The sequence below is a fragment of the Marinobacter sp. AL4B genome (assembly GCF_019916045.1).
Taxonomy (GTDB): domain Bacteria; phylum Pseudomonadota; class Gammaproteobacteria; order Pseudomonadales; family Oleiphilaceae; genus Marinobacter.
Genome location: NZ_JAILWZ010000009.1, coordinates 173,014 through 230,173, shown reverse-complemented (window position 1 = coordinate 230,173; position 57,160 = coordinate 173,014). Strand labels below are relative to the sequence as shown.

Here is a 57,160-nt window from a genome sequence, read left to right as displayed (position 1 = left end):
TTATGGCCCCGGTAAGGGTGACGGTGTATTTCAAACAAGTATGGGTGGCGTAGGCGCGGCTGTTTGTTGGGAATTGATTCGAAATCAAACTGCCAAGCGTTTGAAGAGCCGGGTTGGCTTGGTCATGAGTGGAACCCACTGGTGGACCCTTCCGTCGAATTGGGGCAGGCTGGTTAACCGAGGGTTGTCGGCGTTAGGGCAGTATAATCGATATCTGTCAGAGCAGGCCCCGAGTGAGCTGGCTAGGCGTATCGGAGCCCCGGTTGTTCAAGCCTCTCATTGCGGGTCGTTTTCGGGTGGATTCATGCTAACTCCTGGTTTTTCGGCGTCGGTGCCTTATGACACACACTATGTTGGGTGTACGCAAATTGTCGATGGGCAGGGCCGGATTCTGGCGCAACGCAGAACCAGCGAGGGGCCGGGCATTGTTGTATCTGAAGTGGATATCGGTTCCGTACCAGAAACAGAGGAAACTACGAATCGATTCTGGCTTCCTGACCATGCTTTGCTAATGAAGGCTTACTGGCACCAGCAGAATCTATGCGGGAAAAGCTACTATCGAAGGCAGGGAAGAGCTGCTGGAGTGCTTGCCGCTCAACGTTATGAGCAGTGCCATAGCCATAAATAGCCGTTGTTCTGCCGCTGCGGTCTAACTATCGAAAATGGAGTTCTGAATGAGAGTTTCTGTTCCTGCTTTGTTGTCATCGGTGTTTTTGCTTTCCGCCTGCTCAAGCTTTCAGCAAGGTGATGCCTTTGCACAGAGTTATGAGTGCGAGAGCGGAGAAGCGGTCCGGGTTAATTATCTGGCTCCCGATGCGGCTAAGGTTCATTACAAGGGTTCTAGCTACGAAATGGAAATCGCCACTTCTGCCAGCGGTGCACGATATATTGGTGGCGGAATCGAGTGGTGGGTGAAGGGCTCAGGGTCAGACTCTGAAGGGCTTTTACTGAAGCATCGGGCAGGTGGCAGTTCCGGCGACATCATTGACAGCTGCACGGCGCTTTAACGCCCCTTAAACAGAGAGCCTAGCAGTCCTCTCAAAAAGCCACGCGTCATTTCACGGCCCATGGTGCGCGCAATGCTTTTCGCCAGAGTTTCGAACACGCTCTGGCGGGATGAGCGCCGGGGGGATGCCGGCTTTTCGCTCGCCTTGGTGGGCGCTTCATATACGCGGTCTTTGTCGACAGCCGCCTGCTCTGCTTCTTTGGCTGCGTCTTCTGCGCGTTTTTGCAGTTTTTCGAAGGCCGATTCCCGGTCAATCACCTCATTGTAGCGAGCTCCAAACTCGCTTGTATCGAGAATGGCTTTTCGTTCTTTTGCTGTGGCAGGCCCTAGACGAGAAGAGGGCGGACGAATCAACGTTCGATCCACCATTGATGGCGTCCCTTTATTATCAAGGGTAGACACGAGCGCTTCGCCGACGCCGAGTTCGGTGATGACTTTCTCGGTATCGAGATCAGGGTTTTGTCGGAAGGTCGACGCAGCGGCTCGAACGGCTTTTTGATCGCGCGTCGTAAAGGCTCTCAGCGCATGCTGTACCCGATTGCCAAGTTGCCCCAATATTTTGTCGGGTATGTCGGTGGGGTTTTGGGAAACAAAATAGACACCAACGCCCTTGGATCGTATTAGGCGCACAACTTGTTCAACTTTTTGTGTCAGTGCTTTGGGCGCGTCGTCAAACAGCAGGTGAGCTTCGTCGAAAAAGAACACCAGTTTGGGTTTGTCGGGATCACCGACTTCGGGCAATTCTTCAAACAGTTCTGCGAGTAGCCAGAGCAGAGTGGTGGCGTACAGTCTTGGCCTTTCAATCAACTGGTTGGCCACCAGCAAATTGACGTGTCCGCGCCCAGAGGGATCGCAGCGCATTAGGTCGGCCAGCTCCAGTGCGGGCTCGCCAAAAAAATGATCGCCGCCTTGTTGTTCAAGTTGCAATAAGCGCCGTTGTATCGCACCGACCGAGGCTTTGCTGACATTGCCATAGAGCGCTGAGAGTTCTTTGGACTGTTCTGCCACAAAGGTCATCAGCGCCCGAAGATCCTTCAGGTCCAGTAAGGCCATGCCGTGATCATCGGCTAACTTGAAGGCAATGTTGATGACGCCTTCCTGAGTGTCGTTAAGTTCAAGCAGGCGTGACAACAACAAGGGGCCCATATCGGAAATCGTGGCCCGCATAGGGTGGCCTTGTATGCCTAAAACATCCCAGAACACGGTGGGAAAACCGTCGAATGCGTAGGGCTTAAGGCCCACCTGCTCAGCGCGTTTGGTCAGAAATGGTTTCGTGGTGCCCGGTTGTGAAATGCCTGAAAGGTCGCCTTTTACATCGGCCATAAACACCGGCACGCCTTGGGCTGAAAAGCCTTCGGCAAGGACCTGTAAGGTGACGGTTTTGCCGGTGCCCGTGGCCCCTGCGATCAGGCCATGGCGGTTGGCGCGGCGCAGCAGTAAACTCTGGGTATGGCTGCCTTTGCCGATGAAAACGGAATCTTCAGACACTGAACACACCTCTGTTTGTTATTAGGGTAGGCTGTGCAGGCACAATACCCTGTCTGCTTAGGCTGATTTTTCAGGTTGTGCGAGACATATTCAGTATGGTCCATTAATTGCCCAAAGCGTAATTGGAATAAATCTCTGGAGATGTATGACTGTTCCTCTCGAAAAAACGCCCGCTTCAGAGGTGTCTTGCTCAAACTGCAAGGCTTGCTGTTGCCGATTGGAAGTCATGATCATCAGCGATACGGGTGTCCCTGAAAGACACATTTCCTACGATGAATGGGGAGGGGAAACCATGAGGCGTTTAGACGACGGCTGGTGCTCCGCTTTGGATCGGGAAACGTTTATGTGCACGATCTACGAGAACCGACCCTGGATCTGTCGAGAGTTCGAAATGGGCTCTTACGAATGCCGGGAAGAGCGGGTTGCTTTGATCGACATAGCTCAAATTGACAGCTAGACCAAAGGCACTAGTTGTAGAGGGTTTTTCCGGTTGCTGTTAGGGTGAGGTATCACGTTGGGCTTACCTTGGCCCGTATACAAAGGAGAGCACCATGAAAACGTTTCGCATACTCGCGGCTGTTGCCGTTATGTTGGTTAGTTCACTGGCTGTTGCGGCAGAGGGGTTAGTCGCATTGAAAAGCCCTTACAGTGCCGAAGAAACGATGGACCGGTTGGAAGCAGAAGTTAAGGCGCGCAGCTTGAATGTCTTTTCGCGAATTGATCACGCTGCCGGAGCCCAAAAAGTTGGCAAGTCGTTGCGTGCTACCGAGGTGCTGGCGTTTGGGAATCCCAAGGGAGGCACACCGTTTATGGCGTGTGCACAGACGGTAGGCATTGATCTCCCGTTGAAGGCGCTGGTCTGGGAGGACGAATCGTCTCAAGTATGGCTTGGTTACAACGATCCCGCTTTTATTGCCGAGCGTCACGGCGCTTCGGATTGTGGAGTAGTCCCTAAATTGCAGAAAGCTTTGTTCGGAATTGCCGAGGCCACGGTCGCCCGTTGAGTTGTTGTTAAGAGCGCTCTCCAGCGCGGATTTAATTAAGAATTATTGTTTACAGATTAAGGGGACAGATGATGAGCGATCCTACCTATACGCCACCAAAAGTGTGGAAGTGGCATCAGGAGGGTGAAAGTAAGTTCTCGAGTATTAATCGCCCGGTTGCAGGCCCTACTCATGACAAAGAGTTGCCCGTGGGTGAGCATCCTTTTCAGCTTTACTCGCTGGCAACCCCGAATGGGGTGAAAGCGACCATTATGTTCGAGGAGTTGCTTGAGCTGGGGATTCAGGAAGCCGAATACGATGCATGGATTGTTAACATCATGGAAGGTGATCAGTTTAGTAGTGGCTTCGTAGGTGTGAATCCCAACTCCAAAATCCCGGCGTTGATGGATCGCAGCGTACAGCCGGCTGTACGAGTGTTTGAGTCTGGCTCAATCCTTCTTTATCTGGCTGAAAAATTCGACCAGTTTTTATCGAAAGATCCCGCCAAACGCACGGAAACTATGAACTGGCTGTTCTGGCAAATGGGCAGTGCGCCTTTCCTGGGAGGCGGTTTCGGGCATTTCTATGCGTATGCGCCAGAAAAGTATGAGTACCCTATCAACCGTTACGCGATGGAAGTAAAGCGACAGCTTGACGTGCTGGATCGTCAGCTGGCGGACAATCGTTATATTGCCGGTGATGAATACAGTATTGCCGACATGGCTATCTGGCCATGGTATGGCGCACTGGTGAAAAACATGGTGTACGAAGCAGCTGAGTTTCTGGAAACGCACACATACACCAATGTGGTGCGTTGGACGGAAGAAGTCGCACAGCGCCCCGCGGTAAGGCGGGGGCGGATGGTTAATAAGGCTTGGGGCGATTTGTCGTCACAGCTGCATGAGCGCCATGACGCAAGCGATTTTGAACTTCGAACCCAGGACAAACTCAAGTCCGGCGAATAACGAAAGCGGCGTGCCGCTTTCGTGCTCGTTTAAAAGCCTTTGGCTGAAGACGTGCTGCGCCTTGCATCGGCACCACCATAGAGCGTGCCGTCTTCACCAACCATAATGCTTTGAATCGCCCCCATAGCGGTGTTGGTGGTCACCGTGTGGCCTTTGGCTTCAAGTAGGCTAATGGTGTCGGGGCTGATGCCTTGCTCGATGCGGATTTCATCCGGGAGCCATTGGTGATGAATGCGTGGTGCGTTCACGGCGGTCTGGATGTTCATCTTGTGGTCGATCACGTTCATCAGCACTTGCAGGGTTGTGGTAATGATGCGGGAGCCACCCGGGCTTCCGGTGACCAGATGGTTTTTGTTGCCTTTGCGGACAATGGTGGGCGACATGGAGCTGAGCATGCGTTTTCCGGGTTCCACCTTATTGGCTTCGCCGCCGATCAGGCCGTAGGCGTTCGGCACGCCGGGCTTGGCGCTGAAGTCGTCCATTTCGTTATTCAGCAGGAACCCTGCGCCTTCCACCGTAATGCCTGAGCCGTAACTGAAGTTGATGGTGTAGGTGTTAGATACCGCGTTGCCCCAGCGATCTACGACCGAGAAGTGAGTGGTTTCCGGACTTTCCCAGCTAGCGGGTTTGCCGTGCTGGATTTCACTGGAAGGTCGGGCTTTGTCTGATGAAATGTTTTTTCTCAACTCAGTCGCGTATTTCTTGCTGGTCAGTCCGCTAAGGGGGACTTTAACAAAGTCTGTGTCGCCAAGGTATTGGGCGCGGTCTGCATAGGCCAGTTTCATGGCTTCGGCCATGTGATGAAGGGTGGCGGCCGAATTGTGGCCCATATCGCCGATTGGGTAATTTTCTAGAATGTTCAGAATCTGCACGATGTGGGTGCCCCCGGAAGAGGGCGGTGACATAGAGAAAATATCGTAGCCGCGGTAAGTGCCATGCACGGGTTGGCGAATGGCCGGCTGGTAATTTTTCAGATCATCCAGAGTGATCAGGCCGTCGTTGCGCTGCATCTCTGCAACGATCAGACGTGCTGTCTCCCCTTCGTAAAACCCTTCAATCCCGTTATCGGCGATGCGCTGAAGTGTGGCCGCCAGTTCGGGTTGCTTGAATAGGTCGCCGGGCTGAGGCGCGGAGCCGTCCTCCTTGTAGAACGTCGCGTTGGTGGCTGGCCAACGTTTTAGCCGGTTGGTGGCTCGCTCCAGTCCGATCGTAAATCGATGCGGGACAATGAATCCGTCTTTCGCCAAGCGGATAGCCGGGGCAAGAGCTTCGGTCAACGAGATTGACCCGTGGCGCTCCAGAGCGAGGGCCAATCCAGCGACTGTGCCCGGAACGCCCGCCGCCAGATGGCTGAACCTGCTGCGTTCCTTCACCACGTTGCCGTCGCTGTCTTGGAACATGGCTTCGGTTGCGGCGGCGGGGGCGGTTTCACGATAATCAATCGCTTCCGGCGCTTTGCCATCACCTGGCGAGTACAGCAGGAAACCGCCACCGCCAATGTTGCCGGATCTCGGTTGGGTGACGGCAAGGGCGAAGCCTGCGGTTACCGCCGCATCCACCGCATTGCCGCCATTCTTCAGTACATCCAGCGCCACATCGGTCGCGAGTGTGTGGCTGGTGGCAACCATGCCTAGGCTGCCTTGAGTAGGATGGAATCGTTCGCCTTCCAGAATGGCTTGGTTGCTGGCAAGCGTAGAAAATGACATCACACTTAGCAGCATTGATGCTGTCAGGCTCCATAGGAGCCTTGAGCGAAGTTTAATGTCGAGGCTTTGGTGGCTGTCGTGCATGGGGAACCCTCATTTTCGGCGGTTACATACGCTATCATAGCTGACCATTTTTATGGGTGCGTGGTGCTAGTTCCTTGTCCCTGCGTCCAACACACAACAATGACCCGCCTATTCACCAATTGCATTATTCGGGTCGAGATCGACAATTATTGATCCTTCAGAATATTTCAGAAATTTTTTCGTTTTCCTGCATCCAGAATGCGTTCTGAATTGTAGTACCGGTTAGCAGTAGGGCATTGACTATTGTGCAAATCGGAACTTATAACCAAATAGGAAAACGACTATGAAAAATCAATATTTTGTAAGAGGTCTGCAAGTGACCGCGGTATCCATGTTGATGGCGGCAACGAGTCAATCGTACGCGGGTGATTTTTCACAAAGCAACCTGCCAACCGAGGTACAGGTTCCAGCGGGCAATATCGTAGCCATGCACACCTCGGCGAAAGGAAACATCACTTGGGAGTGCAAAACTGGCGAGCAGAATATGAAAGAAGCCAGATGGGCCTTCGCAGGTCCACGCGCTATTTTGAGTGATAAAGACGGACTGCATTCTGTGTCTTATTTTGGGCCTCCTGCGACGTGGGAGTCATTAGACGGCTCTTCAGTCACCGGAACACAATTAGCAGTAGCACCTTCTTCAAAAGGCAGCATACCTATGCAGTTGGTGAAAGCTAATGCATCAACCCGGCCTGGAGCTTTAGAAGGTGTAACCTATATTCAGCGTATTAATTTACAAGGTGGTGCGGCCCCGGAAGCAGGCTGTAACGTCGATAAAATTGGCCACAAAGTTGTCGTGAACTATTCTGGCGACTATCTGTTCTGGAAAGCTAAATAACCTCTTTACGCCCAGCCATTACATGAGGCTTTAGCCTTGTGTTCTTAATGACTTGAAAAGCCTGGTCTTGTACGCTGGGCTTTTTCATTAGGAAGAACTGCGTGCCACCATCAACAGCTTTTGATTATGAGCGTGTTCTGAAAAACTGTGCAGAAGGTAACCGGCACGCTTTAATGCAACTCTATGCTCAGGAAGCACCGAGATTGCTCGCAGTTGTGATGCGAATTCTGCAAAACCGCCCTTTGGCGGAAGATGTGGTCCATGATGCCTTCATCAAAATCTGGCAAAGTGCTCATAGTTACAATGCCAGCCTTGGCTCGGCCCGTGGTTGGATTTATACGCTGACTCGAAACCTGGCGCTGAATGCACTGAAATACAGCAAGCGAAAAGTTCTTGCTGAACCCAACTTTTTACTCGACCTCTGCGACAAAAAAGCCATAGAGGCAGAGCACCAGCCTGATCATCTTTTCGAACTCGCTGAAGATCACCTCGGGCAGGCGGCCCTTCATAAATGCTTAGACCGGCTAGAGCCAGAGCGTAAGCTCTGTGTTTTACATGCTTATGTAGATGGTTATACACAAGACGAAATAGCCAGCTTGCTTGATAAACCTCTTGGTACGGTAAAGTCTTGGATTAAGCGCAGCCTGAATGCCTTAAAGGAGTGTTTGCAATGAATAATCATGAAAACAAGACTCCTGAAACGGATAACTCTTTGGCCGGGCAATATGTGCTTGGAACGTTAAGTGCGGATGAGCGTGCTGCTTTTGAAAGCCGATTGGCCGGAAGCATAGAACTACAAAAGCAGGTGAATCAGTGGCAAGAACATTTTTTATCGATTACGGATCAATTAGAACCTGTTCCCGCCCCTCAGCCGCTGTCTGCTCGTATTGAGCGAAGTCTTGACGCAATGGCTCAGAGTCAGAGAGCAAGCGCGGCCCCTAAGACGGAGCGAAGCACTTCATTCTGGAGCAACCTGTCTTTGTGGCGAGGGCTGTCTGCAGCTTGCCTATTACTGGCTGTCGTGCTCGGGCTTCAACTGCGAACCTTGGAACCAGCCACGGGCGGACCAGACTTTATCGCAGTCTTGGTCGCGCCTGAAGACAGAACGCCTAGCTGGGTGATTCAAGCAAGTCATGCCAGCCAGATTCAGCTCGTACCTCTGGCTGCGATAGACATTCCAGACGGCAAAGCGCTTCAGTTCTGGACCAAAGCAGAAGGTTGGGAGGCGCCAGTCTCTTTAGGATTGGTCAGGAAAGGTGAACCGTTAAAAGTTGCTATCGATCAATTGCCTCCGCTCATCGAAGACCAGCTGTTTGAATTTACGGTGGAGCAAGCGTCAGGCTCTCCTACCGGAAAGCCAACCGGGCCGATTCAATCAATCGGGCGCACTGTGATAATGCTATGAATAACTCATTGATGTGTACTGGTACGCGGTTAGGCCCTCAAGAAAACCTCTAAGTTGAACCGGGTGGTGGTTGTGGTGGCTTTGAACACGTTTTCCGTGCTTATCACAAACGCTACCCCGTTCGTGCCTGGCAAACTTAGGAAAGTGACGCCGAGCTTCTTGGCATTGATGCTGTCAGGCTCCACAGGAGCCTTGAGCGAAGTTTAATGTCGAGGCTGTGGTAACTGTCGTGCGTGGGGAATCCTCGTTTCTGGCGGCCATATGCGCTATCATAGCTGGTCATTTTTATAGGTGCGTGTTGATAGTTCCTCGTGTGTCATCGCTGGTGGTTTTCTAACGCATTCGCTTTCCCCGGATTTTAGTTAAGGAATGGCTTAATGGAGCATACCTATCGTCTTGTTATTTCTTGTCCGGACAGGACGGGAATAGTTGCCAAGGTGAGTAATTTTCTGTCCACCTATAACGGCTGGATTACCGAGGCGAGTCACCATTCAGATACCCAGTCTGGTTGGTTCTTTATGCGGCACCAGATCAAAGCTGAATCAATTCCCTTCGGATTGGACCAGTTCCGCGCCGCATTTGAGCCGATTGCTCGTGAGTTTAATATGCGCTGGCATATTGCCGATTCGGCGCGCCCGAAGCGTGTGGTGCTGATGTGCAGCAAGGAATCCCATTGCTTGGCAGATCTCCTTCATCGCTGGCACAGCAAAGAGTTGAATGCCGAAATGGCGGCCGTGATTTCCAATCATGATGATTTACGTCGCATGGTGGAATGGCATGACATTCCGTATCACCACGTTCCAGTGAGCAAGGAAAATAAAGCTGAAGCCTTTGGCCAGATTGAAGAGCTGCTCGATAAGTACGAAGCTGATGTCATTGTTTTGGCTCGCTATATGCAGATACTGCCAGCGGACTTATGTGAGAAGTACGCGGGTAAGGTGATTAACATTCACCACAGTTTCCTGCCCTCGTTCGCCGGAGCTCGGCCATACCACCAGGCATACAGTCGCGGTGTGAAACTGATCGGCGCAACCTGTCATTATGTGACTCAGGATCTGGACGAAGGTCCGATCATTGAGCAGGACGTGATTCGTATCAGTCACCGGGATTCGATTGAGGACATGGTCCGTCTGGGTAAAGACGTCGAAAAGAACGTTTTGGCTCGAGGTCTTCGTTCGCACGTTGAAGATCGCGTGATTACCTACGAAAACAAGACGGTAGTGTTTGATTAACAAGTCGCTACGGCTACCCCGGGTCTGTTGGGACTATGGTATGCTGGGCGGCTTGATGAAGAATAAAGACGAGGCCGGGATACGGCCTCGAGACGACTTCCAGATAACGCAAAGGAACCTTTCTCGATGGGTGAATTAGCCAAAGAGATCCTGCCGGTCAATATTGAAGACGAGTTGAAACAGTCCTACCTCGATTACGCCATGAGCGTAATTGTAGGTCGAGCATTGCCGGATGTAAGGGATGGCCTCAAGCCAGTGCATCGTAGGGTGCTGTTCGCCATGTCCGAGCTGGGCAATGACTGGAACAAGGCGTACAAGAAATCTGCCCGTGTGGTAGGTGATGTTATCGGTAAGTATCACCCTCACGGTGATTCTGCTGTATACGACACCATCGTTCGTATGGCTCAGCCGTTCTCTCTGCGGTACCCGCTGGTTGATGGTCAGGGCAACTTCGGTTCCATCGACGGTGATAACGCGGCGGCTATGCGTTACACCGAAATCCGCATGGAAAAGGTGGCGCATTCGCTACTGGCGGATCTCGAGAAAGAAACGGTTGATTTCGTCGACAACTACGACGGTTCCGAGCGTATCCCGGAAGTGATGCCAACCCGAGTGCCGAACCTGTTGGTGAACGGTTCCTCAGGTATTGCTGTGGGTATGGCAACCAACATTCCACCGCACAACCTGACCGAAGTGGTTAACGGTTGTCTGGCCTTGATTGAGAACCCGGATTTGACCATCGATGAGTTGATGGAGCACATCCCGGGTCCGGATTTCCCGACCCAAGGCATTATCAATGGCCGTGCGGGTATTGTTGAGGCCTACCGCACTGGTCGTGGCCGGATTTACATTCGTGCCCGACACGAGGTCGAGCATGATGCCAAGACCAAGCGCGATGCCATTATCATTACCGAGCTGCCGTATCAGCTGAATAAATCTCGTCTCATCGAGAAGATCGCAGAGCTTGTCAAAGAGAAGCGCCTTGAGGGCATCACCGAATTGCGTGATGAATCCAACAAGGAAGGTATCCGTGTTGTTATCGAACTGCGTCGGGGTGAAAATCCGGAGGTGGTGGTCAACAACCTGTTTGCCCAGACCCAGCTCCAAACCGTGTTCGGTATTAACATGGTTGCGCTGATCAATGGCGAGCCAAAGACACTGAATCTAAAAGAAATGCTGGATGCGTTTGTGCGCCACCGCCGTGAAGTGGTGACCCGCCGGACCATTTTTGAACTGCGTAAAGCTCGTGAACGTGGCCATATTCTGGAAGGTTTGACGGTTGCTCTGGCCAACATCGACGAGATGATCGAGTTGATCAAAGCCTCTCCGACCTCGGTCGAGGCGAAAGAGAAGTTGATGAGCCGCGGCTGGGCTCCTGGTGATGTGCTGGCCATGCTGGAGCGCGCCGGCGAAGACGCTTGCCGCCCGGACGATCTGCCAGAAATCTACGGTCTGCGTGATGGCCTGTATTATATGTCTCCTGAGCAGACTCAGGCGATTCTGGACATGCGACTGCATCGTTTGACCGGACTGGAAACTGAAAAGCTCCAGAATGAGTACAAAGATATTCTGGAAAAGATCGCGGACCTGTTGGACATTCTTGGCGATCCGGATCGTTTGATGTCGGTTATCCGCGAAGAGTTGGAAGCGGTTGTTTCCGAATTTGGTGACGAGCGCCGCACTGAAATTACCAGTTCCCAGCGCGACCTGACCATTGCCGACCTGATTGACGAAGAAGATCTGGTCGTTACCATTTCGCATACCGGTTACGCCAAAACACAGGCGGTTGAAGACTACCAGGCCCAGCGTCGCGGTGGTCGCGGTAAAGCGGCAACGGCGATGAAAGATGAAGACTTTATCGAGAAACTGCTGGTAGCGAACTCTCACGACACTATTTTGTGCTTCTCAGATCGTGGCAAGGTTTACTGGCTGCGCGTCTTTGAAATTCCTCGTGGCAGCCGAGGCTCCCGTGGACGTCCGATGGTCAACATTTTGCCCTTGGATGAAGGTGAACGTATCACTACCTTCCTGCCGGTTCGTGATTACCCGGAAGACCAGTTTGTGCTCATGGCGACTTCCGCCGGTGTCGTTAAGAAGACGCCTCTGCCGAACTTCTCTCGCCCACGCAGCAGCGGTTTGATTGCGTTGAATCTGGACGAAGGTGACACCTTGATTGGCGCCGCTATTACTAATGGTGATGCCGAAGTCATGCTGTTCTCGACAGCAGGTAAGGCCGTTCGTTTCAACGAAGAGCAGGTTCGTCCGATGAGCCGGACTGCCCGTGGTGTTCGCGGTATCAAAATGCCGGAAGGTCATCACGTGGTGTCATTGATTATTCCGCAGGAAGGTGGCGTGCTGTTGACGGCCAGTGAGCACGGTTACGGTAAGCGTACTGCGATTGACGAGTTCCCGGCATACAGCCGTGGCAGTCAGGGCGTTATCGCCATGCAGTGTTCTGAACGGAACGGCAACCTGGTGACAGCGCTTCAGTTGTTCGACGGTGACGAGATGATGCTGATCTCTGACAAGGGCACGCTTGTGCGCACTAAAACCGATGAAGTCTCTGTCCTTAGCCGTAACACCCAAGGCGTGCGCCTGATTCGCTTGGCGCAGGAAGACGAGCGCCTGGTTGGTGTTGAGCGTATCGCGGAATCCGATGATGAGGATGAAGACGGCGCCAGCGTAGAAGGCAATACAGAGTCAGGTGCCGATGACGGTGCCGCAGGCGAGGAAACTGAAGAATGAGTAGGGCGTTTAACTTCTGTGCCGGCCCGGCTACATTGCCGGAAGCTGTGCTGAAGCAGGCAGGCAGTGAACTGTTGGATTGGCGCGGCACAGGTATGTCGGTGATGGAGATGAGTCACCGCAGTGACGAGTTTGTAACCATCGCTGAGACTGCTGAGCAAGATCTGCGGGAACTGGCGGGTATTTCTAATGATTACGCAGTCATGTTCATGCAAGGTGGTGCATCCAGTCAGTTTGCTACCATCCCGCTGAACCTGTTGGGTGAGAATGCCACGGCAGACTACATCAACACCGGTATCTGGTCCAAGAAAGCCATTGCGGAAGCCAAGCGCTTCGGCAATGTGAATGTGGCGGCCAGTTCAGAAGATAGTGGTTTTACCACCATTCCGGACCCCTCCAGCTGGGTAACCAATCCTGATGCGGCCTACTTGCATTACACGCCGAATGAGACCATCGGGGGCTTGGAGTATGACTTCGTGCCGGAGAGTGGAGGGGTTCCTTTGGTGGCGGATATGTCATCGAACATATTGTCTCGTCCGGTCGATGTGTCGAAGTTTGGCCTGATTTACGCCGGGGCTCAGAAGAACATCGGACCATCGGGTCTCGTGGTTGTTATCGTTCGTAAAGATTTGCTGGGCAAAGCCCGAAAAGAGACGCCGACGATGATGAACTATCAGGTCATTGCGGATAACGGCTCTATGTATAACACGCCCGCTACATACTCTTGGTATTTGGCTGGTTTGGTATTCAAGTGGCTGAAAGAGCAGGGTGGTGTAAAGGCAATGGGTGAGATCAATGCCCGTAAAGCCAGCAAACTGTACGGCTTTATTGATGACAGCGACTTTTACGCCAACCCTATTGATCCGCGTTTCCGCTCCTGGATGAACATCCCATTCACCTTGGGCGATGACGCCTTGAATGGTGAGTTCTTGACGGGTGCAAATGCTCGCGGGTTGCTCAATCTGGCTGGTCACCGCTCTGTAGGTGGTATGCGTGCCAGTTTGTACAATGCGATGCCTGAAGCGGGTGTGGACGCTTTGATTGAGTACATGGCGGAATTCGCGAAGGAGCGGGGCTAATCATGACCGACGAGAAGGTCCGCCTGAGCGAACTTCGGGACGAAATCGACAGCCTTGATCAGCAGATCATGAAGCTGGTCAGCGCCAGAGCCGCCTGCGCTCAGGAAGTGGCCCATGTAAAAATGGCTGCGAACCCCGGGCAAGATGTATTTTTCTACCGTCCCGAGCGCGAAGCCCAGGTGCTTCGTCGGATTAAAGAAGCGAATCCGGGGCCTTTGCCAGCGGAAGAAATGGCACGTTTGTTTCGGGAAATCATGTCGGCCTGTTTGGCGCTTGAGAAACCGATGCATATTGCGTTTCTGGGGCCATTGGGCACCTTTACTCAAGCTGCTGCGCTCAAGCATTTTGGCCATTCCGTCATCAGTGTGCCCATGCCGGCGATTGATGAGGTGTTCCGTGAGGTTGAATCTGGCTCTGCTCACTACGGCGTAGTACCGGTCGAGAATTCAACGGAAGGAATGGTTAACCATACCCTCGATATGTTCATGTCGTCACCGTTGAAAATTTGCGGTGAGGTCCAGCTTCGCATTCACCATCATTTGATGGTGTCTCCTCAGTTTAAAGATCAAGAAATCACTCGAATCTACTCTCATCAACAGTCCTTTGCGCAATGCCGGCAGTGGCTGGATTCGCACCGCGCCGGAATCGAGCGGATCACCGTGTCGAGCAACGCAGAGGCGGCCCGCCGTGCTGCTGATGAGCCGGGATCTGCGGCAATAGCCGGAGATATGGCGGCCGAACTTTATGGTTTGGATGTGTTGGCGAGTAGCATTGAAGACCGCCCTGACAATACCACTCGGTTCCTGATTATCGGACGGGAAGAGGTAGAGGCCAGCGGCCTGGATAAATCGTCCATTTTGGTATCTATGCGTAATAAACCGGGTGCGTTGTATCAATTGTTGGAGCCCTTCCATCGTGAAGGTATCAGCTTGACGCGGATTGAAACTCGTCCATCTCCCAGTGGTACCTGGGCCTACGTGTTCTACATCGACTTTGAAGGGCATATGGAAGACGAGCTGGCTCGCAAAGTGTTGACCGAAATCGACGATGAAGCCGTGGAGTTGAAGCGTTTGGGTTCCTACCCGATCGGCGTGCTTTAAGTTCAAATTGAATTGACCCGGAGGAATGTTGAATGTCAGTGGATTATCAGAGTCTTGCGGTGAAAGGTGTTCAGGCTCTGTCTCCGTATCAGCCCGGAAAGCCGATTGAAGAACTGGCGCGAGAGCTTGGGCTGAATCCGGAAGATATTATCAAGCTGGCGAGCAACGAAAACCCTCAGGGTCCGAGTGAGAAAGCCATGGCCGCGGCTCGCAAGGCTCTGGAAGAGTCCTGTTTGTACCCCGATGGTAACGGCTTTGATCTGAAGCAAGCGCTTGCAAACCGGTTGGGCGTGGCCACGAATCAGATTACCTTGGGTAACGGTTCCAACGACGTCTTGGAAGTGATTGCCCGCTGTTTTGCCGGGCCTGATAGTGAAGTTGTGTTTTCGCAATATGCCTTCGCGGTTTATCCCTTGGTGGCCCAAGCGATTGGTGCCCGAGGAGTGTCTGTTCCCGCAAAAGAGTGGGGGCATGACCTCGATGCCATGGCAAAAGCCGTCACTGAACGTACTAGGTTGATCTTTATTGCCAACCCGAACAACCCCACCGGCACAGTCCACACAGCCGACGCTATTGAAGCCTTTCTCCAGCGCATCCCCGAGCACATACTAGTTATCCTGGATGAGGCTTATTGCGAATTCCTGACAGGTGAAGAGTATCCTGACGGTATTCAGTTGCTTCAGCGATTCCCGAACTTGATTGTATGTCGCACGTTCTCCAAAGCTTGGGGGTTGGCTGCGATGCGGGTTGGTTACAGTCTCAGTTCTCCCGCAATTGCTGACGTTCTGAATCGAGTGCGCCAGCCCTTCAATGTGAACTCGATTGCCCTGGCTGCAGCGGCAGCGGTGCTTGAGGACGATGCTTATTTGAATCGCTCGCGAGAGGTCAATGAAGCAGGATTGCGCCAGCTTTCTGAAGGCTTCGAGCGACTCGGATTGCCTTTTATACCCTCCTTTGGCAACTTCATTGCGGTTGATGTGGGTGAGCAGTCGTCCGATGTTTATCAAGCATTGCTCAGCCGCGGCGTCATTGTTCGTCCGGTTGCCGGTTACGGAATGCCTAACCATCTGCGCGTGTCAGTGGGTCTTCCCGAAGAGAATGAACGCTTTCTTGCAGCGCTGTCCGAAGCATTAACGACTGTTCAGGGCGGCCGGTAAAATGGCCGGTAACGCGTCTTCGTTTCAACGGGTTGCGATCATTGGTCTCGGCCTGATCGGAGGTTCGCTCGCCAGTGCCATTCGCAAGCATACGCTGGCGGTCTCTGTTGTGGGCTTTGATCAGCGCGCCGATGAACTCGAATTGGGCGTTGAACTCGGTGTGATTGACCAAGCGGCTCCAAGTCTCAAAGCGGCGGTTGAGGGCAGTGACCTAGTCGTTCTGGCGGTGCCCGTTCGGGCAACCCGTAACGTGCTTGAACAAATCAAGCCTTGGTTGGGTCGTGATGCCGTGCTGACAGATGTGGGTAGCACCAAAACCAGTTTTGCTGCCGATGTCGAGGCCGTATTCGGTGAAATTCCGCCGAACGTGATACCGGGGCACCCGATTGCAGGCTCCGAAAAAAGCGGCATTCGAGCGGCTAATCCCGATCTTTTTGCTCAACACAAAGTGATTCTTACTCCGGCCGATAACGCCGACGGCGCGAGCCTATCTCGCTTAAAATCTTTGTGGGAAGGTACCGGAGCGACCGTACTGACCATGTCGGTTGCGTACCACGATGAAGTGCTTGCCGCGACCAGCCATTTGCCACACCTCATAGCCTTCTCGCTGGTGGATACGTTGGCGGGTGAGGATGAGAATTTGGACATCTTCCGGTACGCTGCCGGAGGTTTCCGGGACTTCACTCGAATTGCAGCCAGCGATCCGGTGATGTGGCATGACATTTTTCTGTCAAACCGCGACGCAGTACTACGCGTGATTGACCATTTTACCCACGATTTGGGCGAACTCCGGGGTGCCATTGCCGAGGGCGATGGAGCGACCATGCTCCGGGTTTTTAGTCGTGCCAAAGCGGCGCGAGAACATTTTACGAAAATGCTTTCAGGGCAGGCGTACGTGACTAACAACAGTGATCAGCAAGTTATCTTTCATATGCAGCCGGGTGGTTCTGTCCGCGGCGATATCCGAGTGCCGGGTGATAAATCCATTTCGCATCGTTCCATCATGCTGGGCGCACTGGCCGAAGGTGTGACAGAGGTGAAGGGCTTCCTCGAGGGTGAAGACAGCCTGGCCACTCTGCAGGCCTTTCGCGATATGGGTGTAACTATCGAAGGTCCAGAAAACGGGTTGGTCCGGATTCACGGTGTGGGACTGCATGGCTTGCAGGCGCCACGTGGCCCGCTGTATTTGGGTAACTCTGGCACGGGCATGCGTTTGTTCTCCGGGTTGCTGGCAGCTCAGCCGTTCGACTCCGAGCTTTCTGGTGACGCCAGTTTGTCAAAGCGCCCAATGGGGCGGGTTGCTGATCCCTTGCGGACTATGGGTGCAGTGATCGATACCGCTGAAGGCGGTCGCCCGCCTCTTAAAATCAAGGGTGGCCAGTCTCTGAGTGGTATCCATTACGATATGCCAGTAGCCAGTGCGCAGGTTAAATCGTGTCTGTTGTTAGCTGGCCTATACGCGAACGGGTCAACGTCGGTCACGGAACCTGCGCCGACTCGTGACCACACCGAACGTATGCTGCAAGGTTTTGGTTACGATGTGCAGCGGGACGGTGCAACCGCCAAGGTAATCGGTGGTGGAAAGCTCAACGCTGGCGTTATCGATGTGCCTGCAGACATTTCGTCTGCGGCATTTTTCTTGGTAGCAGCGTCTATTGCGTCGGATTCGGATCTTACCTTGCGCCATGTGGGGATGAACCCGACTCGTGTAGGTGTGATCAATATCCTGCGCCAGATGGGGGCTAATATTGAGGTGCTCGAAGAGCGTGTGATTGGCGGCGAGCCGGTAGCTGATCTACGAGTACGTTCTGCCGAGTTGCACGGTATTGAAATTCCGGAAGATCAAGTGCCGTTGGCTATTGATGAATTCCCGGTTTTGTTTATCGCAGCGGCCTGCGCCAAAGGTCGCACGGTGCTTCGCGGCGCAGAAGAGTTGCGGGTAAAAGAAAGTGACCGGATCCAAGTGATGGCGGATGGTCTGGCGGAGCTTGGTGTTGAAACCACCGTGACTCCGGATGGCATAATCATTGACGGTGGTCAGACGATCGGTTCTGGTACGGTTGAAAGCCACGAAGATCATCGGATTTCGATGTCTTTCGCTGTTGCGTCTTTGCGAGCAACGGGTCCGATTGTGATTAATGACTGTTCGAACGTGACAACGTCGTTTCCGGACTTTGTTGAGCTGGCAAAACAGACAGGCTTCAATATTAGAACAGAAGGTGGTTCTTAATGGTGGATAGCAAGGCCCCAGTCATTACCGTGGACGGCCCTGGCGGTGCGGGTAAAGGCACGATTACCCAGATGTTGGCCCGTCAATTAGGTTGGCACTTGCTTGATAGTGGTGCTTTGTATCGCCTTACTGCTCTTGCGGCAATACGTCAGAGTGTGTCGTTGGATGATGAATCGGGATTGGTGAATGTTGCGGCTACACTGGATGTGGAGTTCGAGCCAGGTGAAGTTGGCCAGCCGGTGCGTGTGCTTTTAGCAGGAGAGGAGGTCACATCTGAAATCCGTACCGAGGCCTGTGGTAATAACGCATCCAAAGTTGCCGTTATGCAACCTGTTCGGGACGCCTTGCTGCAGCGCCAAAGAGATTTCCAGAAAGCGCCCGGCGTGGTCGCTGACGGGCGGGATATGGGGACGGTGGTTTTCCCCGGCGCGCCAGTGAAAATCTTCCTGACCGCGAGTGCCGAAGAGCGTGCGCGGCGTCGTTATAATCAGTTGAAGGAAACGGGGGTCGATGTTAGTATTGACGCCGTTTTAGACGAGATTCGGGTACGTGACGACCGGGATATGAACCGGTCAGCGGCCCCTCTTAAGCCTGCGGATGATGCGCAAGTCATTGATTCTACAGGTTTGAGTATAGAAGAGGTGTTAGACAGGTGTATGGCCGCAGCAGGTCAGGCCTGACGACACCTTTTTGTCGTTGGAATGCCGGAGTCAGCAAAATTTTGCCAGCCGCAGGCTGAGTCCGGAAATCACTAACAGACCGTGTTGCTGGCGGCACGGAGCATACTTGCGTTGATCATATAGGGCACATAATGAGCGAGAGCTTTGCGGATTTATTCGAAGAAAGTTTAAAAGAAATCGACATGCAGCCAGGTTCCATTGTTCAGGGAACCGTAGTTGATGTTGATAGCGACTGGGTCACCGTTAACGCTGGACTGAAGTCCGAAGGCGTTATCCCCGCCTCCCAGTTTCTCAATGAAAAAGGCGAGTTGGAAGTTCAAATCGGCGACGTAGTCGACGTTGCTCTCGACGCAGTTGAAGACGGTTTCGGTGAAACCCGTCTGTCTCGTGAGAAAGCGAAGCGTGCCGAAGCTTGGAAGGTTCTGGAGAAGTCCTTCGAAGCTGAAGAAGTGGTTAAAGGTATCATCAACGGCAAGGTTAAGGGTGGTTTCACCGTTGATCTGGCAGGCATCCGTGCCTTCTTGCCGGGTTCTTTGGTAGACGTTCGTCCGGTTCGCGACACTGCGCACCTGGAAAACAAAGAACTTGAGTTCAAGGTTATCAAGCTGGACCAGAAGCGTAACAACGTGGTTGTTTCTCGCCGCGCCGTTCTGGAAGCTGAAAACAGCGAGCAGCGTGAAGCTCTGCTGGAAACTCTGACCGAAGGTCTGGAAATCAAAGGTATCGTCAAGAACCTGACTGACTACGGCGCGTTCGTAGATCTGGGCGGTGTTGACGGCCTGCTGCACATCACTGATATGGCTTGGAAGCGCATCAAGCACCCAAGCGAAATCGTGAATGTGGGCGATGAAATCAACGTTAAAGTCCTGAAGTTCGACCGTGAGCGCAATCGTGTTTCTCTGGGTCTGAAGCAGCTGGGCGAAGATCCTTGGGTAGATATCAAAGGTCGTTACCCAGAGAGCGCTCGGGTAACAGCTCGTGTAACCAACCTGACCGATTACGGCTGCTTTGCTGAGCTGGAAGAAGGTGTTGAAGGTCTGGTGCACGTATCCGAAATGGATTGGACCAACAAGAACATCCATCCTTCTAAGGTTGTTCAGGTTGGTGACGAAGTTGAAGTTATGATCCTGGATATCGACGAAGAGCGTCGTCGTATTTCTCTGGGTATCAAACAGTGTGTGTCTAACCCTTGGGAAGACTTCTCTGGCAACTTCAACAAAGGTGATCGCATCTCCGGTAAGATCAAGTCAATCACTGACTTCGGTATCTTCATCGGTCTGGATGGCGGCATCGACGGACTGGTTCATCTGTCTGACATCAGCTGGAACGAAACCGGTGAAGAAGCCGTTCGTGAATATAAGAAGGGCGACGAAGTTGAAACCGTTATCCTGTCTGTTGATCCAGAGCGTGAGCGTATCTCCCTGGGTATCAAGCAGCTTGAAAGCGATCCGTTTGCCGAGTTTGTTCAGCTGAACGACAAGGGCTCTATCGTTAAGGGTACTGTTTCTGAAGTTGACGCTAAAGGCGCGACTATTGCCCTGAACGAAGAAGTTGAAGCGGTACTGAAAGCCTCTGAAATCAGCCGTGACCGTGTTGAAGATGCACGCAACGTTCTGAAGGAAGGCGAAGAAGTAGAAGCGAAGATCATCAGCATCGATCGCAAGAACCGCGTAATCAACCTGTCTGTTAAGTCTAAAGATGTTGAAGACGACAAGCAGGCTCTTGATAACGTACGTAGTAAGACTGCAGAAACCTCAGGAGCCACCACTATCGGTGACCTGATCAAGGAACAGATGCAGCAGCAGAATGCCAACAAAGACTAATAGTTTGGTTGGTAGTGAAAAAAACGGGCTCTAAGAGCCCGTTTTTTTTGTGTTTTTTTCTGGTTTGGCTAAACTAGAGTCATTGGAATCCGGCATTCAAGTACGGAAGATTAATGACAGAGGAAAGTGCCTCATGACGAAGTCCGAACTGGTTGAACTTGTAGCATCAAAGCAGACACAGCTCTCGGTTAAAGATGTCGAGTTGGCTGTTAAAACGATTATTGAACATATGTCTCAAGCGTTAGCAGATGGTCAGCGTATCGAGATCAGAGGGTTTGGCAGTTTTTCTTTACATCACCGCGAAGCGCGCGTTGGCCGAAACCCGAAAACCGGTGAAGCCGTGCAGTTACCAGCAAAGTACGTGCCGCATTTTAAGCCCGGGAAAGAACTACGAGAACAGGTTAATGATAGCTTGAAAAAAGGATTCTAATCCTGGCATAGGTGAGCCTTAGGGCTTTATGAGGTCGCAAATTTACCCGTCTGGAGCGTGTACGAGATGGCAGCACTGCAGAAGATTCTCCTAATTGTCTTGGCTGTTATTCTGATAGTCGTTGCTCTGGTGTTCTCGTTGAATAATCAGATGGCGGTTTCCCTTAACTTCCTGCTGTTCGAGACTCGGCCTCACGGGGTCGCGGTTTGGATTATCATGTCTTTTGTGCTGGGCGCGTTAGTGGGTGTTTTGTTGATGTTGATTGGGTCGTTTCGTTCATCGGTATCCCGTCGCAATTTGAAAAAGCGACTTGAGCGCACCGAACAAGCGTTAGAGAAATCCCGGGCTAATAACGACCAGGCACTTTAATGGAACTAGTGTTCAGCTGGCTGCTTTTATCGGTGGCTGTTGCCGTTGGCTGGCTAGTGGGGCGGTATGGCGGCTCTTATCGCCGTTCACGTAAAACCATATCCGATGTAGACTCTGTTAAAGATCGTCTTCAATTTCTGTTTACCAACTATTCAGATCAAGCCGTAGAAAACTTTGTGCAATCCTTGCCGGTGAACAAAGATACGGTCAGCCTTCATTTGTCAATCGGCAGTCACTTCCGCAACAAAGGCGAGACCGATCGCGCAACCTTAATCCATCAGAATTTGCTCGCTCGTCCTGAATTGCCTGCTCGTTATACTCCAAAAGTAACGCTCGAATTAGCCATGGATTATCTAGGTGCTGGGTTATTGGATAGGGCTGAGGCGCTGTTTCAAGAGCTGATGGGGGATCGCGAATTCGGTCGCCGGGCCGCGAGTGAACTCATTGAGCTATATCAACAAGAAAGAGAGTGGGAGAAGGCCGGACAGGTTGCGAAAACGCTCACAAGCACAGATTCCGATCCGGTCATGTTCAAGACGCTTTCTTACATCACTTGTGAGTTGGCCGATTCAGCGCTCAAGGACGACGATCGCTGGACAGCAAAGAAGCTGTTCAGGGAAGCCTTGGAATACGATCCATCTTGTGTGCGGGCAACCCTGTTGCTGATGAAGCTTCACGCCAGACAGGGCAACTATCGCGAGGCAAGCAAGCAGGGGTTGAAGGTGTTCGAGCAGAATCCTCAATTCGGCCCCGAGGCTGTTGATCGTTTAATGCAGCTTGAACGTGATCATGGCGACGTGGGGCGTTTATTCAAGAAACTGAAAAAACTCTATGAGCAATACCCAAGCACAAGCTTGCTGCTTGCGCTGGTGGAGTCGGTGGAGCGCTCTTCGAGTCGTCCTGCAGCGATTGATCTGCTGCGTCAGGAATTGGAGGTCCGGCCTTCGATGCGCGGTCTGCTTCGGCTTGTAGAGCTGGCAGGCTATGAGAAAGGCATGACTACTGATGAAGGGCGCTTGGTGAGTCGTATCGGGCATCTCATTCTCGCCAATCGCCCAATCTATCGTTGTGTGAATTGTGGCTTCGATGGCCGGCAATTGCACTGGCTGTGCCCCAGCTGTAAGCAATGGGAAACAGTGCGGCCGATTCAAGGTGTGGAAGCGGAATAACGTTTTAATTTACTGACTGGGAAAATCGAACGTGCAAAACCCAAACGACCCTAAAATTATTGTTGCTTTAGACTTTCCCTCTCAAGACCCGGCGTTGGCGCTTGTTGATCAATTGGATCCGGAAAAGTGTCGTTTGAAGGTTGGCAAAGAGTTGTTTACTCGCTCGGGCCCGCAACTGGTTAAGGCGCTGCAGGGCAGGGGCTTTGATGTTTTTTTGGATCTGAAATTCCATGACATCCCGAACACGACTTCGTCGGCAGTGGCTGCCGCAGCAGATTTGGGTGTATGGATGGTGAACGTCCACGCTTCGGGCGGCGAGAAGATGATGGTCGCCTGCCGTGAGCGATTGGAGTCTTTCGGTGCAGATAAGCCGTTGCTGATTGCCGTGACGGTTCTGACCAGCATGTCTGCCGACGATTTAGCAGGCATTGGTATCACTGATTCGCCGGAGGTGCATGTCTCTCGCTTAGCCGCCTTAACCAAGAACTGTGGCCTGGATGGTGTCGTGTGCTCTGCGCAGGAGGCACCGCGCCTAAAAGCTGAGCAGGGTACGGACTTTCAGCTCATTACCCCGGGCATTCGCCCGCTGTCCGCTGACAAAGGCGATCAACAGCGCATTATGACCCCAACGGACGCTCTTGCCGCGGGCTCTGACTACCTAGTCATTGGTCGTCCTATTACCAAGGCTGCTGATCCTCTGGCGGCGTTGGAGGCTATTCATGCTGAGGTTGTCGCTGTTTAAACTTGTTTCTTGAAGCTGATTTCTGGCCCTAGCCTGTGAGGATTGCGGGTAGGGCTGCGGGAGCCAGCTCCCGCAGCCCTAGATCAAACTTATTAGAGATATTCGTCTAGAGCGGCAATCTCTTGTAAAACAAACGCCCACAAAAAAGCCCGCTAATTCATAGAACTAGCGGGCTTTCGAAATAGTGGCTCCCCGAGCTGGGCTCGAACCAGCGACAAACGGATTAACAGTCCGTTGCTCTACCAACTGAGCTATCGGGGAACATCGTCATGTGACGAGGCGCGTATATTAGTGTGGCCATACCGCCTCGTCAACCCCTTAGCTAAAAAAATTAGCCAAGAGCTTTTTGCAAACGCTCAATTGCTTTCTCGAGGTTATCCATGCTGGTCGCAAAGCTCAAACGCATGTGGCCCGGGCTCCCGAATGCAGAGCCAGGAACCAACGCAACGCCCGCTTCGCTCAACAGCTTCTCAGCGAACTCAACGTCAGTGCTTACGCCGTCAGTTGCGTCAATCGCTTCTTGGAAGCTAGGGAACACGTAGAAGGTGCCATCGCCGTAAGGGCACTCAACGCCCGGGAGCTTGTTCAACGCATCCACGAGCCAGTCATGGCGCTCTTTGAACGACTTAACCATCTCGCCTACGCACGCCTGATCACCATCAAGAGCAGCAGTAGCGGCGGCCTGAGAGATCGAGCAGGGATTGGATGTGCTCTGAGACTGAATCTTCTTCATGGCGCCAATGATCTTCGCCGGGCCCGCCGCATAACCGATGCGCCAGCCGGTCATAGAGTAGGCTTTGGATACGCCGTTCAGTACGAAGGTGCGCTCATACAGCTCAGGGCAGGCGTTGACGATGTTGCAGAACGGTTTGCCGGTCCAAAGAATCGGCTCGTACATGTCGTCGGTGGCGATCATGATGTTCGGGTGCTTCTTAAGCACTTCACCAATCGCTTGCAGCTCTTCCATTGAGTAGGCCATGCCACTCGGGTTAGAGGGGCTGTTGATCACGAAGAGACGGGTGCGATCAGTAATCGCATTTTCTAATTGCTCCGGTGTGATCTTAAAACGGGTATCAACCGATGTTTCAATTACTACCGGCTTGCCTTCTGCAACCAATACCATGTCCGGGTAAGATACCCAGTACGGCGCAGGTATAATGGCTTCGTCGCCCGGGTTCAACGTGGCCAGTGCCAGGTTGAAAAAGCTTTGTTTGCCACCACTGGATACCAGAATCTGATTGGCTTCGTATTCCAGGCCGTTGTCGCGTTTGAACTTCGCAATGATCGCTTTTTTCAGAGCAGGCGTACCATCAACGGCGGTGTACTTAGTTTGGCCGTTAGCAATGGCTTCAATAGCGGCCTTTTTGATGTGCTCTGGGGTGTCGAAGTCCGGCTCACCTGCGCCCAAGCCAATAATATCTTGGCCAGCAGCGCGAAGCTCAGCTGCTTTGTTGGTAACGGCGAGGGTTGGAGATGGCTTGATAGCCTGTACACGGCTGGAAAGTTGAAGGTCCAAACTTGAGCTCCTTAAAGCTGCGTCTTATGGGCTGCGACCGGCGTGTTAGCACGGGGAGTTCTGCTTCCCGGCTTAATTTTACACGGCCGTCGATCGGGCAGATGGTATCATGAAGCGACGGTATCGCTAAATTTCTTGTAAGTAGTAGCCGTGATGGTTGCCACTGACGACTGGAGGTTCTTTGCCAATTATGGCTAGTCAATCAACTCGTACTCCCAAAGAGGGTGTTTTTCGTGTCGATTCTCCCTATCAGCCAGCCGGAGACCAACCCACGGCGATTACCGGGCTCGTAGACGGTATCCACTCTGGTTTGGCTCATCAGACGCTTCTGGGCGTTACTGGCTCCGGTAAAACCTTCACCATTGCCAACGTGATTCAGGAGGTGCAGCGGCCAACCATCGTGATGGCTCATAACAAAACCTTGGCGGCCCAGTTATACGGTGAGTTTAAGGAATTTTTCCCCGATAACGCGGTGGAGTATTTTGTTTCCTACTACGACTATTATCAGCCGGAAGCCTACGTTCCGTCCTCTGATACGTTTATTGAAAAAGACGCGTCTATCAACGAACACATCGAACAAATGCGTTTGTCGGCGACTAAGGCATTGTTGGAGCGCCCAGACGCAATCATCGTGGCCTCGGTGTCATCGATCTATGGTTTGGGTGATCCCGAATCCTATATGAAAATGATGCTGCATTTGGACCGGGGTGATCCGGTTGAGCAGCGGGACATATTGCGTCGGTTGGCTGAGCTACAGTACACCCGCAACGATGTGGAATTTCATCGGGCTAATTATCGGGTTCGCGGCGATGTGATTGACGTGTTCCCGGCAGAATCCGAGCGTGAAGCTATTCGTATTGAGTTGTTCGACGATGAAGTGGAGCAGTTAAGTTATTTTGACCCACTGACCGGTGAAGTCCTGCGCAGGGTGCCGCGCGTCACCATATACCCTAAGTCTCACTACGTGACCCCGCGCCAGAAAGTTCTGGATGCGGTTGAGAACATTAAAGTGGAACTGGACGAGCGGCTGAAGCAATTGCGTGACAACTATCGTTTGGTGGAAGCGCAGCGACTTGAGGAGCGCACACGTTACGACATCGAGATGATGTTGGAGTTGGGCTACTGCAACGGCATCGAAAACTATTCACGCTATCTGTCTGGCCGAGATCCGGGTGCGCCGCCACCTACGTTGTTCGATTATCTTCCTCCCAATGCCTTGTTGGTGGTGGACGAATCCCACGTGACGATTTCGCAGATTGGAGCCATGTACAAGGGTGACCGTTCGCGGAAAGAAACGTTGGTTGAGTATGGCTTCCGTTTGCCATCCGCGCTGGACAATCGCCCCATGCGCTTTGAGGAGTGGGAGCGGATTGCACCACAGATGATTTTTGTCTCGGCAACGCCGGGTAACTACGAGGCAGAGCATGCAGGGCAGGTGGTGGAGCAGGTGGTCAGGCCGACCGGCTTGCTGGATCCGTTAATTGAGGTCCGGCCTGCGTCCACACAGGTGGATGACCTGCTATCCGAGATACATGCTCGGGTCGAGGTTCAGGAACGTGTTCTTGTTACGACGCTAACCAAACGCATGGCGGAAGACTTAACCGATTTCCTTATGGAGCACGACATCCGGGTGCGCTATCTGCATTCTGACATTGATACGGTTGAGCGGGTGGAAATCATTCGTGACCTCCGCCGCGGTGAGTTTGATGTGTTGGTGGGCATTAACCTGTTGCGGGAAGGTTTGGATATGCCCGAGGTTTCTTTGGTAGCCATTCTGGATGCCGATAAAGAAGGTTTCTTACGCAGCGAGCGGTCGCTGATTCAGACTATCGGGCGGGCTGCGCGTAACGTGAACGGTAAAGCCATTCTTTACGGCGATCGGATCACGGGCTCTATGCAGCGGGCGTTGGACGAAACGGAGCGCCGCCGGGCGAAACAGCAGGCCCACAACGAAGAGCACGGCATTACACCCACCGGTCTGAACAAAAAGATTGCTGACATTATGGAGGGCGCTCCCGGCGGCGGTCGCGGTCGTCGCAAGGCCGAACGGCCAGGGCAGAAAGCTGCGGAGGAGGCGGAAGATTACCTTGTTGCAGCAGGCAAGCGATCGCCCCAAGAGCTGCTTAAAGAGGTGGCCAGTCTCGAAGATGATATGTACCAAGCCGCCGCCGATCTGGATTTCGAGGCGGCGGCCCGGTTGCGGGATCGAATCTCCGAATTAAAGGAGGCTGCAATCAGAAACGGCTAATCAGGCGGCAACCCAGATCCGGACGCTGCCCAGCCAAGGTGGATTGGCTAGTGCTTCACGAACTCGTTGGCTAGTGAGCTCTGGGGCGGGGTAATCCTCGTCCAGGAAAATTTCGAGATGCACGCGCTTTTCCAGATAATGCAGGCCGAGTCGGCTTTGAGGCGGTAGTTCGCCCATTTTTTCAGCGATCTCGCTATAGATTTCTTCCCGAGACGGTAGTCCCGGTTCGTTAAGTGATGGACTGTCCTCATCGTTTTCGGCATCGATGTGAAAAGTGATGTCCTGAATGTCATCGAGCGCCTCGCGCATTCCGGCCACAACCTTTAGGCCGATATGGTGGCCTTCTGAAACGCTGATCTCGGGTCTCACTACAAGGTCAACATCCAGCAGAATATCTTGCCCCATTCGACGGCTTCGCAGTTCATGCACGTTTCGAACACCGGGTGTTGAGAGCGCGATGGCTCTGAGTTTTTCTGTATCGTCCTGAGACAAACCGGTGTCGATCAGTTCTTTCACGCTATCCCAAGTGAATTTCCATCCGACGTGCACGATGATCACGGCAACGGCCACTGCAGCCACAGTGTCGAGCCAAACTACTCCAAGCATTGCCCCAATGGTTGAAAGAAGAACGACCACGGATGTAAACGCGTCCGTGCGACTGTGCCAGGCATTGGCGACAATAAGATCGGAACGGATTTTGATACCCACGTATCGGGTATAGCGGAAGATCCACTCTTTGCCCAAAACCGATATGCTTGCAGCAATGAGTACGGGCCACTCGGGGATGAAAAAGTCATCGCCTTCAAATAGGCGCAGAGTGTTCTCCCAGGCCAAGGCAGCACCTACAGCGATGAGGATGCTCCCAAGTAAAAGGGTTCCCAGGGTTTCAATGCGTTGATGGCCATAAGGGTGGTCATCATCCGGACCTTTACGAGATAAGCGCATCACCGCCAGGACGACCCAGTCGGAGGCGACATCGGTAAACGAGTGAATGCCGTCAACAATCAATGCGTGAGAATGGAATAGAGTGCCGGCAACCACTTTAATCAGGCCAAGAAACGCATCGAGCAGCATGCCGATGATGGTGACTTTGGAGGCTGCGTGTTTTTCGGCGTCTAGATCACGCTTTGTATTCGAGTGGCTTTTAAATAGGTTTTCCATGCAGGCCGGTTCCATTGTATTGCTGTGGCGCCAGTATAGTCGCAAAAAATCAAAAAAGGGCTTGCAAAAACGAGAATGATCTTTCGTTTTATGCACATTGTGAAATGTTAATCGCTAGCTACCATTGCGTTACGGTTTTCGTCAATTCTTATTTCAAACTTTATAAGTCATTGAAAATAAAGAGTTAAAATGCTGATCAAAAAATGATCAATCTGTAGGCTGGCGCAGTTATCAAGGCTTGGAAACGTTTGCCCCGCGCTTATTAACAGAGTTATCCACAGATTCCGTGGAAAAGCCTCGGGAGCCTCGATGGCATGCGGCTTTTGGCGACATTTGATGGTTCAGGAAGATGGTGTGGAAAACTTCCGGTATACTCCCGCCACCTCTTGCAAGGAGTTTTCTGATGTACCCCGTTCTAAGAAATTTGTTATTTCGGTTACCGCCAGAGCAAGCTCATAATGTCGCTTTGAAGAGCCTCGATGTTGCTCAAAAAACAGGCTTGCTCAATCTGTTTACGCGTCATCCCGATCCTTGCCCGGTAACGGTTATGGGCCTGGAGTTTCCAAACCCGGTGGGCCTTGCGGCCGGTCTGGATAAAAATGCAGATCACCTAGACGCTTTGGGTGCTTTGGGATTCGGGTTTATTGAAGTGGGAACAGTCACGCCACTGGCCCAGCCTGGTAACCCGAAGCCGCGCATGTTCCGTTTACCTGAGCACGAAGCAATCATTAATCGGATGGGATTCAATAATGAAGGGCTTGAACACCTGATCGGTAATGTCGTAAATCGCCGTTACAAAGGCATTCTTGGCATAAACGTCGGTAAAAACAAAGATACGCCGAATGAGGAATCAGAATCCGATTATCGCAAGGGGATTGCGGCGGTTTATCGATACGCTGATTATATCACAGTGAATGTTTCGTCGCCCAATACGCCGGGCTTGCGGGATCTGCAATTTGGTGCCTCGTTAAAACAGTTGTTGCTCGCGATCAAAGACGAACAAACGCGTTGTCATCAATCGCAAGGGCGCTACGTTCCGATAGCGGTCAAGATTGCGCCGGATATGGATGATGAAGGTGTGCGTTTTGTCGCTGCTGCGCTCCTTGAGGCGGGGTTGGATGGTGTGATTGCAACGAATACGACGATCAGCCGAGATGCTGTAAAGGGGCACCAGCACGAGCAGGAGGCTGGTGGTTTGAGTGGGGTACCCGTGCGGGAGTCGTCAATGCGGGTGATTGCCGGGCTGTACGCTGAATTAGGCGATCGCATACCGATTATTGGTGTTGGCGGCATTACAGATGCAGAGAGCGCAGCAGAAAAAATTCGGGCAGGTGCAAAGTTGGTGCAGATCTACACTGGCTTTATATATAAAGGTCCGAAGCTAATTGGTGAGGCGGTAGAGGCAGTTCGAAAAGAGCGGAAGGCATAAATGGTAGGGCCCGCTTAGCGGGCCCTTTGCGGGGAATGAACCCCGTGGCGCTTCTTCGCATGGTACGGGGCGGGTGGCCCCGTTTCGGTTGCTTGGAATACTGCGTCAAATTGTCAAATTCAATTAAATTAAAAACTGATCAAGTTAACTGAGATAGGCCAACACTGCTATTAAGTGGCAGTTACGTTGGCTAACCTGTGGATGCCGGAGACGCCGGTCATGCCCTCCCAGTTATCTGTGCGGCCTTCTCGCCACCCGTTCAACCATTCTTGGCGCGCTTCTGGTTGATCTATTGGGCAGCTGTCTTTGGATTTTCCGGACACGCCAGCGAGGTATCCCCGCTTGAATGCACGAGCGTAAACGTCTCTTTTCTGTCTTTTCATGCCGTTCCTCACTATGGATTAACAGAACAAGCGTGTACACATCTGCGATGACCATGGCTTGAGGAGCCCATCCGGGACAACCCACTATTGCCAGCTCCGGTCAGAGCAGTCAGGATCCTGTTAATGGAAGCGTTAATTGTTGCTTCCATAGCGACGCGTCAAGTACAAGGTAAGACGAACCTTGCTGAGAAGTACACTAATGATTTCGTCTATATGAATGCTTTCTTATAGTTTTATGAACTAACGATGACAGGCCATTTTGGCTTTCGCTGCGAATCCAGCGGCTTACCAGCTTTATCTAGAAAACCAGGAGTTGATTTTGTCCAAGTATGTCTTTTTTGTAACCTGCCCTAAGGGCGTTGAGTATCTCCTGGGCGATGAGTTGGAGGCTCTTGGCCTAACGCTTGTGCGCAATGCGCCGGCGGGTGTTTGGGTTGAGGGTGAGCTGGAAGCCGGGTATCGAGCGTGTATGTGGTCCCGGTTGGCCAACAGGGTGATCCTGCATATCGATGAGGTGGACGCTCGCAGCGCGGAAGAACTCTACGACGGCATTGTGAGAATGGATTGGCAGGTTCATATCCCTGCGGGTGGCAGCTTTCGGGTGAATTTTCTTGGCCAAAATGAAGCACTCAGAAATACCCAATTCGGCGCTCAGAAAGTTAAAGACGGCATCGTAGATAGTATTCGCGGTGCTGGTGCACCAAGGCCAGCGGTTGCCCAGAAAGATCCGGATGTGACTATCTCCGCTCGGCTCAACCGTGGCCGTTTGGCTGTTGGTCTTGATCTCAGTGGCCACAGTCTTCACATGCGGGGCTATCGCACGGAGCAGGGCTTGGCGCCCCTGAAAGAAAATTTGGCGGCTGCCGTTCTTTTACGAGCTGGATGGCCGGATATTGCTGCCTCGGGTGGGGATTTTGTCGATCCTATGTGTGGTTCCGGCACGCTGCTAATCGAAGCCGCTTTGATGGCATTAGATATCGCGCCGGGCCGTCGCCAGGAGCGCTTTGGGTTTGAGAAATGGCCTGGCCACCAATCCGAGCTTTGGTTGGGCATGCGCCAAGAAGCCGAGCGACGGGCACACGAGGGTAAGCAGGGCAGAGTGCCCGTGTTTGCGGGGTTCGATCAGGATAGTCGTGTGCTGGATACCGCAAAGAGAAACATCCAGCGAGCGGGACTTGAAGGTATTGTGACAGTCGATCAAAGTTCGCTGAGCGATTTTACTCGTCGAGAAAACTGGGCGGAGCAGGGCCTGATTTTGACGAACCCCCCATACGGTGAGCGTTTGAGCGAGCGGAATGTCCTTGCAGCGCTGTACCAAAGCCTGGGCGAAGTTGTGCTGCGTGAGCTGGCTGGATGGCGTTTGGGTGTGTTCACCGGGGCGCCTGAGTTCGGCAAATCCGTCGGGCTAAGAAGCTTCAAGCAATACAACCTTTTTAACGGCAAACTGCCTGCACAATTACTGTTGTTTGAAGTGAATACTGAAAATGCAAGGACTCCGCGAGATCCAGCCGCTGCTGGCCAGGTGGTCCCGCGTATTGTGAATGCTGAGCGGGCGGAGATGCTTCGGAACCGCTTGAAGAAGAACATGAAGTCCATCGGGCAATGGGCCAGAAAGCAAAACATTGGCAGCTACCGCTTATACGATGCCGATATGCCGGAATACGCGTTGGCTATCGATATCTACGAAGGTAAGGTGCACGTTCAGGAATACTTGGCGCCAAAGTCCATCGATGAAAGAGCCGCCCGCGAACGTTTGGCGGAAGCTTTGGCGATCATTCCGAACGTGCTGGATATCGATCCCCAGGACATGGTCTGCAAACAGCGTCAGCGTCAGGCCGGCACCAAGCAATACGAGAAGCAAGCGGCAACCGGGGAGTACTTTAATGTGCAAGAGCATGGCTGCACGCTGAAAGTTAACCTGAAAGACTATCTCGATACCGGCGTGTTCCTGGATCACCGCCCTGTGCGTCATTGGATTCAGCAAAATGCGCAAGGTAAGCGGTTCCTGAACTTATTCTGCTACACCGGTGCGGCAACGGTACATGCCGCCGTAGGCGGTGCCAGTCGTTCATTGAGCCTGGATATGTCCAAAACCTACGTAAACTGGGCGATGGACAACTTATCCTTGAACGGCGCAGACCCGCGTAAGCACTTGGTCGAGCAGGCTGATTGTTTGGCATGGCTGGCGGACAAGCGAACGGCCAACCAAACCTTTGACCTGATCTTCATGGATCCGCCAACCTTCTCCAACTCAGCCCGTATGGCCGGGGTGCTGGACGTTCAGAGAGATCACGGTGTGTTGGTTCGTCAGTGCATGGAGCGCTTGTCCACCGATGGCTTGTTGATATTCTCCAACAATTTCCGCAAGTTTAAGTTGGACGAAGACTTGGCTGCGGAGTTCGATGTGAAAGAGGTGACTGCGAGCACCTTGGATAAGGATTTTCAGCGGAATCAGAAGATTCACCAGTGCTGGCATATTCAGCACAAAGTCTGAGTTTTTTCTTGAAGGGGAGGAGTTAGAACTCGTAACGAATCCCCGAAGAAAACTGAAAGGCATTCGCGCTGGTATCGGTATCTTCGAACAATTTCCCGCCTTCTAGCACCAGATACATGCTGTCGATTAGCTCGAAATCGATGCCTGCTAACCAGCTAAAACTGAAGCTGCTGCTCGGATAGTCCTCCCCAATTTCCTGAAATTCCCGGTTACGACGCTCGTCTGGATTATCAAGCGTGGCCTCACCACTGATATGAGTAAAACCAGCCTGTGCGTAAACGTTGCCAAGCTCACCAATCGGGTAGTGCAGTCCCATATACCAGCTGCCGTAATAATCGACCGCGAGGGTAAAGTCACTGTTAATCTCGGCATCTTTATAGCCGCCACCCAAACGGACTTCGGCGTGAATGAGGTCGTTCAGGTGACCACCAATCACCAGAGTGCCCGCTTGGCTCCAGGCATCTTCTTTGGATATTTCACCGATAGAGCGGTGCTCAATGGTGGTCGCCAACAGGCCCAGGTAGTGTTTATCTGAGCGCGGTGTTTCCTGAGCGAGGGATGCTGTAGGTAACAGGCACAAGGACACCGTGCTGGCGGTGAGGAAACGGGTTGCGACCTTGTTCATTATTATTTGGCTTCCTGTCAGTAATGATACTGACGCCAGATTCTGCCTTGTGTAACGCCTTGTTACGCAGACACCGGTCACAGTTCACCGTGTCTAGCGTTCAGCCGTGGAGGTCGTCCAACAACCCGGACTCACGAGCGATCAGCAATAGAGCGTAAACGCCGTTCTCAGGAAGTTGCGGTTCCAGTCCCTCTTCAAACATCAATTCACGCCGCCGGTCTTCCAAGGCGTCTGAATCAAAATCTGTTATCAGGTCGGCGATAGGCGCAATTTCGAAAGGCGCCTCTTGTTTAACGGCCTCGAAAATAAGATCGGCCAGAATCTCATCGGGGTCTATGCCGTCAACGTAAACCGTTTGGCCCGGTAGGTCTTCGTGAAGTTCCCGTACCAGCTCCAAAATGGGCACACCTTGTTCCTCTAGGTAAAACAGGTCAATGTCACCCAAATCCGCGCCATCCGGGACCCAAGCTTCATCAGGAGCGATGACCACCGATTTCATTTGCCCGTCTTCCAAAGACCAGGCAATGGCGGTCGGAAAAAGTGCATCGTCGGTTTGGCAGTATTCGATGTCCAGAAAACGGGGTATCGACACGGTGAACTCCAGTTGATTCGTTGGATTAGTAATAGGGAGAAACCGCCAGCCTGTAGGCGAGTCAGCGGCTTCATGCCATACTGTAGCGGCCATTATCATGCAATCAGGAAGATCATGGAACACACTGAATTTAATAATGACTTGTTGCAGTTTTTGAACGCCTCACCCACGCCTTGGCATGCGGTGACTGTGATGAAAGAACGCCTTGAGGCGTCCGGTTTTGAACAGTTGGATGAGCGGGACGAATGGGCGCTGGAACAGGGTAAAAGCTATTACACGATTCGTAACGGCTCTTCCATCATCGCGTTTCGCACCGGGAAAAAGGGCGCTGAAAATTCAGGCATCCGAATGGTGGGTGCGCATACCGATAGCCCGTGCCTGAAAGTAAAACCGAACCCGGAAGTTTGCCGTAAGGGGTATTTCCAGTTGGGTGTTGAGGTCTACGGTGGCGTGTTGCTGAACCCGTGGTTTGACCGGGACTTATCTCTGGCAGGCCGAGTGACTGTGCTTGATGAGAATGGAAAAGTTCAGGATGTCCTCATCGACTTTAAAAAGCCTGTCGCCATCATCCCTAGCTTGGCAATCCATCTAGACCGTGAAGCCAACAGCAACCGCTCCGTCAATGCCCAGACAGACTTACCACCCATCTTAATGCAGGCGTCCGAGATGGAAGTGTTCAGCGATTTGCTTAAAGAGCAGATCGAGAAAGAGTCAGGCATGAAAGCCGGGAAGGTTCTAGGCTACGAACTCAGCTTCTACGACGCGCAAGGTGCGGCATTGGTTGGCTTGCGTGAAGACTTCCTCGCGTCTGCTCGCCTGGACAATCTTCTGAGCTGTTACATCGGGCTGCAAGCGCTTGTCGAAACCTCCGGAGATGAAGCTGCGCTGCTGGTGTGCAACGATCACGAAGAAGTCGGCAGCGTATCCGCAGAAGGCGCCCAAGGGCCGTTCTTAGGTGAAGTACTGGAACGTTGGTGCGGCGCAGGTAAGGGCAGGGCGATTGCCCGGTCCATGATGATCTCGGCGGACAACGCGCACGGTGTGCACCCGAACTACATGGATAAACACGACGAAAACCACGGCCCCATATTGAACCAAGGGCCAGTGATCAAAGTGAATCACAACCAGCGCTATGCAACCAACAGCCGTTCCGCTGCGTTATATCGACATATCAGTGATGAGCTGGGGTGTCCTCACCAGACCTTCGTGGTGCGCAGTGACATGGGATGCGGCAGCACTATCGGACCACTGACTGCCGCGAACCTGGGCGTAACCACACTGGATATTGGTGTTCCGCAGTTTGCGATGCATTCGATTCGAGAGTTGATTGGTGTGCAGGATGGCTTCACCCTGTATCAGGTTCTTAAAGAATTCATGCAGCGGGAAGAAGTATTTTGACGTAGAAAGAAAAAAGCCGCTGATTGAGACAATCAGCGGCTTTTTAAAAGAAGTGGCTCCCCGAGCTGGGCTCGAACCAGCGACAAACGGATTAACAGTCCGTTGCTCTACCAACTGAGCTATCGGGGAACAGCATCAATGTGCGGCGCATATTAAGGACTTTGATTTGGTTCGTCAACCCCCTGAAATAAAAGGTCAAAATTTGCACAGACGCGTCCAGTATCCGTACCGGCCACCGGTGTGGTTGCGCAATGGTCACGTCCAGTCTATTTGGCCCACACTGTTTCGAACCGTCGATATGCCAACGCCTCAGACCGAGGTGCTGGCGACCGCGGATAACGATGAACTGCACCTGGATTGGTATCGCCAAAACAGCGACCGCATTGCCGTGATCTCACACGGTTTAGAGGGTCACAGCCGACGACCCTACGTACTTGGGTTGGCCAAAGCGCTCATGGCCGAAGGCTGGGATGTCCTCGCCTGGAATTTCCGCTCTTGCGGCGGAAACATGAACCGCCAACCCCGGTTTTACCACAGCGGCGCCACAGAAGATCTCCACGCCGTCGTCACCCGAGCGCTGCGTGACAGATACAAAAACTTGTTCCTCTCCGGCTTCAGCATGGGTGGCAATCTGACCCTCTTATACCTTGGGCAGCAAAGCGAACAGCTCGACAGCCGAATCAGCGGTGCCGTAACTTACTCCGTACCCGCGGATCTTGCGGGTAGCGCCGACATGCTGGCCTTGCCCAGCCGCCGGATCTACATGCAAAGATTCTTGAATGACCTGTACGAGAAAATGCAGGAGAAAGCTGAACGCTTCCCCGAATTGATCGACATCAGCGACTTCAAAAACATTCGAAACTTCCATCAATTCGACAACCGGTACACAGCTCCGTTACACGGCTTCAAAGACGCGAAAGACTATTGGGCGCAATGCTCGGCGCTATACCGGCTAAAAGACATTCGGGTGCCTGCACTGATGGTCAACGCCGCAGACGATCCATTCCTGTCTGCCGCTTGCTATCCGGAATCGAAAAAAGTTTTAGGCCGATATGTGAAAGTTGAAGCGCCCCGGTGGGGCGGTCATGTAGGCTTTGTTGAACATGCCAAAGATGGCTACTACTGGTCAGAAAGGCGAGTGCTGGATTTTGTGGGAAATTTTGCTTAACCACGGAACTCACTGAATTAAAGGTTCCAACTGCGGCCAAATATTCTCCAGCAACAAAGGCTGCGCCTCTTCAGTAGGATGAATGCCATCCTCCTGCATCAAGCCCTCTTGATCGTAGATTCCGTCCAAAAAGAACGGAACCAACCCCACTCCATGCCGGTCAGACAACGCTGGAAAGATATCCGAAAACATCTGGGTATAACGCTGACCGTAATTTGGCGGAATCTGCATGCCCACAAGAATCGGAGCAGCACCAAAATCCAAGGATAACTCAATCATCTTGGCTAGATTTGCCTCAATCACATTCGGAGGAAACCCCCGAAGACCATCGTTACCGCCCAGCTCAATGACAACCACCTCCGGCTCATTCTGCTCAAGCAAGCGAGGTAAACGGCGTAAGCCTCCGTCGGTCGTTTCACCGCTGATACTGGCATTGACCACCTGCCAGGACAGACCTTCGCGTTCCAGCCGGTTGCGAAGCAGAGGGACCCAGGCAGTTTCAGATGGAACTCCGTAAGCGGCACTCAAACTGTCGCCAACAACAAGCAAAGTGGATTGATTTGCCATAGCGGGACACGAAGCCACAACCAAAGTGAAGAGAAGAAACGACCGAACAAACGTAAACGCCTTATCAAACATAGATTCGTGTACTCTTAAATTTGAAACATTAAACGCCAGCGAACGGAGCAACCGTGAACCAAATGACGGACCTGACAAAGAACAACCAACGCCCCATGCTGCGAGTATCCGGATTGACCCACAAGGTCAGTCTGGAAACCGATACGTTGACGATCTTGCAGGGGGTGAACCTGGAAATCAATCGGGGGGAATCCGTAGCCATCGTTGGCCGTTCCGGCTCCGGAAAAACCACTTTACTCGGTCTATTGGCCGGGCTCGACACCCCAAGCGAAGGCACCGTAGAGCTGGATGGTGCCGAAATCAGTCGCCTTACCGAAGACGAACGCGCCAAGCTGCGCGCACGGCGAGTGGGATTTGTTTTCCAATCGTTTCAGCTGCTTCCGGCGTTGAGCGCGTTAGAAAACGTCATGTTACCTCTGGAACTGGCCGGAATAGAAGCTCCCCATCAACGTGCCCGAGATTTGTTGGAACGGGTCGGCTTGGGGGAGCGCCTCAACCACACACCGCGACAATTATCTGGAGGCGAACAACAACGGGTGGCTATTGCTCGCGCGTTTGCCTCTGAGCCAAGCATCCTGTTTGCGGACGAGCCTACCGGAAATCTGGATAACCGAACCGGTCAGTCGGTGTCGGATTTACTGATGGACCTAAACCGGGAACAAGGTGCCACTTTGGTAATGGTAACCCACGACGAACGATTGGCCGCACGTTGTAACCGCACCTTCCATATTGAAGCGGGTGTTTTGAGCGAGCCAGATGCCGCTCGGGAGTTAGCTGACTGATGGCTGCCGCAAAAAAACTTATGTCTGTAAGGCGAGACTGGCGCGAGCGGGATGTTCGGGTTGTCTTGGTTGCTTTGATGATTGCGGTTGCAACGGTCGCGACCATCGCGCTGTTCGCAAACCAGCTTCAGCGCACCTTAGTGTCCTCGGCCAGCTCATTTTTGGCTGCAGACCGTCAGCTCGACGCAGAAAATGGAAAGCCTGTACCACCCGGATGGATTGAAGAGGCGAGGAGCCGGGGCCTGCAAACCGGCCAGATGATCAAGTTCTCAACCATGGTGTTTGGCGAAACTGGATTCCAGCTGGTATCTGTGAAAGCCGTTAGCGATGAATACCCTTTACGCGGCAACATCGAAGTGCAGCCAGATGAAGAAAGCGCGCGAATCATCGTGGATGCAGGGCCAAAGCCCGGGGAGATTTGGATTAATCCGAGGTTGCTGAAACTATTGGAACTTCAGATTGGCGACACGCTGGAAGTGGGAAATCTGAAACTGACCGTCTCGAATCTGCTTATACGAGAGCCAGATGGCGGTTTTCGCCTGTCGTCATTGGCGCCCCGTGTGATGATGCACGTGGACGATGTGGCCGCAACCAATGTGGTTCAGGAAGGTAGCCGGGTGGGATTTGTTTATCTCTTTGCTGGTGATGAGCGGCTACTTGAAGATTACTATCAATGGCTTGAGCCGCAATTGGAACCTAGCCATGAATGGGAAGGTGTGCGTGACGGCGAAACCTTCTCACGCTCACTGGAACGAGCCGAGCGGTTTCTATTGCTCGGCGGTAGCTTGGCGGTTTTACTCGCTGCTGTGGCCGTTGCGGTTGCAAGCCGTCAGTACGCGCTATCCCAGAGAGATACAGTGGCTCTTCTGAAAACCCTCGGCCTTACCGGTGGCGGGATTGGCCGCTTATATCTTCGCCGCCTGGCTCTTTGGGGTGTCGTGGGTATAGCGGGTGGGTTAGCCGTTGCGTTGCCGCTGTTTTGGATGTTGGTACGTATGCTGAGCGATGTTCTGGAGCGCCCCATTGATTTCTACCTAGACCCCTCGGCACTCACACCGGCGTTGCTAACCGCGCTGATCTCGCTGTTCGCATTTGCGTACCCGCCGATTCGCCGACTGCAAAATGTACCTGCGATGCGGGTGCTGCGTGCCCAGCCTGGTGAATCCGGAAGGGAAGTGGTACCGGATCTTCTCATCGCAGTCATTGCTGTTTTTGGTTTGGTATGGATGTATGCGGGTGAATTAACCTTGGTGGTTTCACTGCTCGGCGGTTTGGTGCTCCTGCTCACTGTCTTGGCACTCATTGGGTGGCTGATGGTGTCTCTCTTGCGACGTGTGCGCGGGGGCGGGAACGCGTGGCGTCTCGCGCTGGTGGGGCTCTATCGACACCGGCAAGCCAGCATGGCACAAATGGCCGTGTTTGCCATGACTCTAATGCTGGCGGCCACATTGGTATTAGTCCGTTCGGCGTTGCTGGAGGATTGGCAGGCCCAGTTACCGGAAGACACCCCCAATCACTTCCTGATCAATGTCGCTCCGGACGACGTTGACGCCGTGGAGTCCTTTTGGGCCGAGCGCGGTGTGCCCTTGGATACGGTGTATCCGATGGTTCGGGGCCGGTTGACCGAACTGAATGGGCAACCCGTTAAAGAAGCTGTAAGCAAAGATGAACGCATCAATGCCCTGAATCGCGAATTAAACCTTACTTGGATGGAGCAGCTTCCTGAAGATAACCGGGTTCAGGAAGGACAGTGGTTCTCCAAAGAGGATGTACAAGGCGTGTCGGTTGAGGCGGAATTAGCCGGTAAGCTAGGCTTGAAAATGGGGGATAGACTAACCTTTACCATTGGGTCCGAGAAAGTCACTGAGCCTGTCACCAGCATCCGAAGCGTTCAGTGGGACAGTATGAAACCCAACTTTTACATGGCGTTCCCTCCGGATGGCGGGCTGACCGATATGCCGGCCACCTGGATCACAAGCTTTCATCTCGATGAAAGCGGGAAGATGCTATTGAACGAATTCTCCCGTCAGTACCCAACGGTATCTGTACTGGAACTTGATCACATCATTAAGCGCATTCAGGAAATCGTTCAGCAAGTGACCCAAGCCATTGAAGCAATATTGGCTTTGATTCTTGCGGCTGCATTGGTTGTGATGGCTGCGGTGGTGAGCGCCACTTTGCGTGACCGACAGCGAGAAGGCGCGTTATTACGTACTTTGGGGGGGCAGCAACTCCTGCTCGTGCGCAGTACCATGCTGGAGTTTGCGCTATTGGGCTTTTTTGCGGGTGTACTGGGCGTGTTAGCGGCGGAAACCGCCGTTTATGCGTTGCAAGCACGAGCCTTTGAAGGGGAGTTTCGCTGGCATTGGCAAGTGGTGCTTTCGGTTCCGTTGATCAGCGCTTTGTTATTGGCGTTGTTCGGGCGCTGGCAACTAAGGCCGGTGTTAAGCGTTTCCCCGATGCTGCTACTGCGTAGATTAGAGTAATTTAGAGGTTATCGGTAATTTGCGAGGATGGCGTCTAGCTCGCCGTTCTCGCGCATGGCCGATAACTCTCGATTAAAATCTTGTGCGAACTCAGTCCAATCTTTTCGAAGCATGAGGCGGTAACCATATTTGCTGATGCTGCCTGTGGAAGGGCGTAACCGGTTCGAAAGCCCTTCATTGCGAAGGATCCATTGTCCCACCAGACGGTCAGCTAAGGCCGCCTCAAAACGGTCACCCAGCAAGACATAACGAAACAGGTCTTTGTCGCTGGACACGTTGAAGCGTTTGATTTTTCCTTGCTCAAAATAGGGTGCAAGACTCGGATACTTGTACCCTAAATGAGCAACGACGGTATGCCCGAACAGATCAGATGGGTGAGAGTAGTCGTATGCAAATTCACGATCGAAAAACAACACTTCTTCTATATTTACTACCGCGCGTGTAAATAGATAATTTTCTGGCTTTTCGGTCCATTCAATCGCTCGTAACGTGCCGTCGATGTACCCATCAAGCAGCATGTTATCCACCCGTTTTCGAGGGATTTTTCGTGGCACCAACTCGTAGCCCAAACGTGGGGCAATGGCTGCTATCACGTCCCATAGAATGCCGGACGGGGTGTCTTCGTCAACAATTAGATAGGGAGGGTATCCATGTGGGGAAATGTTGAGGTGGAAGCTTTTGAGATGCTCTTCTTTGCCCTCAGAGGCGCTGACGCCCACGGCGAAACATAGAAGCGAAAAAGCCAGAAGCCTGGCAGAAAAGCGCAGAGTGCAGATGCGTCCGAAATCCATGAAAGAGACCCTGGCGGCCGGGTAAATGAAGCTTTGCAAAAGCTCTCCAGCCTACACTGTGGCGGAATGCTAACAGGATATTACCTTTTTAATAGTGGATATGAAATGCCTGTTATGTAGCGAAATGCTACGCGATATTTATCGGGTAACATTTCGCACAAGAAAGATTTAGGCCCAAGCTCTCCGCAAGATCGCCATCGCGTCATCAAGCGACACTTCTTTAGGGTTAAACATGATCGAGCCGTCGTCTAAAGCCATTGTCGCAATGGCCTCCAGTTGGTCCTGGGAAACTTTCTCGGTTTCCTTCAAGGTTCGCGGCAGCTTGCAACGCTTGTAAAGCTCGTCACGAAGCTTCCGGATAGAGGTAATGCTGGCTTCCGCGCGACGTGCCGCTGGAGTTGCCGAATACACTTCGGCACCTTCCAAATGCAGCAACAACTCACCCAGAGGTTCGCGAATACTTTCTAGGTTGAACTCCAGTACGTAGGGCAGATACAGGCTCATGCACAGCCCGTGTGGCAGGTGAACAATCGCCCCAGTGGCGTGCCCCAGTGCGTGGACAAGGCCAACCATCGAGTTAGAAAAAGCAATGCCAGCCATGGTGGAGGCCTGGGCCAGGTCGAGGCGGCCGTCTTCGTCTTTGGGCGAGTCCATCACCTTAAGCAATGATTGGCTGACTTTTTTCACTGCTGCCGTTGCGTAAGCGTCGCTGAGCGGGTTCTTGCCCATGCACGTGAAAGCTTCGGTAGCGTGGGTAAGCGCATCCATCGCGGTAGCTGCTGTGATGTGTGGTGGCAGCGTGAGCGTCATGCGAGGGTCGATAATGGCGGCATTCGGAAGCAGGAATGGCGACGAGTAGGGAAGCTTTACGCCTCGTTGCTCATCGGAAATAACGGCCACAGAGGTGACTTCGGACCCGGTGCCTGCGGTGGTTGGGACTACGAAAAAGGGTTTCAGCGGGTGTTTCAAAATGCCGGCACCGCTGTATTCGGCGATGTCGTCACCGCCTTCAGAAACGAGAATGTTTACGGCTTTGCCGGTGTCGATGGCGGAGCCGCCGCCCACTGCGATGATCGAATCGCATTTTTCCTTGCGATAAACCTTGGCGATTGCGGCGACCACGGTTTTTGATGAATCCGGTGGCACGTCATCGTAAATTGAAACAACGTCCAGGCCGCTGTCTTCGCATGCTGCGATGACTGGGTCAAGTAGGCCGGCCGCTCGCACGCCTTTGTCCGTGATGATCATGGGGCGTTTTGCAGCCAGGCTGGTTAGTTCAAAAGGAATGTGTTCAAGGGCGGCTTTGCCTGCGATCACTTTTACCGGGCAGAAGAACTCGTAGTATTTGTTAGTCATTATACTCTCGCTGTCTCGACAAGATTGGTGGCTACTTTCAAGTAAATACGTGCAGCGCTGATCAGTTTGGTCGGGAAATTGATGTGATCCGGGTACTCTTTGACAGCGCGTTCTGCGACCAGCTTGGGAAGAATGAACGCTTCCAAACGATTCAGAACCCGTGTCATACGGATAGCGAGGCTTACATCGCCATCCACCAGCATGCGGTCGTTTGCAAACGCCACAGATGTTTTTTCTTGGAACGACAAAACCAGAAACGCGTGCGCGATGTGTTTGAACTGAATTGACAGGTCTATAGGGCGCGATGCCTGGTCGCCAAGAAACCGGAGGCGGCCCTCACCGGTGTGCTCTACAATCAGCTTCGGGCCGGAGGGCATAACCTGCATTTCAAACAGGAAACCATCGGGTAGGAGCTTGATTTCGTCACGTGCTACTTGATCCACCTCGCTAATCGCTTGCAGTGCGCGCCCCATGACTTGGAACATTAACTCGACATAGGAGCGCCGCGCCTGGGATGTCAGCGGCTGTATTCGTTTTGAGAGCATGTTGTTTGTCCGTTTGATATGGGATTGTCTGATTTTTAGAGTTATTGCTCTAGAAGTCAATGTAATCATTGACACTCCAATTGCGTCAAACGGGCAATGTTTTGGCACATAAAAAACCGGAAGTGGTTAACTTCCGGTTTTTCTTTGAAAAAAAATCGATGTGTTTTAGTTGGTCATGGCCGCCAGTTTGCGTTTGGCCTCTTCACCAATCTCTCCGCCGGCCTCTGCTGCCGCGGAATAATGGCTTATGGCTTCTTCCCGGCGACCCTGTTCTTTGGAAATGTCACCAAGACGAAGGTAAGCAATGGAGGTTGGTACTACTTCATTTGCTCGTTCTAAATGACTTCTGGCTTTGGATAAATTGTTCAGAGCCAGCTCGTTCAATCCACTGTGAAGTTGATATTGGAACATTTCAGGGTACAGCGATACGGCCTCATCAAAGTCTTCACGGGCCTTTTCGAGTTGATTCTGGTTTTCATAGATCCGGCCGCGTAGGGCAAAGAACATTGCCTCGCGGGGTTCTATTTCGATGGCCTTGTTGATGGAGGACAAAGCCCCGGAAAAATCGCCATCCGACGCAAGCTTCATAGCGTTATCGTGGGCTTCGTAAGCTGGTTGAAGCTTTTTGATCATGGCGATTCGGCGCTGGTAAATCTCGGCTCCCCGGTACCCTCCCGCGCCGATTTTCTGAACGAGTTCCTGATTCGCCTGCACGCGCTTTGCGGAGGGCGGGTGGCTGGCAAACAAACCGTTTAACCAGCTTGACTCATTGCCTTCGGACAAGGACAGGAAAAGCTGTTGCAATTCAACAGCTGCTTGTGGGTCGTATCCTGCAGCTTGCATGTACTTAATGCCGTAGGAATCAGATTCAAGTTCATCTCCTTGGCCATATTGGGCTAAGGCCAGCTGCGCTCCCACCGCTGCTCCACCCATAATCAATCCTGCCCATTCGTTATCAGACATGGCCATGCCAATGCCCGCCATTCCCAGGCTGATAAGTGTGCCTTTCTGCATGCGCTGCACGCTATGGCGAGCTGCTGCGTGAACAATTTCGTGGCCCAGTACGGATGCAAGTTGAGCTTCATCATCGAGTTTGGCCAGTAACCCCCGGTTAATGGCAATTTTTCCGCCTGGGAGTGCCCAAGCATTGGGTACGCTGCTATTTAGCACAACGAACTCGTAAGGCAGATCAGGACGGTCGCTCACTTGAGCCAATTTTTGGCCGACTTCCCGAACGTACACCGTCAGTTCGGGGTCAAGATAAAACGTGCCGCCTTGTGTTTGTTGGGTCGGCACGTATTGCTCGGCCCCTAGTGATAGCTCTTGGCTTTCGGGGATCAGTGACAGCTGGCGTTCGCCGGTAACCGGATTGACGGCGCATCCCGCAAGGGTCGATAGAATGACCAGAATAATGAGCAGACCGGGCAGGTTTCCTGTTTTCACGCATGGCTCCTTCATGTTGCGTCTATATGTTCGTTTCGAACAGAAAGCGGCTATTAGGACCGAAGTTTATAGCACAATCGCGGCAGTATGCCGCATCGACGTTCGCTGTAAAGTGGCCCAGAGGACTCGCTTACCGTATTATATGAAAGTCTTGAAAGCGCATTTCTACTGGCCTGTATGCTGATAAATATCCAATGACACACTACCTAGACATTCTGGCTTTGCTCTGGTTCCTGATTTGCTGGGGCGGCTATACTTGGTACTCGAAAAAGCGGGCCCAAACTCATCCGTGTTTGTCGAACAGTCTCGATCTGTATCGGGAGGATTGGATGCGGGTGATGTTGAAGCGTGAAAACCGCATCGCGGATACGTCTGCGATTGGTAATCTTGAGCGAAACGGTGCCTTTTTTGCGTCTAGCTGCCTCTTGATTCTAGCGGGGCTGCTGACCGCGTTGGGTTATACCAGCGAGGCAATGGAAGTGTTTGCCACCATGCCGTTCAGCTTTGCACCCACTCGTGAAGTGTGGGAGTTAAGGCTTGTTGTGCTGCTGGTTGTGTTCGTCTATGCCTTTTTCAAATTCACTTGGGCTATGAGGATGTACAACTTCGTGGCGGTGATGATAGGCAGCGCGCCATTGGCTAATGACAGTAAAACCAGCCCGGCTGCGCGAGAAACCTTTGCTCGAAATGCCGGGCACATCTGTAATTTGGCGGGCGATGCCTTCAACCTGGGGCTTCGATCTTATTACTATGCGCTCGCCGTCATCGTTGGCTTCATTCACCCTTTGGTGTTTATTGCGGCTTCAACTCTGGTGGTTATCGTACTGTATCGTCGAGAATTCCATTCTGATGCTCTATGCGCACTGCGAGACGGCAAGGTGTTCAACGAGGCCAGGCCTGATCCGCAGAATGCGACTGCAAAACTGAAAAACTGATCTGCTGGACCTTCCTGAATGAATGATGAAACCCGAATCGACCGGGTCGCCCGGTTTTTAAGCACGTTAAACCAGGCGAGAGCTTTGGGCTTGGCACCGAGAGAAGTGGGTGACGGATATCTGGTCGTAGAACTACCCTACAGCGACAAAATTATTGGTAACCCGGATACCGGTGTAATTCACGGAGGTGCGATTACCACGTTGATGGATACAACTTCCGGCTCGGTGATGATTTGCGCGCTGGATGAATTCGAGTTGTGCCCAACGCTGGATTTACGCGTTGACTATATGCGTCCGGCGGAACCCAGAAAACCGGTGTTCGCACGAGCTGAAACCTACAAAGTAACCCGCAACATCATCTTTACCCGTTGTGTTGCCTATCAGGAAGGTGGCGAAATTATCGCGAATTGTGTGGGCACGTTTATGCGCATTGGTAAAGAAGCCAGCCCGAAATTCTATCGTGACCTGATTACCGGAGGCGGGGAATGACCAGCCCGGAGATTTTGAAGTACACCCAGCAAACCGGTGATTTTTCTCGCATGCTGGATAGCGTTCCGTACGCGAAGTGGATCGGTTTGGAATGTGATCGTTTCGGAGATGATTTGATTTTCCGGCTTCCGGTGAAAGAGGAAAACTTGGGCAACCCGATTTTGCCGGCGATTCATGGTGGGGTGATTGGTGGTTTCATGGAAATGTCCGCCGCTATCTACCTGATGATGTCTCAAGACACTCTGCGGATGCCGAGAATTATCGATTTTTCGTTGGATTATCTGCGGGCGGGCCTTAATCAGGAAACCTACGCGGAATGTCATCTGACGCGTCAGGGGAACAGGGTTGCAAATGTGATGATTACCGCCTGGCAAAAGTCTCGTTCCCAGCCTATCGCAACGGCTCGGGCCCACTTCCTGCTTGAAGACTGATTTTGCACTAAGCGGGGTTGAAATGCCTCGGCTTAGCCCCATCTTTGGATTCAGCCCGCTAGCACGGGAACCCAATTCCGTAGTTGGGTGGTGGGGTCCGATGACCCTGCCATTCCTCCTAAGTAACGAGCAGGAGCCAAGAAAAACCATGACGGTAGAAACCAATAAAGAGACTCTCGGATTCCAGACTGAAGTGAAGCAGCTGCTTCAGCTGATGATCCACTCTCTGTACTCCAATAAGGAAATCTTTCTTCGTGAGCTGATTTCCAACGCATCAGACGCCGAAGACAAGCTGCGTTTTGCCGCCCTGAAAGATGATGGGCTGTTTGAAGGCGATTCGGATCTGAAAATCCGATTGGACTACGACAAAGACGCCGGCATCATCACCTTGACCGATAACGGTATCGGCATGAACCGTGATGACGTGATTTCCAACTTGGGTACGATCGCCCGTTCGGGCACCGCTGAATTCCTTAAGCAATTGTCCGGTGATGAAAAGAAAGACAGCGCGTTGATCGGCCAGTTTGGTGTAGGTTTCTACTCTGCGTTTATCGTTGCTGACAAAGTGGATGTGTTTACCCGCCGTGCAGGTACCCCTACTGAAGAGGGCGTGCATTGGTCTTCCAAAGGCGACGGTGAGTTTACGATTGAGCCGGTTAATCGCGAGAAACGCGGTACCGAAATCGTGCTGCACCTAAAGCCGGAGGCCACTGAATTTGCCGATGGCTGGAAATTGCGCACTTTGGTGAAGAAATACTCCGACCATATCTCGTTCCCCGTAGTTATGAAGTCCGAGAGTGAGGAAGAGGAGAAAAAAGGCGAAGACGAAACCATCAACGATGCGACCGCTCTGTGGACTTTGCCGCGTACTGAAATTAAAGACGAAGAGTACAAAGAGTTCTACAAGCACATCGCCCACGACTTTGAAGACCCGCTGACGTGGTCCCACAACAAGGTGGAAGGCAAGCTGGACTACACTAGCCTGCTGTATATTCCGAAGCGTGCGCCGTTTGATCTGTACAATCGTGAAGCGCCGCGAGGGCTGAAACTTTACGTGCAGCGTGTGTTCATCATGGACGACGCTGAGCAGTTCCTGCCGCTGTACCTGCGTTTCACCAAAGGTGTGATCGATTCCAACGATCTGTCTCTGAACGTATCCCGTGAGATTCTGCAGAACGACAGCACCGTGGAAAGTATCCGTACCGCTATGACCAAGCGTGTACTAGACATGCTGTCTAAGCTGGCGAAGAAGAACGCTGATGAGTACCAGAGCTTCTGGAACGAGTTCGGTGCAGTCCTGAAAGAAGGTCCGGCTGAAGATTTCAGCAACAAAGAGAAAATTGCTGGCTTGCTGCGTTTCTCATCGACCCACACCGGCGAAGCCACTCAGAACGTGTCTTTGGATGATTACATCAGCCGGATGAAGGAAGGTCAGAACAAGATCTACTACATCACTGCCGATAACTTCGTGGCCGCCAAGAGCAGCCCGCACCTTGAAGTATTCCGCAAGAAAGGCATCGAAGTTCTAATCCTGTCTGACCGTATCGATGAGTGGATGATGGGTTACCTCAACGAATACGACAGCAAACAGTTCCAGGACGTTGCTCGCGGTGATCTTGACTTGGGCGAAGTAGAAACCGAGGAAGATAAGAAGCAGCAGGAAGAAGCCGCGAAAGAGCACAAAGAGCTGACGGAGCGCATCAAGAAGGCCCTGGAAGATAGTGTTCAGGAAGTACGGGTAACCAACCGGCTGACAGACTCCCCGGCTTGCTTGGTGACCGGTGAGTTCGATATGGGCGCACAGATGAAGAAGATCATGGAAGCAGCGGGCCAAGCGGTGCCCGATAGCAAGCCGATCTTTGAGATCAACGTGGATCATCCACTGGTTCAGCGCCTGGAAAGCGAACAGGGCGAAGAGCGCTTTGGTGAGCTTTCTGCTGTGCTGTTCGATCAGGCGACGCTGGCTAGCGGCGAACAGCTGAAAGACCCGGGCTCTTATGTGAGCCGCTTGAACCGTTTGCTGCTTGAACTGGCGAACTGAGCTAATTCCTAGATGCAGCAAATTATTGTGGACATCGCTATCAGCCCTGATGAATGGATTAAGTTCTATCAGGGCGTAGCCACCGATGTTCATACCTCGAGCCGGGACGGGCGTTCTGTCCGCTTCCCGGCGCGTATTCTCTCCAAGTTCTATCTTCGTGACGGCGTACGAGGCAGTTTTCGTATTCTGTTTGACGACTCCGGCAAGTTCTCATCTATCGAAAGGCTCTGATGCCCTTTGCCTGTCGGGCTACCTGTCGATTAACAAAAGCTTTTACCTTTCTTGCTTTAATTAATTATGCCTTTTTTCTGCGTGGGCGTACTCTGATTTGGTCTAAACTCAAACCGGGGGTGAAACTATGACATTAACAAAGGTTCGTCAGTTTCCTGTTTGGAGTGATGTCTCCCGGGTCATGTTTGATTACTGGCAGAACTACGCGATGGCGCAATAGGCGCCCGAGCGGCCGCTGTGCTGGTAATCAGGATCAAAGCCAATTTCACTAAATAATGCAGTGAAGGAGAAGTGTATGTCTCAAAACAATCCCGGTGGCAAATGTCCGGTGATGCACGGTGCAAATTCGACTACCAGCCGTAATGTAATGGACTGGTGGCCTGAAGGCCTCAATCTGGATATCTTGCATCAGCATGACCAAAAAACGAATCCGATGGGAGATGACTTCAATTACCGGGAAGCGGTGAAAACACTCGACTTCGATGGCATCAAGAAAGACCTGCACGATCTGATGACGCAAAGCCAGGACTGGTGGCCGGCGGATTGGGGCCACTACGGCGGTTTAATGATCCGTATGTCGTGGCACGCAGCGGGAACCTACCGCTTGGCCGATGGCCGTGGCGGGGCAAGCAGCGGCAATCAGCGTTTTGCACCTTTGAGCTCCTGGCCCGATAACGTCAGCCTCGACAAGGCCCGCCGGCTGCTTTGGCCGATCAAGAAAAAGTATGGCAATAAAATCAGTTGGGCCGATTTGTTGGTGCTTGCGGGCACCGTCGCTTATGAATCGATGGGGCTGCCGTCTTACGGTTTCTCCTTTGGCCGTGAAGACATTTGGCATCCTGAAAAAGATGTCTATTGGGGCTCAGAGAAGGAGTGGTTGGCGCCGTCTGACGAGCGCTATGAAGATGTCGGTAAGCCCGACACCATGGAAAATCCATTGGCGGCTGTGCAAATGGGTCTGATTTACGTCAATCCCGAAGGTGTGAACGGTCAACCCGACCCGCTGAAGACCGGCGAACAAGTGCGCGAAACCTTTGCCCGGATGGCGATGAACGATGAGGAAACGGCCGCCCTGACCGCAGGTGGGCACACGGTAGGTAAGTGCCACGGCAATGGTGATGCTTCGGTATTGGGGGCTGATCCGGAGGCGGCTGATCTTGAATATCAAGGGTTTGGCTGGGATAACCCGAATATGAACGGTTTGGCCAGTCGTGCGGTGAGTTCGGGAATTGAAGGTGCTTGGACGACGAACCCGACCCAGTTTGATATGGGGTACTTCAAGCTTCTGTTCGGCTATGAATGGGAACTGAAAAAGAGCCCGGCGGGTGCCTGGCAGTGGGAGCCCATCGACATTAAGGAAGAAGATAAGCCGGTGGATGCCAGTGATCCGTCGGTGCGTCACAATCCGATTATGACCGATGCGGATATGGCGATGAAAATGGACCCTAAGTATCGCGCGATCTGTGAGACGTTTATGGCAGATCCCGAGTATTTTCGGGATACCTTTGCGAGGGCGTGGTTCAAATTGACGCATCGCGATTTAGGACCGAAAACGCGTTACATTGGCCCGGATGTGCCCGCTGAAGAGCTGATTTGGCAGGATCCGGTTCCTGCCGGAAACTTGGATTACAGCGAAGAAGTCGTAAAGCAGCAGATAGCCGCGAGTGGTTTGAGCATGGGTGAGATGGTCAGCACGGCGTGGGACAGCGCCCGTACCTTCCGAGGCTCCGACTTGCGCGGCGGTGCGAATGGCGCGCGGATTCGCTTGGCACCTCAGAATGCCTGGGAAGGCAATGAACCGGCTCGCTTGGCGAAAGTGCTTAAGGTTTACGAGCAGATCTCTGCGAATACGGGCGCCAGTGTGGCCGACGTGATTGTGCTTGGCGGTAGTGTCGGTATCGAACAAGCGGCTAAAACTGCGGGATACACAGTACGTGTACCCTTCCTGAAAGGAAGGGGCGATTCGACGGATGAAGCGACCGACGCAGAGTCTTTTGAACCATTGGAGCCGGTGGCTGATGCATTCCGGAACTGGTTAAAGAAAGATTATGCAGTCAAGCCCGAGGAGCTGATGCTCGATCGTGCTCAACTGCTCGGCCTAACGGCGCCAGAGATGACGGTACTGATTGGCGGGATGCGTATGCTTGGCACTAATTACGGCGATAGTGGTGCAGGCGTATTCACCGACCGTGTCGGGGTATTAAGCAACGACTTTTTCGTCAATCTGACCGATATGGGTAACACGTGGAAGTCGGTAGGCAGTAATCTCTATGAGATTCGCGACCGCAAAACGGGTGATGTGAAATGGACCGCGACGCGCGTCGATCTGGTGTTCGGTTCTCACTCAATTCTGCGATCCTACTCCGAGGTGTATGCCCAGGATGACAATCAGCAAAAGTTTGTAAATGATTTTGTCAGGGCTTGGGCCAAGGTTATGAATGCCGATCGTTTTGATCTGCAGAAATAAACCGACACTAACCGGCAGGATGCTCCGATAGGGGAGTATCCTGCTATCAACTTCCCGGCAAATTCCTTACAATCCCCTCCGTTTGATTTTTGAACAGCCTTATTCCGAACGTCCGTAAATTGCTTCTGGAGCCTTCATGCGAATCATCCTTGCCCCGATGGAAGGGTTGGTCGATGCACCTATCCGAGAAACCCTGACCAAGGTCGGGGGCATTGACCGGTGTGTTACCGAGTTTGTTCGTGTGACTCAGGGCATGTTGCCACCCCGTATTTTCTACAAGTACGCTCCGGAACTGCATAATCAATCCCGGACTCAGGTCGGTGTTCCGGTAGCGGTTCAGTTATTGGGGTCAGACCCAGAAATGATGGGCCGACACGGAGCGAAAGCCGCTGAACTGGGTGCTACACAGGTCGATATAAATTTCGGTTGCCCCGCGAAAACAGTGAATCGGCACAAAGGTGGTTGTGTACTGATGCGCGAGCCGGAGCTGATGCACCAGATTGCTGCTGGGGTGCGCAAAGCGGTTCCTGCCGATATTCCCGTGACCGCTAAGATGCGTTTGGGGTACGACGACCGTTCCATGGGGGTTGCCTGCGGGCAAGCTCTGGAAGCGGCCGGCGCATCGGAAATCGTCATTCATGCCCGCAGTAAAGTGGATGGTTATAAACCGCCGGCCTACTGGGAAGAGATCGCCAAAGTGCGTGAAGCGGTGAACAGCCACGTGATAGCCAACGGTGAGATCTGGACCGTTGATGACTACTGGCGTTGCCGTGAAGTGTCAGGCTGCGACGATGTGATGATTGGCCGCGGCTTGATTGCTCGTCCGGATCTGGCGGCACAAATCAAAGCTTCCCAGCGCGGAGAATCATTGGAACCAATGACCTGGCCAGAAGCAGTAGCTTTGGTTCGCGAATACTCAGCGGCTTTGCAGACCCGACTAGAAGACCGCTTTGTTACCGGTCGCATTAAACAGTGGCTTAATTTTCTGAGACAAGGCTTCCCGGAAGCGGAGCAGCTGTGGCCAGAGGCGCGCAAACTGCGAGACGTCGCACCTATGCTGGCCTGCCTCAGTCAGGTGGTCACCACGCACGTCAGCGACACAGAGGCTGCCTGAGAATTCATGTCGGTATTTTGATACCGATGTCAGTTTTCGTGTTCAAGCGCCGACGAATAATTCCCGGAGCGCGCCAGGCCATTGAGGTGTGCGCGTTTCGTCAGAGCAGCTTGAGCTTTTTCGCCATTGCTCCGTTTGCCGGCCCAGGCTTTCTGAGCCGGTTCCTGCAGTGCCCGGCCATACGAAAAGCTTAACTCCCACGGTTGTGACCCTAAGCTATTGATCGCGTTAAGGTTGGCCGTTGATTCTTCCGGTGATTGCCCTCCCGATAAGAACATGATGCCGGGTACCGCAGCCGGTACTGTGCGCCGGAACACACGAAGAGTGGCTGTGGCGATTTGTTCGGGCGATGCTTTATCCGCATCTTTGCCGGGCGTCACCATACTGGGTTTCAGCACCATCCACTCGAACCGGACATGATGCCGATGCAGGGCTCCGAAAACCTTGGTCAAAACGTTCTCACTCACCTCCGCCGTTCGCTCGATCGAGTGGTTGCCATCGATCAATACTTCGGGCTCGACAATGGGCACGATACCCAGCGCCTGGCACTCCGCCGCGTAGCGAGCCAAAACTTCGGCATTGGCTTCAATGGCCTGATGGGAGGGCAGGGTATCCGTAACATGAAAGACACTTCGCCACTTGGCAAAACGGGCACCGAGTGCTTTGTAATGTTCCAGGCGCGAAGCCAGCCCATCTAATCCGTAGGTAATTTCATCGCCAGGGGCATTCACTAGTGGGCCTTTACCCGCATCAACCTTTATTCCGGGTACGATGCCCTGCGTTTCAAGCAGCTTTGGAATAGGGATGTCATCAAGGCTCAACTGCCCCAAGGTCTCTTCAAAGAGAATAACGCCACTGATGTGGTTGCCGAGATCGGGCGTTGAGAAGACCAAACTTCGGTATTCCCGCCGAGAGTCTTCCGTAGACTGGACTCCGATAGCTGAAAATCGTTTGGCAATGGTGGGCGCGCTTTCGTCCGCGGCGAGTATGCCTTTGTTGGGCTGAACCAGATCGTTGATGGTGGTTTGCAGTTCGTGTGCGGTTCTCATGATGCCTCCATGAATCATTGGTCTTATGTGAGTTTAGCCGGTAAATTCGATGATCATGAGATGAAATTGGCCTCTTAACACCTGCCCTATACCGATCAGGAGGTCTAGCCTGAGGGTAAGTCAACAGAACACAGGCTGGAGGTTTGCGATGAACATGGCCACGAACACCGTCAAGGCTGCAAAAAAGAAGGTTTATCGGTCTTTGACGCCGAAAGGTTTTAAACCAGTGGTGCGCAGCCCGGACTTTAAGTTGTCTAAGGACTTGCCGAAATACTGGTGGGATAACGATCCGGCCAAGACACTGTTATTGGCCGCTTTGTCGGCCAGCTTTCCTCCTGGTGAGCGGTTCTTTATTGATTCGGTGCGCTATTATCAGGATCAGATTGCAGATCCTGAGCTGCAAAGATCGATTCGTGCCTTTATAGGACAGGAAGCTCATCATTCGAAAGAGCACAAGTTGATGAATGGCTGCTTGGAAGAAAAGGGAGTTGGCCTGGCCCGAATCGAACGTGAAATCCAGTGGTTCATGGATTGGATGCGAAAAAACCTGAGTCCTGAACGCCAGTTGGCCCATACGGTCGCTGTTGAGCATTTCACGGCGATGATGGCCGAAGAGTTTTTGTTGAAATTTGATGCGCTGGAAGAGATGGACCCTCGTATTGCTCCGGTTTGGGCCTGGCATGCTATTGAAGAGTCAGAGCATAAGTCGGTTGCTTTCGACGTGTATCGGACGGTGGGAGGCAGCGAGTTTGTTCGTATCACTGAAATGATGTACGTCAGTGTGATGTTCCCATTCTACACGTCACTCCATTTAATGCAGTTGATGAAAGAAGAGGGCGAGCTGGGTAACCTGAAATCTTGGGCCGGTGCGCTGAATTATATGTGGGGCAAGCCGGGAATCTTCCGCAATATGATCCCTTCATATTTAAGGTATTACAGTCCCCGTTTTCATCCTTGGAATAATGACGTGCGGGATCTGCTCGAGGAGGCTAAGAAACGATGGCTGCCAGCTTCGCTTCGCGATTGAGCAGTAGTTGTTTTCGCTCGATTCCCCAGCGGTAACCACCCAAGCCACCATCAGATCTTACCACTCGGTGGCAGGGGACAATAACGGCCAGTCGGTTTGCACCGCAAGCATTCGCTACTGCACGTACCGCCTTGGGTTTACCGAGCTGGTTGGCCAGTTCCGAATAGGTAACCGTTTGCCCCGGTGGGATGGATTGAAGAGTCTGCCAAGTTTTTCTCTGAAGCTCAGTGCCTTCTAGAAGGAGGGGGTAATCGAGCCGTGTTTCCGGATTTTCCAGCACCTTTAAGATGTTTCCAAAGACTTCGGTGCCTTCGCCGTTTGTCGGTGCAGTCTCCAGACCGCGAAAGCGGGCTTTGAGCAGGGCCGCTAATTGCGCCTCGTGATCGCCCAGCTCGACCGAATACAGGCCCTTTTCATTCCATATGGCAAGGGCCCATCCGATGGCAATGTAAGCAATGCCGTAGTTCATCATACTATTAGCTCTGAAGTGCTTTGTGCATTTTAAACCTCAGAAACTGGGCGCCCTTCATGGTTACGTGCTGCTCTTCAAGCACTTCAAAACCGTGCTTTTCAAAAAAGGGACGAGCAATGACACTGGCTTCTGTTTGAAGTGCTTTGGCACCTTTTTTCTGAAGCTGCTGTTCAGCTTCTTGAAAAAGAGCAGACGCAATGCCTTGGCGGGCGTAATTTGGCCCGGTAAAGACCAAATCTATGGCGCCGCTTGGCTCATAAGAAATGAACCCTGCAAGGGCATCGCCGTCTTCTGCAACGAGCGTCTCCAGCGAGGCCAAACGATCCTGCCAGGTGTCTAGATTCGGCGTCCGAGAGGCCCATGCGTATCGCTGGGTTTCGTCGTAAGCAGCAGCCGTTAGTTCGTGAACGGAATCGGTAAACAGGCGAACAACCGGGCTCAAGTCTTTAATACGATATTTGCGAATGGTAATTGAAGTAGCTGTAGTCATATCGATTCAATGTCCACCTGTGTTGGAAATCAGGTTGATGGCCAAGACGTTGACCACTCTTTGAAGCATACCGACAACTGCGGGAAAATCCAGCCTTTGCCGGGGCATCAATTCCTGTTCTTTAGTAACGAGTAGATTTGATACGCTGCGGCATCCGCATCGGGGTTTTCGTTCTCTTGAACCGTCTCAATAAAGCGGTCCTCTGTGGTCGTCGGGTCGGCTAGGCTTTTTGCCCAGTGACTGAGTACCTTCATCACTCGTTTTTCATCATTGCTGCGCAGCCCCGGCCAGTAAACATAGGGGACAACGTCAGGATGGCTGATAAAAAACAGTGCGGCTTCTTCTGGTTTTTCGGTGAGGTCACCACGAAGGCCAATGGTGAACGATTGGCCGTCATTTCCAACCAGTGAAATAAGTAATGAGTTGTTGTTGTCAACGTATCGGGCATTTTCTGCCCTTACCGGTTCATCGAGGCTTGGCACGGAAGTGATGTAATACTGAAAAGCAATCAGCCCGGCCAGAATGGCAAGAAGGCTTGAAAGAGCAAGGGATTTTGCCATGACTGGGTACCGTCAAGAATGAAAAAGGCGGGAATTCATACCGGGTGAGAAAGTAAAAAGCCCGGCAACTCACGCAGCCGGGCTTTGGTCTATCGCTATTCAGTTACTTCAACCACACTTGCTGTCGCCGCAGGACAGGCAGGTAGCGCAACCGTCCATCACAATGACTGCTTTCGTGCTGCACTTGCCGCACATGGTGGCGTTGGCAGGGTAGTCACTGCTGGTGTCATCGTTCGTGGCGCTGCTGTGCGATGCTTCAAATTCAGCACGTTTTTCCGCCAGGATACGCTTGGTGGTTTCGCTCATCTCGTCGCTTTCCAACAGGCCGATGGCCTTCAGGTGCTTCTCGATAACCGCACCAATCTCGGCAACCAGGGACGGCATGAATACACCGCCTTTTTTGAAGTAACCACCGTTGGGGTCGTATACGCTACGAAGTTCCTCGACCAGGAAGGTAAGGTCACCACCTTTGCGGAATACTGCTGAAATAACCCGTGTCAGGGCTATAACCCACTGGAAATGTTCCATCGACTTGGAGTTGATGAACACTTCGTACGGCTGGCGGCTTTCGTGATCCGTATCTTCGTTCAGCAGGATGTCATTGATCGTAATGTACATCGCGTGCTCCGCCACCGGCGGCTTGATCTTGTAGGTGGTGCCTAGCAAGAAATCAGGCCGCTCGATGTATTCATTCATCTGAACGGGTTTGTTGTCCGGCTGCGTAGCGGCCGCGCTGTCGTTGTTGGTTTCTGTGTCGGCTTTCTTCACACGGTAGCCGACAATCTGATTGCTGATTTTAACTGTCATGTTCGTTGTCCTATCTGTCGGGTTCCGGGATCAATACTTGCCGTAAGTGCCTTCTTTGAGCGCATCAAACAGGTTGGCGGCCGTATGAATTTCACCGTCGTATTCTACCTGTTCATTGCCCTTCAAGGTGACTTTGCTGCCATCGTCCAGGGTAAACTCGTACAGAGTGTTCTCGAGATCTTTCTCTTTGACCAGTACGCCCTGGAAGGCTTCCGGGTTGAAACGGAAGGTGGTGCAACCTTTCAAGCCTTGATCGTAGGCATACAGATAAATGCCCTTGAAGTCCTGGTATGCGAAATCTTGCGGCACGTTTGCGGTCTTGGAAATGGACGAATCGACCCATTTCTGTGCGGCGGCCTGGATGTCTACGTGCTGCTTCGGCGTCACATCGTCGGATGTCGTGAAGTAGCTTGGCAGTTTTTTGTCTTCGTCCATGGAGAAGGGCATGGCGCCTGGATTAACCAAGTGACGGTATGCCAGCAACTCGAAGGAGAAAACGTCGACTTTTTCTTTGGTCTTACGGCCTTCTCGAATGATGTTGCGGGCGTAGTGATGCGAGAAGCTTGGCTCGATACCGTTACTGGCGTTGTTCGCCAGTGACAGGCTGATGGTGCCAGTCGGAGCGATAGAGGTGTGGTGGGTAAATCGGCCACCTTTCTCGGCCAGCTTTGCCACCAGCTCCGGCTCAACTTTGCTGATTTCTTGCATGTAGCGGCTGTACTTAGCGTGCAGCAGCTTACCTTTCAGTTTGTCGCCAACTTTG

The 57,160-nt window shown here is 52.6% G+C and carries 53 protein-coding genes and 2 tRNA genes (2 of these 55 running past the window's edge); 35 read left to right on the top strand and 20 right to left on the bottom strand.

Annotation, left to right across the window (positions count from 1 at the left end):
* Together K5L82_RS01640 and K5L82_RS01635 are read left to right on the top strand one after the other, a co-directional pair.
* A protein-coding gene (locus tag K5L82_RS01640) for a carbon-nitrogen hydrolase family protein (protein WP_223132926.1) crosses the window boundary here: on the top strand, positions 1–628 show its 3' portion. It extends 383 nt beyond the left edge of the window; 628 of the gene's 1,011 nt are visible here — the last part of the coding sequence; its start codon lies beyond the left edge, outside the window; its stop codon occupies positions 626–628.
* 46 nt (positions 629–674) lie between these two features.
* Entirely contained in the window at positions 675–1,007 is a 333-nt protein-coding gene (locus tag K5L82_RS01635; protein ID WP_223132925.1) for an MliC family protein, read from the top strand.
* Here K5L82_RS01635 and K5L82_RS01630 read toward each other — a convergent pair.
* Entirely contained in the window at positions 1,004–2,494 is a 1,491-nt protein-coding gene (locus K5L82_RS01630; protein ID WP_223132924.1) for a helicase HerA-like domain-containing protein, read from the bottom strand. The genes K5L82_RS01635 and K5L82_RS01630 overlap by 4 nt on opposite strands.
* A gap of 145 nt (positions 2,495–2,639) precedes the next feature.
* Here K5L82_RS01630 and K5L82_RS01625 point away from each other — a divergent pair, with 145 nt between their 5' ends.
* From K5L82_RS01625 to yghU, 3 genes are all read left to right on the top strand, one after another.
* Positions 2,640–2,951, top strand: a complete 312-nt coding sequence (locus tag K5L82_RS01625; protein ID WP_133005244.1) for a YkgJ family cysteine cluster protein — start codon at positions 2,640–2,642, stop codon at positions 2,949–2,951.
* A 94-nt stretch (positions 2,952–3,045) separates the two neighbouring features.
* Positions 3,046–3,498, top strand: coding sequence for a DUF302 domain-containing protein (locus K5L82_RS01620; RefSeq protein WP_223132923.1), 453 nt, complete (start codon positions 3,046–3,048; stop codon positions 3,496–3,498).
* Between the two features lie 71 nt (positions 3,499–3,569).
* Entirely contained in the window at positions 3,570–4,442 is an 873-nt protein-coding gene (yghU, locus tag K5L82_RS01615) for a glutathione-dependent disulfide-bond oxidoreductase (protein ID WP_133007531.1), read from the top strand.
* A gap of 29 nt (positions 4,443–4,471) precedes the next feature.
* Here the strand turns inward: yghU and ggt are convergent, their stop codons facing one another.
* A complete protein-coding gene (ggt, locus tag K5L82_RS01610; RefSeq protein ID WP_262492475.1) occupies positions 4,472–6,163 on the bottom strand; it encodes a gamma-glutamyltransferase in 1,692 nt (563 codons plus the stop codon).
* 352 nt (positions 6,164–6,515) lie between these two features.
* Between ggt and K5L82_RS01605 the strand changes: the two genes are divergently transcribed.
* The 15 genes from K5L82_RS01605 (at position 6,516) to pyrF (ending at position 23,228) form a co-directional block, all read left to right on the top strand.
* Positions 6,516–7,067, top strand: a complete 552-nt coding sequence (locus K5L82_RS01605; protein WP_223132921.1) for a DUF3455 domain-containing protein — start codon at positions 6,516–6,518, stop codon at positions 7,065–7,067.
* A gap of 173 nt (positions 7,068–7,240) precedes the next feature.
* Positions 7,241–7,741 (top strand): sigma-70 family RNA polymerase sigma factor, encoded by a 501-nt coding sequence (locus tag K5L82_RS01600; protein ID WP_223132920.1) that lies wholly within the window; start codon positions 7,241–7,243, stop codon positions 7,739–7,741.
* A complete protein-coding gene (locus tag K5L82_RS01595) occupies positions 7,738–8,472 on the top strand; it encodes an anti-sigma factor domain-containing protein (RefSeq protein ID WP_223132919.1) in 735 nt (244 codons plus the stop codon). Before K5L82_RS01600 ends, K5L82_RS01595 begins: the two co-directional genes overlap by 4 nt.
* Before the next feature lie 377 nt (positions 8,473–8,849).
* Entirely contained in the window at positions 8,850–9,704 is an 855-nt protein-coding gene (gene purU / locus K5L82_RS01590) for a formyltetrahydrofolate deformylase (protein WP_133005249.1), read from the top strand.
* A 126-nt stretch (positions 9,705–9,830) separates the two neighbouring features.
* Positions 9,831–12,449: a DNA gyrase subunit A gene (gene gyrA / locus K5L82_RS01585; protein ID WP_133005250.1), complete on the top strand. Its 2,619-nt coding sequence runs from the start codon at positions 9,831–9,833 to the stop codon at positions 12,447–12,449.
* Positions 12,446–13,528: a 3-phosphoserine/phosphohydroxythreonine transaminase gene (gene serC, locus K5L82_RS01580; protein WP_133005251.1), complete on the top strand. Its 1,083-nt coding sequence runs from the start codon at positions 12,446–12,448 to the stop codon at positions 13,526–13,528. Before gyrA ends, serC begins: the two co-directional genes overlap by 4 nt.
* A 2-nt stretch (positions 13,529–13,530) precedes the next feature.
* Positions 13,531–14,628, top strand: a complete 1,098-nt coding sequence (gene pheA, locus K5L82_RS01575) for a prephenate dehydratase (protein WP_223132918.1) — start codon at positions 13,531–13,533, stop codon at positions 14,626–14,628.
* 32 nt (positions 14,629–14,660) lie between these two features.
* Positions 14,661–15,785: a histidinol-phosphate transaminase gene (gene hisC / locus K5L82_RS01570; RefSeq protein WP_133005253.1), complete on the top strand. Its 1,125-nt coding sequence runs from the start codon at positions 14,661–14,663 to the stop codon at positions 15,783–15,785.
* A gap of 1 nt (position 15,786) precedes the next feature.
* Positions 15,787–18,015, top strand: a complete 2,229-nt coding sequence (locus K5L82_RS01565; RefSeq protein ID WP_223132917.1) for a bifunctional prephenate dehydrogenase/3-phosphoshikimate 1-carboxyvinyltransferase — start codon at positions 15,787–15,789, stop codon at positions 18,013–18,015.
* Complete coding sequence (cmk, locus tag K5L82_RS01560; RefSeq protein WP_223132916.1) at positions 18,015–18,695, top strand: (d)CMP kinase; 681 nt, start codon at positions 18,015–18,017, stop codon at positions 18,693–18,695. Before K5L82_RS01565 ends, cmk begins: the two co-directional genes overlap by 1 nt.
* 131 nt (positions 18,696–18,826) lie before the next feature.
* On the top strand, positions 18,827–20,518 hold the full coding sequence (rpsA, locus tag K5L82_RS01555) for a 30S ribosomal protein S1 (RefSeq protein WP_133005256.1): 1,692 nt from the start codon (positions 18,827–18,829) through the stop codon (positions 20,516–20,518).
* A 133-nt stretch (positions 20,519–20,651) separates the two neighbouring features.
* Positions 20,652–20,948 (top strand): integration host factor subunit beta, encoded by a 297-nt coding sequence (locus tag K5L82_RS01550; protein ID WP_114335658.1) that lies wholly within the window; start codon positions 20,652–20,654, stop codon positions 20,946–20,948.
* A gap of 66 nt (positions 20,949–21,014) precedes the next feature.
* Positions 21,015–21,317, top strand: a complete 303-nt coding sequence (locus tag K5L82_RS01545) for a lipopolysaccharide assembly protein LapA domain-containing protein (protein ID WP_223132915.1) — start codon at positions 21,015–21,017, stop codon at positions 21,315–21,317.
* On the top strand, positions 21,317–22,486 hold the full coding sequence (gene lapB, locus K5L82_RS01540; RefSeq protein ID WP_133005258.1) for a lipopolysaccharide assembly protein LapB: 1,170 nt from the start codon (positions 21,317–21,319) through the stop codon (positions 22,484–22,486). Before K5L82_RS01545 ends, lapB begins: the two co-directional genes overlap by 1 nt.
* 31 nt (positions 22,487–22,517) lie before the next feature.
* Positions 22,518–23,228 carry an orotidine-5'-phosphate decarboxylase gene (pyrF, locus tag K5L82_RS01535; RefSeq protein ID WP_223132914.1) on the top strand — a complete coding sequence of 237 codons (711 nt, stop codon included), beginning with the start codon at positions 22,518–22,520 and terminating at the stop codon, positions 23,226–23,228.
* Between the two features lie 185 nt (positions 23,229–23,413).
* Here pyrF and K5L82_RS01530 read toward each other — a convergent pair.
* Together K5L82_RS01530 and K5L82_RS01525 are read right to left on the bottom strand one after the other, a co-directional pair.
* Positions 23,414–23,489 (bottom strand) — tRNA-Asn (locus K5L82_RS01530).
* Positions 23,490–23,559: 70 nt separating this feature from the next.
* Positions 23,560–24,744, bottom strand: a complete 1,185-nt coding sequence (locus K5L82_RS01525; protein WP_133005260.1) for a pyridoxal phosphate-dependent aminotransferase — start codon at positions 24,742–24,744, stop codon at positions 23,560–23,562.
* Positions 24,745–24,934: 190 nt separating this feature from the next.
* Between K5L82_RS01525 and uvrB the strand changes: the two genes are divergently transcribed.
* A complete protein-coding gene (gene uvrB, locus K5L82_RS01520; RefSeq protein WP_223132913.1) occupies positions 24,935–26,992 on the top strand; it encodes an excinuclease ABC subunit UvrB in 2,058 nt (685 codons plus the stop codon).
* Here the strand turns inward: uvrB and K5L82_RS01515 are convergent, their stop codons facing one another.
* Positions 26,993–28,153, bottom strand: a complete 1,161-nt coding sequence (locus tag K5L82_RS01515; protein WP_223132912.1) for a cation diffusion facilitator family transporter — start codon at positions 28,151–28,153, stop codon at positions 26,993–26,995.
* A gap of 403 nt (positions 28,154–28,556) precedes the next feature.
* Here K5L82_RS01515 and K5L82_RS01510 point away from each other — a divergent pair, with 403 nt between their 5' ends.
* On the top strand, positions 28,557–29,582 hold the full coding sequence (locus K5L82_RS01510) for a quinone-dependent dihydroorotate dehydrogenase (RefSeq protein WP_223132911.1): 1,026 nt from the start codon (positions 28,557–28,559) through the stop codon (positions 29,580–29,582).
* A 170-nt stretch (positions 29,583–29,752) separates the two neighbouring features.
* Here the strand turns inward: K5L82_RS01510 and rmf are convergent, their stop codons facing one another.
* On the bottom strand, positions 29,753–29,965 hold the full coding sequence (gene rmf / locus K5L82_RS01505; RefSeq protein ID WP_133005266.1) for a ribosome modulation factor: 213 nt from the start codon (positions 29,963–29,965) through the stop codon (positions 29,753–29,755).
* Positions 29,966–30,284: 319 nt separating this feature from the next.
* On the opposite strand from rmf, the gene rlmKL reads away from it, so the two are divergent.
* Positions 30,285–32,459, top strand: a complete 2,175-nt coding sequence (gene rlmKL / locus K5L82_RS01500; RefSeq protein ID WP_223132910.1) for a bifunctional 23S rRNA (guanine(2069)-N(7))-methyltransferase RlmK/23S rRNA (guanine(2445)-N(2))-methyltransferase RlmL — start codon at positions 30,285–30,287, stop codon at positions 32,457–32,459.
* Positions 32,460–32,481: 22 nt separating this feature from the next.
* Here the strand turns inward: rlmKL and K5L82_RS01495 are convergent, their stop codons facing one another.
* Together K5L82_RS01495 and K5L82_RS01490 are read right to left on the bottom strand one after the other, a co-directional pair.
* A complete protein-coding gene (locus tag K5L82_RS01495) occupies positions 32,482–33,084 on the bottom strand; it encodes an outer membrane beta-barrel protein (protein ID WP_223132909.1) in 603 nt (200 codons plus the stop codon).
* Positions 33,085–33,184: 100 nt separating this feature from the next.
* The gene (locus K5L82_RS01490) at positions 33,185–33,676 is read right to left on the bottom strand and encodes a hypothetical protein (RefSeq protein WP_133005269.1); all 492 of its coding nucleotides are present in this window, start codon (positions 33,674–33,676) and stop codon (positions 33,185–33,187) included.
* Positions 33,677–33,790: 114 nt separating this feature from the next.
* Between K5L82_RS01490 and K5L82_RS01485 the strand changes: the two genes are divergently transcribed.
* Complete coding sequence (locus K5L82_RS01485) at positions 33,791–35,074, top strand: M18 family aminopeptidase (protein WP_223132908.1); 1,284 nt, start codon at positions 33,791–33,793, stop codon at positions 35,072–35,074.
* A 53-nt stretch (positions 35,075–35,127) separates the two neighbouring features.
* On the opposite strand, the gene K5L82_RS01480 is transcribed toward K5L82_RS01485, so the two are convergent.
* Positions 35,128–35,203: transfer RNA gene (locus tag K5L82_RS01480), tRNA-Asn, on the bottom strand.
* Between the two features lie 73 nt (positions 35,204–35,276).
* On the opposite strand from K5L82_RS01480, the gene K5L82_RS01475 reads away from it, so the two are divergent.
* Positions 35,277–36,242, top strand: coding sequence for a YheT family hydrolase (locus tag K5L82_RS01475; protein ID WP_316933350.1), 966 nt, complete (start codon positions 35,277–35,279; stop codon positions 36,240–36,242).
* 9 nt (positions 36,243–36,251) lie between these two features.
* Here the strand turns inward: K5L82_RS01475 and K5L82_RS01470 are convergent, their stop codons facing one another.
* Positions 36,252–36,809 (bottom strand): arylesterase, encoded by a 558-nt coding sequence (locus K5L82_RS01470; protein ID WP_228259041.1) that lies wholly within the window; start codon positions 36,807–36,809, stop codon positions 36,252–36,254.
* Positions 36,810–36,943: 134 nt separating this feature from the next.
* Between K5L82_RS01470 and K5L82_RS01465 the strand changes: the two genes are divergently transcribed.
* Both K5L82_RS01465 and K5L82_RS01460 read left to right on the top strand, forming a co-directional pair.
* Positions 36,944–37,663, top strand: a complete 720-nt coding sequence (locus tag K5L82_RS01465) for an ABC transporter ATP-binding protein (RefSeq protein WP_223132987.1) — start codon at positions 36,944–36,946, stop codon at positions 37,661–37,663.
* Positions 37,663–40,149, top strand: coding sequence for an ABC transporter permease (locus K5L82_RS01460; RefSeq protein ID WP_223132906.1), 2,487 nt, complete (start codon positions 37,663–37,665; stop codon positions 40,147–40,149). The genes K5L82_RS01465 and K5L82_RS01460 overlap by 1 nt, the downstream gene beginning before the upstream one ends.
* An 8-nt stretch (positions 40,150–40,157) precedes the next feature.
* On the opposite strand, the gene K5L82_RS01455 is transcribed toward K5L82_RS01460, so the two are convergent.
* From K5L82_RS01455 to K5L82_RS01440, 4 genes are all read right to left on the bottom strand, one after another.
* Positions 40,158–40,940, bottom strand: coding sequence for a substrate-binding periplasmic protein (locus tag K5L82_RS01455; RefSeq protein ID WP_223132905.1), 783 nt, complete (start codon positions 40,938–40,940; stop codon positions 40,158–40,160).
* 168 nt (positions 40,941–41,108) lie between these two features.
* Positions 41,109–42,296 carry an iron-containing alcohol dehydrogenase gene (locus K5L82_RS01450; RefSeq protein ID WP_133005274.1) on the bottom strand — a complete coding sequence of 396 codons (1,188 nt, stop codon included), beginning with the start codon at positions 42,294–42,296 and terminating at the stop codon, positions 41,109–41,111.
* Positions 42,296–42,841 carry a hypothetical protein gene (locus tag K5L82_RS01445; RefSeq protein WP_133005275.1) on the bottom strand — a complete coding sequence of 182 codons (546 nt, stop codon included), beginning with the start codon at positions 42,839–42,841 and terminating at the stop codon, positions 42,296–42,298. Before K5L82_RS01445 ends, K5L82_RS01450 begins: the two co-directional genes overlap by 1 nt.
* A gap of 165 nt (positions 42,842–43,006) precedes the next feature.
* Positions 43,007–44,299, bottom strand: coding sequence for a M48 family metalloprotease (locus K5L82_RS01440; protein WP_223132904.1), 1,293 nt, complete (start codon positions 44,297–44,299; stop codon positions 43,007–43,009).
* Between the two features lie 179 nt (positions 44,300–44,478).
* Between K5L82_RS01440 and K5L82_RS01435 the strand changes: the two genes are divergently transcribed.
* The 7 genes from K5L82_RS01435 to K5L82_RS01405 all read left to right on the top strand — a co-directional run bounded on the left by K5L82_RS01435 (position 44,479) and on the right by K5L82_RS01405 (position 51,992).
* The gene (locus K5L82_RS01435; RefSeq protein WP_133005277.1) at positions 44,479–45,219 is read left to right on the top strand and encodes a DUF599 domain-containing protein; all 741 of its coding nucleotides are present in this window, start codon (positions 44,479–44,481) and stop codon (positions 45,217–45,219) included.
* Positions 45,220–45,237: 18 nt separating this feature from the next.
* Positions 45,238–45,708, top strand: coding sequence for a PaaI family thioesterase (locus tag K5L82_RS01430; protein WP_223132903.1), 471 nt, complete (start codon positions 45,238–45,240; stop codon positions 45,706–45,708).
* The gene (locus K5L82_RS01425; RefSeq protein ID WP_133005279.1) at positions 45,705–46,139 is read left to right on the top strand and encodes a PaaI family thioesterase; all 435 of its coding nucleotides are present in this window, start codon (positions 45,705–45,707) and stop codon (positions 46,137–46,139) included. The genes K5L82_RS01430 and K5L82_RS01425 overlap by 4 nt, the downstream gene beginning before the upstream one ends.
* A 148-nt stretch (positions 46,140–46,287) precedes the next feature.
* The gene (gene htpG / locus K5L82_RS01420; protein WP_133005280.1) at positions 46,288–48,180 is read left to right on the top strand and encodes a molecular chaperone HtpG; all 1,893 of its coding nucleotides are present in this window, start codon (positions 46,288–46,290) and stop codon (positions 48,178–48,180) included.
* A 12-nt stretch (positions 48,181–48,192) separates the two neighbouring features.
* Positions 48,193–48,411: a DUF2835 domain-containing protein gene (locus tag K5L82_RS01415; RefSeq protein WP_133005281.1), complete on the top strand. Its 219-nt coding sequence runs from the start codon at positions 48,193–48,195 to the stop codon at positions 48,409–48,411.
* A 295-nt stretch (positions 48,412–48,706) separates the two neighbouring features.
* Positions 48,707–50,878 (top strand): catalase/peroxidase HPI, encoded by a 2,172-nt coding sequence (gene katG, locus K5L82_RS01410; protein WP_223132902.1) that lies wholly within the window; start codon positions 48,707–48,709, stop codon positions 50,876–50,878.
* Positions 50,879–51,014: 136 nt separating this feature from the next.
* Complete coding sequence (locus K5L82_RS01405) at positions 51,015–51,992, top strand: tRNA dihydrouridine synthase (protein WP_133005283.1); 978 nt, start codon at positions 51,015–51,017, stop codon at positions 51,990–51,992.
* 29 nt (positions 51,993–52,021) lie between these two features.
* On the opposite strand, the gene K5L82_RS01400 is transcribed toward K5L82_RS01405, so the two are convergent.
* Positions 52,022–53,041 carry a class I fructose-bisphosphate aldolase gene (locus tag K5L82_RS01400; protein ID WP_223132901.1) on the bottom strand — a complete coding sequence of 340 codons (1,020 nt, stop codon included), beginning with the start codon at positions 53,039–53,041 and terminating at the stop codon, positions 52,022–52,024.
* Between the two features lie 148 nt (positions 53,042–53,189).
* Between K5L82_RS01400 and K5L82_RS01395 the strand changes: the two genes are divergently transcribed.
* A complete protein-coding gene (locus K5L82_RS01395) occupies positions 53,190–54,068 on the top strand; it encodes a metal-dependent hydrolase (protein ID WP_262492458.1) in 879 nt (292 codons plus the stop codon).
* Here K5L82_RS01395 and K5L82_RS01390 read toward each other — a convergent pair.
* The 5 genes from K5L82_RS01390 to K5L82_RS01370 all read right to left on the bottom strand — a co-directional run.
* Positions 54,031–54,540: a methylated-DNA--[protein]-cysteine S-methyltransferase gene (locus K5L82_RS01390; RefSeq protein ID WP_223132900.1), complete on the bottom strand. Its 510-nt coding sequence runs from the start codon at positions 54,538–54,540 to the stop codon at positions 54,031–54,033. The two genes, K5L82_RS01395 and K5L82_RS01390, sit on opposite strands and share 38 nt — an antisense overlap.
* Before the next feature lie 4 nt (positions 54,541–54,544).
* Positions 54,545–55,030, bottom strand: a complete 486-nt coding sequence (locus tag K5L82_RS01385; RefSeq protein ID WP_133005286.1) for a GNAT family N-acetyltransferase — start codon at positions 55,028–55,030, stop codon at positions 54,545–54,547.
* Positions 55,031–55,137: 107 nt separating this feature from the next.
* Positions 55,138–55,590: a hypothetical protein gene (locus tag K5L82_RS01380; protein WP_223132899.1), complete on the bottom strand. Its 453-nt coding sequence runs from the start codon at positions 55,588–55,590 to the stop codon at positions 55,138–55,140.
* 108 nt (positions 55,591–55,698) lie between these two features.
* The gene (locus K5L82_RS01375; protein WP_223132898.1) at positions 55,699–56,397 is read right to left on the bottom strand and encodes an NrdJb; all 699 of its coding nucleotides are present in this window, start codon (positions 56,395–56,397) and stop codon (positions 55,699–55,701) included.
* 30 nt (positions 56,398–56,427) lie between these two features.
* Positions 56,428–57,160: the 3' end of an adenosylcobalamin-dependent ribonucleoside-diphosphate reductase gene (locus K5L82_RS01370; protein ID WP_223132897.1), read on the bottom strand. It continues 1,406 nt past the right edge of the window; only the last 733 of its 2,139 coding nucleotides appear in the window; its start codon lies beyond the right edge, outside the window — the gene reads right to left on this strand; the stop codon is at positions 56,428–56,430.

Bases quoted from the DNA above. Each gene is read 5' to 3' on its own strand.
- K5L82_RS01635 (WP_223132925.1), top strand. From the start codon at position 675: ATGAGAGTTTCTGTTCCTGCTTTGTTGTCATCGGTGTTTTTGCTTTCC.
- K5L82_RS01625 (WP_133005244.1), top strand. From the start codon at position 2,640: ATGACTGTTCCTCTCGAAAAAACGCCCGCTTCAGAGGTGTCTTGCTCA.
- K5L82_RS01620 (WP_223132923.1), top strand. From the start codon at position 3,046: ATGAAAACGTTTCGCATACTCGCGGCTGTTGCCGTTATGTTGGTTAGT.
- yghU (WP_133007531.1), top strand. From the start codon at position 3,570: ATGAGCGATCCTACCTATACGCCACCAAAAGTGTGGAAGTGGCATCAG.
- ggt (WP_262492475.1), bottom strand. From the start codon at position 6,163: ATGCTGCTAAGTGTGATGTCATTTTCTACGCTTGCCAGCAACCAAGCC.
- K5L82_RS01605 (WP_223132921.1), top strand. From the start codon at position 6,516: ATGAAAAATCAATATTTTGTAAGAGGTCTGCAAGTGACCGCGGTATCC.
- K5L82_RS01600 (WP_223132920.1), top strand. From the start codon at position 7,241: ATGCAACTCTATGCTCAGGAAGCACCGAGATTGCTCGCAGTTGTGATG.
- K5L82_RS01595 (WP_223132919.1), top strand. From the start codon at position 7,738: ATGAATAATCATGAAAACAAGACTCCTGAAACGGATAACTCTTTGGCC.
- purU (WP_133005249.1), top strand. From the start codon at position 8,850: ATGGAGCATACCTATCGTCTTGTTATTTCTTGTCCGGACAGGACGGGA.
- gyrA (WP_133005250.1), top strand. From the start codon at position 9,831: ATGGGTGAATTAGCCAAAGAGATCCTGCCGGTCAATATTGAAGACGAG.
- serC (WP_133005251.1), top strand. From the start codon at position 12,446: ATGAGTAGGGCGTTTAACTTCTGTGCCGGCCCGGCTACATTGCCGGAA.
- pheA (WP_223132918.1), top strand. From the start codon at position 13,531: ATGACCGACGAGAAGGTCCGCCTGAGCGAACTTCGGGACGAAATCGAC.
- hisC (WP_133005253.1), top strand. From the start codon at position 14,661: ATGTCAGTGGATTATCAGAGTCTTGCGGTGAAAGGTGTTCAGGCTCTG.
- K5L82_RS01565 (WP_223132917.1), top strand. From the start codon at position 15,787: ATGGCCGGTAACGCGTCTTCGTTTCAACGGGTTGCGATCATTGGTCTC.
- cmk (WP_223132916.1), top strand. From the start codon at position 18,015: ATGGTGGATAGCAAGGCCCCAGTCATTACCGTGGACGGCCCTGGCGGT.
- rpsA (WP_133005256.1), top strand. From the start codon at position 18,827: ATGAGCGAGAGCTTTGCGGATTTATTCGAAGAAAGTTTAAAAGAAATC.
- K5L82_RS01550 (WP_114335658.1), top strand. From the start codon at position 20,652: ATGACGAAGTCCGAACTGGTTGAACTTGTAGCATCAAAGCAGACACAG.
- K5L82_RS01545 (WP_223132915.1), top strand. From the start codon at position 21,015: ATGGCAGCACTGCAGAAGATTCTCCTAATTGTCTTGGCTGTTATTCTG.
- lapB (WP_133005258.1), top strand. From the start codon at position 21,317: ATGGAACTAGTGTTCAGCTGGCTGCTTTTATCGGTGGCTGTTGCCGTT.
- uvrB (WP_223132913.1), top strand. From the start codon at position 24,935: ATGGCTAGTCAATCAACTCGTACTCCCAAAGAGGGTGTTTTTCGTGTC.
- K5L82_RS01515 (WP_223132912.1), bottom strand. From the start codon at position 28,153: ATGGAAAACCTATTTAAAAGCCACTCGAATACAAAGCGTGATCTAGAC.
- K5L82_RS01510 (WP_223132911.1), top strand. From the start codon at position 28,557: ATGTACCCCGTTCTAAGAAATTTGTTATTTCGGTTACCGCCAGAGCAA.
- rmf (WP_133005266.1), bottom strand. From the start codon at position 29,965: ATGAAAAGACAGAAAAGAGACGTTTACGCTCGTGCATTCAAGCGGGGA.
- K5L82_RS01495 (WP_223132909.1), bottom strand. From the start codon at position 33,084: ATGAACAAGGTCGCAACCCGTTTCCTCACCGCCAGCACGGTGTCCTTG.
- K5L82_RS01485 (WP_223132908.1), top strand. From the start codon at position 33,791: ATGGAACACACTGAATTTAATAATGACTTGTTGCAGTTTTTGAACGCC.
- K5L82_RS01470 (WP_228259041.1), bottom strand. From the start codon at position 36,809: ATGGCAAATCAATCCACTTTGCTTGTTGTTGGCGACAGTTTGAGTGCC.
- K5L82_RS01465 (WP_223132987.1), top strand. From the start codon at position 36,944: ATGACGGACCTGACAAAGAACAACCAACGCCCCATGCTGCGAGTATCC.
- K5L82_RS01460 (WP_223132906.1), top strand. From the start codon at position 37,663: ATGGCTGCCGCAAAAAAACTTATGTCTGTAAGGCGAGACTGGCGCGAG.
- K5L82_RS01455 (WP_223132905.1), bottom strand. From the start codon at position 40,940: ATGGATTTCGGACGCATCTGCACTCTGCGCTTTTCTGCCAGGCTTCTG.
- K5L82_RS01450 (WP_133005274.1), bottom strand. From the start codon at position 42,296: ATGACTAACAAATACTACGAGTTCTTCTGCCCGGTAAAAGTGATCGCA.
- K5L82_RS01445 (WP_133005275.1), bottom strand. From the start codon at position 42,841: ATGCTCTCAAAACGAATACAGCCGCTGACATCCCAGGCGCGGCGCTCC.
- K5L82_RS01440 (WP_223132904.1), bottom strand. From the start codon at position 44,299: ATGAAGGAGCCATGCGTGAAAACAGGAAACCTGCCCGGTCTGCTCATT.
- K5L82_RS01435 (WP_133005277.1), top strand. From the start codon at position 44,479: ATGACACACTACCTAGACATTCTGGCTTTGCTCTGGTTCCTGATTTGC.
- K5L82_RS01430 (WP_223132903.1), top strand. From the start codon at position 45,238: ATGAATGATGAAACCCGAATCGACCGGGTCGCCCGGTTTTTAAGCACG.
- K5L82_RS01425 (WP_133005279.1), top strand. From the start codon at position 45,705: ATGACCAGCCCGGAGATTTTGAAGTACACCCAGCAAACCGGTGATTTT.
- htpG (WP_133005280.1), top strand. From the start codon at position 46,288: ATGACGGTAGAAACCAATAAAGAGACTCTCGGATTCCAGACTGAAGTG.
- K5L82_RS01415 (WP_133005281.1), top strand. From the start codon at position 48,193: ATGCAGCAAATTATTGTGGACATCGCTATCAGCCCTGATGAATGGATT.
- katG (WP_223132902.1), top strand. From the start codon at position 48,707: ATGTCTCAAAACAATCCCGGTGGCAAATGTCCGGTGATGCACGGTGCA.
- K5L82_RS01405 (WP_133005283.1), top strand. From the start codon at position 51,015: ATGCGAATCATCCTTGCCCCGATGGAAGGGTTGGTCGATGCACCTATC.
- K5L82_RS01400 (WP_223132901.1), bottom strand. From the start codon at position 53,041: ATGAGAACCGCACACGAACTGCAAACCACCATCAACGATCTGGTTCAG.
- K5L82_RS01395 (WP_262492458.1), top strand. From the start codon at position 53,190: ATGAACATGGCCACGAACACCGTCAAGGCTGCAAAAAAGAAGGTTTAT.
- K5L82_RS01390 (WP_223132900.1), bottom strand. From the start codon at position 54,540: ATGATGAACTACGGCATTGCTTACATTGCCATCGGATGGGCCCTTGCC.
- K5L82_RS01385 (WP_133005286.1), bottom strand. From the start codon at position 55,030: ATGACTACAGCTACTTCAATTACCATTCGCAAATATCGTATTAAAGAC.
- K5L82_RS01380 (WP_223132899.1), bottom strand. From the start codon at position 55,590: ATGGCAAAATCCCTTGCTCTTTCAAGCCTTCTTGCCATTCTGGCCGGG.
- K5L82_RS01375 (WP_223132898.1), bottom strand. From the start codon at position 56,397: ATGACAGTTAAAATCAGCAATCAGATTGTCGGCTACCGTGTGAAGAAA.